We start from the raw sequence: 56,458 nt of genomic DNA, 5'->3' as shown, positions 1-56,458 counted from the left end.
GAAATACTCTATCTCGTTCAGGCGCGCGTCCTGCACCGGGTTGGTCAGCCCCATGCTGGCGGCGGTTTCCACGTGACGTTTCAGGGTGCCGCAATAGGCGCGGGGATGATGTGCGCGAGTGTCGGCCAGATGCGCGCCCAGCCACCGGGCCTGTTGATGGCCCAGATCGCTCAGTCGGTCATAGCTTTCCTCGTCGCGCGCCTCGGTATTGGCCTGCCCGTGGCGCACCAGCGTGATGTGGGACATATCCGGCTCCTCTTGCGGCAAGTCTTAGGTCAGCTTTCCGCAGGGGGCCAGAGGGGTTTCGCCGCTTTGGCGTGAAAAATCACAGATAAGGCGAGCGCTGGGGGCGCAGCGTCAGTTCGGTGACGCAGGCCGTGTTCGGCAGCGTAATGACGGTCGCTATCATCTGGGATATGTCCGCAAGCTGGATCATGCGCGTGCGGTCCTTGCCGGTGTCGTTGACGTCGGGTGTGTTGACAAATCCCGGATGCACCAGCGTCACGCCGACCCCGTCCTCGCGAACGTCTTCGAACAGCGCCTTGGCGAAGCCGGCCTGTGCGTGTCGAAGGGCGCAGTGGATTGCGTGGTTCTTCCAGCCCAGCCACGAGGTTGGACCGCAAATATAGACAAACGATCCCTGCGACGCCTGAATCTTTGGCAGCACGTGCGCCGTCAGCCTGATCGTCGCCCTGAGAACCTGATCGATGGATCTGTCCCAATCGGCAAAGCGCTCTGTCGAGACCGGGCCATAGGTGAATTTCGCCGCGCAATGCACCATGGCGTCCAGCCGGTCACCCGCCGTTGCCCAATCGGCCAGCGCTGCGACAGCGTCCATATCGCCCATTTCGGCGGCAAAGGATTGGCCGGTTCCACCTGCTGTGCGCACCATGTCGAGCGTTTCGGCAAGCGCGTCCTCGCGGCGACCGTGGGCCAGAATGTGCCAGCCGTCCGAGGCCAGCCGGATGGCGGTTCCGCGCCCGATGCCGCTGGATGCGCCGGTGATGAGTGCCGTCTTTGCCATTTGCCTCTCTCCCTTGGACCTGTCACTTGTTGTGGTGATGTGACACGAATAATGGCCCCTCAGGCCCCGGACTGGAAAGGAAAACCTTATGGCAGTGGACGCAGAGCGGTTTCTGACTGACCTTCACATGCTGCGCGGTTTCGGTGCGTCCGGCGTCGGCAAGGGCGTGGTGCGCCCGGCCTATTCCGAGGCCGACATCGCCGCCCGGAAGTGGCTTGCGTCCCGGATGGAAGAGGCCGGGCTGCAGGTGCAGGTCGACCCGGTGGGCAACCTGTTCGGTCTGGCCGAAGGCCCCTCGTTGTTGATGGGATCGCATTCCGACAGCCAGCCCGAGGGCGGCTGGCTGGACGGTGCACTGGGCGTGATCGCGGCGCTTGAGGTGGCGCGGGCGGTGGATCGCCCGGTCTCGGTCGTGAGTTTTCAGGATGAGGAGGGGCGGTTCGGCGTCACCACCGGTTCGGCCATCTGGTCGGGGCATCTGTCGCTGGATCGGGCCGACACGCTGACCGATCACTCTGGGATCGCCTTTGGCGCGGCGCGGGCGGCAATCGCCGATCTGGGCGGAGATTTCGTGGACCCGGAACGATTCACCGGTTTTGTCGAGATGCATATCGAGCAGGGGCCGACACTGGATGCCGAGGGCGAGCAGATCGGCGTCGTCACCGATATCGTGGGTATCCGCGACATGAAGATCACGTATCAAGGACAGCAGAACCACGCGGGCACCACGCCGATGCACTTGCGCCGCGACGCCTTTCAGGCGTTGTCGCTGTTCAGCGCACGGATCAACGACCGGTTCCGAAATGTGGTCACGCCGCGAACCGTCTGGACCATCGGGCATGTGTCGCTGCATCCCAATGCCTCGTCCATCGTGCCGGGCAGGGCCACCTTTTCGATGCAATGGCGCGACGGCGAGGCCGGACGGCTGGCGCGGATGGAGGAGATCATCCGGCAAACGGCGCAGGAAGTTGCAGGTGAAGCCGGTATGGAGTTGGAGTTTGGCCCCCTGCTGGGACTGGAACCGGTGCCGATGGATGGCCGCCTGCGTTCGGCGCTGGAGAGCGGGGCCGAGGCGGTTGCGCCGGGGCGCTGGCGGACGATGCCGTCGGGCGCGCTGCATGACGCCACCAATGTCTCGCGCCTGATGCCGGTGGCGATGCTGTTCGTGCCCTCCATCGGCGGCATCAGCCACGATTTTGCCGAGGATACCGATGAGGCCGATCTGGTTGCGGGCCTGCGGGTGCTGGAACAGGCGGTGTTGGCGCTGGACTGATCGACCGGAGAAGGCCGGCCCTGACCAGCCCGACTGACGGCCCAACGCTGTTCCTGTTTCGGACCAGAAAGAAGCAGCGGATGCTTTATGCGTGTTTTGGGTTATCGCCAGCTGACATCGCCCAGAAAGATGTACCCGGCCCCGTAGATCGTCTTGATCAGGCGTGGGTTCTTGGGGTCTTCGCCCAGTTTGGTGCGCAGACGCGAGATGCGCACATCCATCGCCCGGTCGAAGCTTTCACCGGCGCCGCCGCCCAGCATTTCCTGCATCTGGGCGCGGCTGATCAGGCGTTTGGGGCTTTCCAGGAACAGTCGCAGCACCTCGCCTTCGGCGTGGCTGAAGGGTGTTTGCGTGCCGCTGTCGTCCTCGAGGATGTAGCTGTCAAAATGGGCGGTCCAGCCGTTGAAAAGCGCGGTGTTGCCGCCCGTTTGTAAGGTGGCGCGCGGGGCGCGCAGGCGGGCGCGGATGCGCGCCACCACCTCGGCGGGGTCGAATGGTTTGGTGATATAGTCATCTGCCCCCAGTTCCAGCCCGGTCACCCGGTCCTGTACCTGGGCGCGGCCCGAGATGATGATCACCGCCGCGCCCTGTTCCAGCGCCAGCCGGTGCACCAGCGCCAGCCCGTCGGTGTCGGGCAGCGACAGGTCGACCAGGCAGACATCCGGAGTGACCCGTTTCAGCGAGGCTTCGAATTCGCGGGCGCGCGAGAAGCTTTGGGTGCGAAACCCGGCTTCTTCCAGCGCGTCGGTCAGGATCTGTCGGATCTCGGGTTCGTCGTCGAGAATGGTCACCAGCGGTTGTGTCATGGGGCGGCCTCGGGTCGGATCAGGGCAGAGAGTTGCGCTCGCGAAAAGGGTTTGCGCAGAACCGGGCCCAGCGCAAGGGCCTGGCGGTGCAGCGGATCGGTCAGCGGCAGCGAGGTCATCAGGATACAGGGCAATCCGGGTTGCAGGCGCTTGATCAGGTCGATGCCGGTGGCGGAACCTTCGAGTTTGATGTCGGAAAGTACCAGCGAGATATCCTCGATATCGGCGGTGAGCGCGCAGGCCTCGTCAACCGAGGTGGCCTCGATCACCGACAGGCCGAGATCGATCAGAAGGTCGCGGAACTGGCTGCGCAGGTCGTCGTTGTCCTCGACCAGCAGGGCCAGCCCGCCCTGCACCTGCGGGGCGGCGCGATAGGGCAGGCGCAGGATCACCGCCGCGCCCGAAGGCGAGTTGCGCAGCTGCAGGTCGCCGCCTGCCAATTTGACCATGTCATAGACCATTGGCAGGCCCAGCCCCGACCCTTCGCTGCCCTTGGTGGTAAAGAACGGGTTCAGTGCCTTGTCCAACGCATCGGGCGAAAAGCCGGGGCCGGTGTCTGTAACAGTGATCTCGACCCAGATAGAGCCGATGGCGTGGGCGCTGATGGTGATTTGCCCGGTCGCACCACAGGCGTCGCGGGCATTCAGGACCAGGTTCAGCAGCGCATCCTGCAACATGCCGGGATCAAGCAGCAATGCCTCGTCGGGCAGGGTGTTCACCACTGACAGACCCATTCCGCGCGGCAGCGAGGGAGAGGCGAGGATCTTCATGTCTTCCAGCAGTCCGCGCATGTCGGTGGCCTGCGGATGCAGGGTGCGGTTGCCGGTCATGTCGGCGATCCGGTTCAGCAACTGCCCGCCCCGGCGCGCGGTCTGCTGGGTGGCGGCGACCAGTTCGGCGGCCTCTTCGGGCAGGGCCATCTTTTCCAGCTTGCCCTGCATGCCGAGGATGATGGTCAGCAGGTTCGAGAAGTCATGCGCCAGCCCGCTGGTCATTTGCGCCGCCATCGCCCGCCGGCGCGATTGCTGCAGCGCGACGCGGGCCTGGGTTTCCTCGGTCACGTCCATCGACAGGATATAGACGCCGCCTTCTTCGTCCGGCGTGAACGAGACACGGATGCGGCGCTGGTCGTGATCCTCGGTGAATTCGAAGACCGACGTGCGCCCGCCATAGGCCTTTTGCAGATGTGGCGCGACGCGGGCAAAGGCGGAGGGGCCGAGCGCCTCGGAGATGTGCAGGCCCAGGATTTCCGAAGGCCGTCCCGGCATCACCGAACTGAGGCGGCGATTGGAATAGGTATAGTGCCCTTTGGCATCGACATGCGCGATATGGGCGGGCATCATTTCGGTGGTCAGGCGGGTGCGCGATTCGATTTCGGTCAGCTGCCGCTTGGCCTCTTCCAGCGCGGTTATGGTGGCGGCGAGTTCGCGGTTGGTGGCCGAGAGTTCCTCGGCATGGGTCAGCAACTGGTCGGACAGCTCCTCGGACCGCGAGCGCAGCATCTCTTCGACCCGCTTGGTGCGGGAAATGTCGGTATAGACCGCCACCCACCCGCCCTGCGGCAGCGGCGCGCCCTCGACCGAGATGACCTGACCGTTGGGGCGGATGCGTTCGATATAGTGCGGCGCGAACGCCAGCGCCTGTTCGACGCGGCTGCGGATGATGTCCTCGATATTCTCTTCGGGCGCGTATTCGCCGTTTTCGGCCAGATGGCGGATCGTGTCGGCGAAGGACGCGCCGGGCTCGACCAGACGATCGGGCAGTTCGAACATTTCCTGGAAACGGCGGTTGCTCAGCACCAGTTTCAAGTTGCTGTCGTAGATCGACAGCGCCTGTCCGATCAGGTTCAGACCGGCGGTCGTCATTGCCTTGATGCGCTGATCGGAATTGCCCAATGCCTTCCTCCTTGCAGCCCATGCCTATCACCGGACGGATGCAGGGTGTAGAGCCTTTGCCGCCGTTCCCGCCGGTGTGGCCAAATGTAACAAGGCATACCCGGATTTTCGCAACTTGTTACAATTCGTAAGATTTGGGAAAACATCAGGAAAAAGTTACCGATCAACCTTTGAGGGTCCGACACCAGGACAGATTCGCAGTCGCGGACGTTTCCGGCCATTCGACGGGCCGGGATGGGGAGGAGAAAAGACATTGGCTCAGACGCAGTCTGGCGCTGAAGGGTATGTATCCCTTCCGGCGCTGCTTCATCGCAACGCAACCCAAATCGGGGATGCCCCGGCCTATCGCGAAAAGGAATTCGGGATCTGGCAATGCTGGACCTGGGCCCAGGCTGCCAAGGAAATCAGGGCCATGGCGCTTGGCTTCATGGAGATCGGCGTTGAAAAAGGCGACCATATCGCGGTGATTGGACGCAACCGTCCGGCGCATTACTGGTCGATGGTTGCGGCCCAGATGGTGGGCGCAGTGCCGGTGCCGCTCTATCAGGATTCGGTGGCCGAAGAGATGACCTATGTGATGGAGCATTGCGGCGCGAAATACGTCGTCTGCGGCGATCAGGAGCAGGTCGACAAGGTCATCGAGATCCAGGAGACGGTGCACCAGATCAAGCACATCCTGTATACCGACAAGCGCGGCATGCGGAAATACGACCACAGCCAGATGAACGCGCTGGACGACATCAAGGCCGAAGGCCGCGCCGGTCATCAGCGTTTCGACGCGGAACTGGATCAGCGCATCGCGGATATCACTTATGACGACACCTGCGTGATGCTGTATACCTCGGGCACCACGGGCAAGCCCAAGGGCGTTGTGCTGTCGAACCGCAACGTGATCGAAAGCGCCAAGAATTCGGCCGATTTCGATCATCTGACGCGCGGCGAGGACATTCTGTCTTATCTGCCAATGGCCTGGGTAGGCGATTTCATCTTTTCCATCGGTCAGGCCTATTGGTGCGGGTTCTGCGTGAACTGCCCCGAAAGCGCCGACACGATGATGACCGATCTGCGCGAGATCGGGCCGACCTATTTCTTTGCTCCGCCGCGTGTGTTCGAGACCCAGCTGACCAACGTGATGATCCGGATGGAGGATGCGGGCAAGCTGAAGAAGCGGATGTTCGATTACTTCATGGCCCACGCCAAGAAGGTCGGCGGCCGCATTCTGGACGGCAAACCAGTCAGCTTTGGCGACCGTTTCAAATATGCGCTGGGCAATGTTCTGGTCTATGGCCCGCTCAAGGACACGCTGGGCTATAGCCGGTTCCGCGTCGGATACACTGCGGGTGAGGCGATCGGACCCGAGATTTTCGACTTCTACCGCTCGCTCGGCATCAACCTGAAACAGCTTTACGGCCAGACCGAGGCGACGGTGTTCATCACCGTGCAGCCCGATGGCGAGGTGCGCGCGGATACAGTTGGCGTTCCGGCGCCGGATGTCGAGATCAAGATCGACGAGAAGGGTGAGATCCACTATCGCTCGCCCGGCGTTTTCGTCGAGTATTACAAGAACCCCGAATCCACTGCGTCGACCAAGGATGCCGAGGGCTGGGTCGCGACTGGCGATGCGGGCTTCATCGAGGAAGGTTCGGGCCACCTGCGGATCATCGACCGGGCCAAGGATGTGGGCAAGATGGCCGACGGGTCGATGTTCGCGCCCAAATATGTCGAGAACAAGCTCAAGTTCTATCCCGATATTCTGGAGGTCGTTCTGTTCGGCAATGGCAAGGACCGCTGCGTCGCCTTCATCAACATCGACCTGACTGCGGTGGGCAACTGGGCGGAACGCAACAACGTGGCCTATGCGTCTTATCAGGAACTGGCGGGTCATCCGCGTGTGTTAGAGACGATAAAGGCCCATGTGGAAGAGGTGAACAAATCAGTGGCGGCAGATGAAATGCTGTCGGGCTGCCAGGTGCATCGCTTTGTTGTTCTGCATAAGGAACTGGACGCCGATGATGGCGAGATGACCCGCACGCGGAAGGTGCGGCGCGGGTTTGTCGAAGAGAAGTTCCACGACATCATCACCGCGCTATACGACGGGTCGGACACGATCTCGACCAAGACCGAGGTGACCTATGAGGACGGGCGCAAGGGATCGATCAGCGCAACGCTGAAGATCATAGACGCGCCGGTTGTCCCGGTGGCGCAGCACAAGGTGGCGGCGGAATGAGGGCCGCGCGTGCGCCGCTCGCCCGTTCCGGGCATCGCCCCGCCCGCCGCCCCGTAACCGCGAAGTTCAGGGAGTAGCCGATGCTGGATGCATCCGAAGGATATGTCACCGAGGACGGCCGCAAGATCGGCGGCGTGGTGATGGAAATGAAGAACATCACCCTGCGCTTTGGAGGCGTGGTGGCGATCAAGGATATCTCGTTCGACATCCGCGAGGGCGAAATTCGCGCCATTATCGGACCGAACGGCGCGGGCAAGTCGTCGATGCTGAACGTGATCTCGGGCTTTTACGTTCCGCAGGAGGGCGAGGTTTGGTTCCATGGAGCCAAACGTCCGGCCATGCGCCCCTATGAGGTGGCACGCCAGGGCATCGCCCGCACCTTCCAGAACATCGCGTTGTTCGAAGGCATGAGCGTGCTGGACAACGTGATGACCGGCCGTCTGAACTACATGAAGACCAACCTGATCCAGCAGGCGCTGTGGAAGGGCAAGGCCGAGGCGGAAGAAACCAAGAACCGCGAGGCGGTCGAAAAGATCATCGACTTCCTCGAGATCCAGCACATTCGCAAGACCCCGGTGGCGCGCCTGCCTTATGGCCTGAAAAAGCGGGTGGAACTGGCCCGTGCACTGGCGGCCGAGCCCAAGCTGCTGCTGCTGGACGAGCCGATGGCAGGCATGAATGTCGAAGAGAAGGAAGACATGAGCCGTTTCATCCTCGACGTGAATGACGAGTTCGGAACCACCATCGCCCTGATCGAACATGACATGGGCGTGGTGATGGACCTGAGCGACCGGGTGGTCGTGATGGATTACGGCAAGAAGATCGGCGACGGCACCCCCGACGAGGTGCGCAACAACCAGGAAGTCATCGACGCCTATCTGGGCGTGGCACATGACTGACCGCCTGACACAGATGAGGGGAGGCATACATGCCTGATCAGTTGATTTTTGCGATGGAGGTCATCCTGAACGGCCTGATGGCCGGGGTGCTCTATGCGCTGGTGGCCCTGGGGTTCGTGTTGATCTACAAGGCGTCCGGCATTTTCAACTATGCGCAGGGCGTCATGGCGCTGTTTGCGGCGATGACGCTGGTCGGGATCATGAACGGGCAGGTTCCGTTCGCACACCTGATCAATGCGATCTTTGGCGGTCACATTACCCATTTCGGCTGGAACATCCCCGGTGCGCTGGCGATCTTGCTGACCATGGCGGTCATGGTGCTGCTCGCGTGGTGCGTGCAACGTTTCGTCATGCGCCACCTGGTCGGGCAGGAGCCGATCATCCTGTTCATGGCGACCATCGGCCTGGCCTATTTCCTTGAAGGTGTGGCCGACCTGATGTGGGGTTCCGAAATCAAGACGCTGGATGTGGGTCTGCCGCAGGGCATCAACCTGTGGATCGATGAGGCGACGTTCAAAATTTTCGGCTATGGCTTTTTCATCGACAACCTCGACATTGTGGCGACCGTGATTGCGGCGCTTCTGGTGGCGGCGCTGGTGGCCTTCAGCCAATACACCAAGCAGGGCCGGGCCATGCGCGCGGTGGCCGACGACCATCAGGCAGCGCTGTCGGTGGGTATTTCGCTGAACTTCATCTGGGTTATGGTCTGGTCGGTTGCAGGCTTTGTCGCGCTGGTCGCAGGCATCATGTGGGGCACCAAGTCGGGCGTGCAGTTCTCGCTGAGCCTGATCGCGCTCAAGGCGCTGCCGGTGCTGATGCTGGGTGGCTTCACCTCGATCCCCGGCGCCATTGTCGGCGGGCTTATCATCGGCGTGGGCGAGAAGCTGTTCGAATTCTCGATTGGCCCGCTGGTGGGTGGCGCGACCGAGAACTGGTTCGCCTATGTGCTGGCGCTGATCTTCCTGGTGTTCCGTCCGCAGGGGCTGTTCGGCGAGAAGATCATCGAAAGGGTGTGATCCGTGCAAGAGCTGGTCGCCATCATCAAACTGGCGCGTTTATCCGAGGCAACCGGCTACGCCAGATCATCGAAACAACTGGATGCCGCGACCCGCAAACGGGCGCAGGAAGAATGGGGAAAGTGAGCCATGTTCTATCGTGAAGCCGGGGATTTCAAAGTCTCCTATCAGGACGACAGCCAGACCTTTCCGATCAAGTTCGACCGCTATCGGTACTATGTCGTTCTGGCGGTGGCCTTTGGCATCATCCCCTTCGTCATCAACGACTATTGGGCCAACGCGCTGCTGCTGCCGTTCCTGATCTACGCTATTGCGGCGATCGGGCTGAATATCCTTGTGGGATATTGCGGTCAGGTTTCGCTGGGGACCGGCGGTTTCATGGCGGTGGGGGCCTATTCCTGCTACAAGCTGATGACTGCCTTCCCCGAGGTGTCCATGTTCATTCATGTGCTCCTTGCGGGCGGCATCACCGCCTTTGTCGGTGTCCTGTTCGGCCTGCCGAGCTTGCGAATCAAGGGGTTCTATCTGGCAGTTGCGACGCTGGCGGCGCAGTTCTTCCTTGTGTGGCTCTTCAACCGGGTGCCGTGGTTCTACAACTACTCGGCCTCGGGCCAGATCAACGCGCCGGAACGTGACGTGTTCGGCATCATCATCACCGGTCCGAACGCACCGGCCTGGGCGACCTATCTGTTCTGCCTGATCTTTCTGGCCGTTTCGGCGCTGATCGCGCGCAACCTGACGCGCGGCACCACGGGCCGGACCTGGATGGCGATCCGCGACATGGATATCGCGGCGGAAATCATCGGAGTGAACCCGCTCAAGGCCAAGATGAGCGCCTTTGCCGTCTCGTCATTCTTTGTCGGAATCTCGGGTGCGCTGTTCTTTTCGGTCTATCTCGGCGCGGTCGAGGTGGGCGAGGCGTTCGGCATCCAGAAATCGTTCCTGGTGCTGTTCATGGTCATCATCGGCGGTCTTGGCTCGATCTTTGGCTCTTTCGCCGGCGCCGCATTCCTGGTGTTGTTGCCAGTGGTGCTGAAGGTTCTGGGCGTCGATGTACTGGGCTGGCCCACCGATATCGTGGCGCACCTGCAGCTGGTGATCGTGGGCGCGCTGATCATCATGTTCCTGATCCTCGAACCGCACGGGCTGGCCCAGCTCTGGCGCGTTGCGAAGGAGAAACTGAGACTTTGGCCCTTCCCCTATTGACGAAGGGCCGGGCGGGGCGACCCGCCCTACGGATGGCCCCGGCCGGATTTGCGGGGTGGATACATCGGTCAAAACCAAGGGAGGACTAACCCGATGAAGACAAAACTGGCAACCCTGGCGCTGGGCGCCATGATGGCCGCAGGCCCGGCGATGGCAGACCTCGTGTTTCCGTCGCTCAGCTATCGGACCGGCCCCTATGCGGCGGGTGGCATTCCGTTCGCCGATGGTTATGCGGATTATTTCACCCTGCTGAACGAGCGCGACGGCGGCATCGGTGGCGTACCGGCCAAGGTGATCGAATGCGAGACCGGCTATAACACCGAGAAGGGTGTGGAATGCTATGAATCGACCAAGGGTCAGGGCGCGCTGGTGTATCAGCCGCTGTCGACTGGTATCACCTATCAGCTGATCCCCAAAACCACTGCAGATGATATCCCGATGCACACCATGGGCTATGGCCGCACCTCGGCCAAGAACGGCAAGGTGTTCAGCCATACCTTCAACTATCCTGCAAACTACTGGGATGGTGCGTCGGGCGCGATCAACTATCTGCTGGATGAAAACGGTGGCGATCTGAACGGCAAGAAGATCGCGCTGGTCTATCACAACTCGGCCTATGGTAAGGAACCGATCCGCACGCTGGAAGAGCTGTCCAAGAAGCACGGGTATGAACTCATCGCCCTACCGGTCGACCATCCGGGTCAGGAGCAGAAGTCTCAGTGGCTGCAAATCCGTCGCGACCGTCCCGACTATGTCCTGATGTGGGGCTGGGGCGTGATGAATCAGGTTGCGGTTCAGGAAGCTGCCAACATCCGCTTCCCGATGGAAAATTTCATCGGCATCTGGTGGTCGGGCGCAGAGCATGACGTCATGCCTGCAGGCGAGGCCGCCAACGGCTATAAGGCGCTGACCTTCCACAACGTGGGCTCTGATTATCCGCTATACGACGATCTGCAGAAATATGTGATCGATGCAGGTAAGGCCGCCGGTGCTGGCGATCAGGTTGGTTCGGTGCTCTATAACCGCGGTCTTTATGCTGCCATGCTGGCTGCTGAAGCGGCCAAGAAGGCTCAAGAGATTTCGGGTAATGCGGACATCACCTCGTCCGACATGCGCGCGGGCATGGAAGCGCTGGAAATGAGCCAGGAGAAGATGACCGAACTGGGTCTTCCGAACTTTGGCCCGGCCTTCTCGGTCAACTGCGAAAACCACGGCGGCGACGCTCTGGTAGGTGTGACCCAGTGGGATGCGGCCAACAAGACCTGGTCTCTGATCTCGGACTTCAAACCGACCGACGGCGAAGTGATCGGCGCGCTGATCGAGGAAGACTCGGGTGCCTACGCTTCGGAAAACAACATCGAAGCGGGCTGCAACTGAGCCGAACGTGCCCCGGCACGGGCCGGGGCGCATATCAACAAGGGGCGGCGGCAGGCCCGCCGCTCCGCACCGGACAAGTCCCGGCATGACGGGACAGGCATGAGGACAAGCGCTGATGCTGGATGCGGCAACACCCACCGAAGTGCAGGCTGATACCCTGCTTGAGGTCAATAATATCGAGGTGATCTATAATCACGTGATCCTCGTGCTCAAAGGCGTCAGCCTCACCGTTCCCAAGGGCGGCATCACAGCGCTGCTGGGCGGCAACGGCGCCGGCAAGACGACCACGCTCAAGGCGGTGTCGAACCTGCTCCATTCCGAGCGCGGCGAGGTCACCAAAGGGTCGATTAAATACCGCGGCGAGAGCATCCACGAAAGCGATCCGGCCGATCTGGTGGAAAAGGGCGTGATTCAGGTGATGGAAGGGCGTCATTGTTTCGAACACCTGACGGTCGAGGAAAACCTGTTGACCGGCGCTTATACCCGCAAGGACGGCAAGGGCAAGATTCAGCAGGATCTTGAGCTGGTCTACAATTATTTCCCCCGCCTCAAGGAACGCCGCCGCAGCCAGGCGGGTTATACATCAGGCGGTGAACAACAGATGGTGGCGATGGGCCGGGCGCTGATGTCGCGACCCGAAACGATCCTGCTGGACGAGCCCTCGATGGGCCTGGCGCCGCAGTTGGTCGAAGAGATTTTCGAAATCGTCAGGGATCTGAACCAGAAGGAAGGCGTGTCTTTCCTGCTGGCGGAACAGAACACCAACGTGGCGCTTCGGTTTGCCCACTACGGCTATATCCTGGAGTCGGGCCGTGTGGTGATGGACGGCCCCGCCGCCGATCTGCGTGAGAACCCCGATGTGAAGGAGTTCTATCTGGGTATGTCCGACGAGGGCCGAAAAAGTTTTCGCGACGTGCGTTCGTACCGTCGCCGCAAGCGGTGGCTGTGAGGGGTCAGGCGTGTTCGCTTTCCGCTTTCATCTCGGCAATCCGCTCCAGCGCCTCGTCGCGCGTGTTGCGGATGTTGGGGCGAAATCCCTGGGTTTCGGCACGCAGACGGATGTCGGCCTCGGTCTCGGACCCCGCGGCGAAGCGGACCGATCCAAGGGAATGCGCGGTGTTCAGCTTTTTGCCCCGATGGGCATATTGCACCCACGCCGCAGGCAGGATTTCGCAACCGTTGAGGTCGACCAGAAAGTACCATTTGCGACCGGTCTCGGCGATGCGTTCCTCGATATAGTCGTAAAACTCGTTCACGTCGCGCGAGTGATGAAAGACAAAATGAGAAAAATTCACGTCCATGATCCCGGCGTCAGCGTCGAACGAAAGTCTGCGCACGAAATCGCTCAGAACATAGTTCGGATCGTGCTGCACCCGCTTGCGGCGCGTGCTGGGCAACTGGGTGATTCGGTCCAGCGCTTCGTCACGGCTGGCAAACAGGTTTGGGTCGAAGTATTCGGTGTTGGCCGCGCGCTCGATCTGGGTCCGCGTTTCGTCCGAGGGATCATAGCGGACCGAGCCCATGGAATGCGCCAGGTTCAACGCCTTGCCCCGGCGGGAATAGGCCAGCCAGGCCTCGGGATCGATCCGGGTTCCGTGCAGGTTGACCAGAAAAAACCATTTCTCTTCACCGGTTTGCGCGATGCGCTCTTCCAGCCGGTCGTAAAATCGGTTGACGGTTTCCGAAGTGTCGAAGTGAAAGCCCGAAAAATCCGCCTCCATGGTTTGCAGCGTGTCGTGAAAGGCGATCCTGCTGTCCAGGTCTGCGGTGTCGAAATCGGTCACGTCGGTCTCCTCTCTCAGTCGTCTCAATATGGTCGGGTCAAATTGTATGCGATGGCATGCAATCAATTGCCCCAACGTCAATACAATCTCAATCAGGCAAGCTGTCGCGCCCCGCGCGGCGCATGGAGGGCTTATCCATGACACAGCATTTCGATGCTCTCGAAACCCGGTCCGCCGACGAGCGCGCGGCCGATCTCTCCAAAGCGTTGCCGCAACAGATCGCCCGCGCGCAGGGCGCTGCCGGGTTTTCTGCCTCGCTGGCTGGCATCGATGCCGACGCGGTCACGTCGCCCGAGGCGCTGGCGAATTTGCCCGTTCTGCGCAAGTCCGAGTTGAGCCGCGCACAGGCTGAGCATCCGCCCTTTGGCGGCTTCACGGTCAAGCCTGCACATGGCTTTGCCCATATTTTTCAGTCGCCGGGTCCGATCTATGAACCGGGCGGTGTCGATCACGACTGGTGGCGTATGGGACGGTTCCTGCATGCTGCCGGGATCGGGCAAGGCGACATCGTGCAGAACTGTTTCGGCTATCACCTGACGCCCGCTGGCATGATCTTTGAAAACGGTGCCCGCGCCGTGGGCGCGGCGGTGCTGCCTGCCGGGACGGGGCAAACCGAATTGCAGGTGACCGCCGCTCGCGACGTGGGGTGCACCGCTTATGCCGGGACGCCGGATTACCTCAAGGTAATTCTCGACAAGGCCGACGAGATGGGCGTCAGCCTGAAGTTTTCCAAGGCCGCCGTCGGCGGCGGCGCACTGTTTCCCAGCCTGCGCCAGGAGTATGCCGACCGGGGGATCACCTGCCTGCAAAGTTATGCAACCGCGGATCTGGGCAATATCGCCTATGAAAGTTCCGCGATGGAGGGGATGATCGTCGACGAGCATGTGATCGTCGAGATCGTCACTCCGGGCACTGGAATGCCGGTGGCGCCGGGCGAAGTGGGCGAGGTCGTGGTCACCTCCCTGAACCCAGACTATCCGCTCATCCGTTTTGCCACCGGTGACCTGTCCGCCATTCTGCCGGGGCAGTCGCCCTGTGGCCGCACCAACCTGCGGATCAAGGGATGGATGGGTCGCGCCGACCAGACCACCAAGATCAAGGGTATGTTCGTTCGGCCCGAGCAGGTGGCGGCGCTTGTTGAAAAACACTCCGAGATCGTCAAGGCGCGCGTCATCGCCGCGCGGGATGGGGAAATGGACACAATGACCGTGCGCATCGAAAGCCCCTGCCAAGACAGTTCCGCCTATGCCCGGTCGGTGGTCGAGGTGCTCAAGCTGAAAGGCGCGGTCGAGATCGTCGCCCCCGGCACCCTTCCCAAGGATGGTTTGGTGATCGAGGATCAGCGGGTTTACGACTGAGCATTGCCTCTGGTAATTCCGACTGAATTGGTCGAATAAGGGCGGGGCGCGCTATGACGCCCCGCTTTGCTGTTTGTTGGGACCATGGCTCAGATCGAATACGCAGAACACGGTACACGGCACCGCAACGCGCTGGGCACGCGCGTGCTGGGCGGGCTTGCCTACGCTATCGCGCTGGCCTGTCTGCTGCCGATGGTCGCGGTCGCGCTGGCGGCGCTGACAGGCGGCACAGACACGATCACCCACCTGATCCAGACGGTTTTGCCACGTTATCTGGGAACGACCGCCGTTCTGGTGGCGTTGGTCGCGGGCGGTACCTTTTGTCTGGGCGTCGGTGCCGCGTGGCTGGTCACGATGACCCGCTTTCCCGGTGTGCGCCTGATGGAGATCGCGCTGGTGCTGCCGCTGGCCTTTCCGGCTTATGTTCTGGCCTATGCCTATACATTCGTGCTGGATCACCCCGGCATCGTGCAGGCGACCCTCAGACAGGTGACGGGCTGGGGGCCGCGCGATTACTGGTTCCCGGAAATCCGCTCGACCGAGGGCGCGGCAGTAATGCTGATTCTTGTTCTGTATCCCTACGTTTATCTGCTGGCCCGCGCCGCATTCCTGCAGCAAAGTGCCACCGCCTTTCTGGCGGCCCGCGCGCTGGGTTCAAGCCCCTGGGCTGCGTTCTGGCGGGTGTCGTTGCCAATGGCGCGCCCGGCGATTGCTGGAGGCGTCCTGCTGGCGGTGATGGAAACTATCGCCGATTTCGGAACGGTCGCCTATTTCGGGGTGCAGACTTTTGCTACCGGCATCTATACCAGCTGGTTCTCGATGGGCGACCGTGCGGCGGCGGCGCAAATGGCGCTGTGCCTGCTGGGGATTGCATTGGTCATGGCCGTGGCCGAACGTACTCAGCGCGGCAAGGCGAAGTACTATCAGGCCGGCAAACGTCACGCGACGATGCCCGCGGCAGAGCTCAAGGGATGGCAGTCGGTCGCCGCCTTTGTGCTGTGTGCGATACCGGTGCTTCTGGGCTTTGTGTTGCCGGTCGTGATCCTGATCCAGATGGGGCTGGAATCGGAACAGGACCTGCTTTCACGACGCTACGTCGGGTTCATCCGCAACTCGCTGACTCTGGCTGGAACGGCGGCTTTCGTTACGGTCAGCGCCGCAATTTGCGTGGGCTTTTTCCAGCGCCTGAAACCGGGACGCAAGGCGGCCGGGGCGGCCTATCTGGCGCGGCTGGGTTATGCGGTTCCGGGCGGCGTGATCGCGGTCGGGCTGATGGTGCCCTTTGCCGCCTTCGACAATGCGCTGGACGCCTGGATGCGCGAAACCTTCGGGATCTCAACCGGGCTTTTGGTCACCGGTTCCATCTGGCTTTTGGTCGCGGCCTATATGGTGCGGTTCCTGGCCGCCGCGCTCAGCGCCTATGAGGGTGGCCAGAGCATGGTGCATGCCAATATGGATGCGGCGGCCCGGTCGTTGGGCCAGACGCCGCTGGGCACCCTGCGGCGGGTGCACCTGCCGATCCTGACGCCCTCGCTGCTGACCGCGCTGCTGATCGTGTTTGTAGACGTGATGAAGGAATTGCCCGCAACGCTGATCATGCGCCCCTTCAACTTCGACACGCTGGCGGTGCAGGCCTATCGGCTGGCTTCGGATGAGCGGCTGGAGGGCGCGGCGGTGCCGTCGCTGGTGATCCTCGCCGTGGGCCTGCTGCCGGTGATCCTGATCTGCCGTCAAGTTGGTCGACGCCCTTGATCTTTGGCACTTGCCGGTATTGTGCGCCTGCGGCGCGCTCTTATTTGTTCTTTGCTTGAGGGACGCTGTCCCTCAAACACCCTGGGGTATTTTCGACCAGAAAGAAGCAGGGCGCTTAGGTGAGGGATTTGTACATATAGGCGGTCGGCTCAAAGATGTTTTCAAACGGGCTGCGGCAATAGCCGGGGATTTGTCCGGCAACCGCGAACCCCAACCCTTGGTACAGCGTTTGAGATGGATCGCCGCTGCGGGTGTCGAGCACCAGAAGCGTTTTGCCCAGAGCGCGGGCGCGGGCCTCAAGCGCGTGCATCAGCGCCCTTCCCAGACCCTGCCGCCGCGCCTTGGGGTGCACCAACAGTTTGGCCACGTCGGCGCGGTGTAGTTGGTTTGGCATTGCTGCCATCGCCAGTTGCACCGTGCCTACCACTTTCTTGTTGGAGCATGCCACAAACAGGTCGGTGTTGCGGGACCGGATCGGCGGAAAGGCCCGGTCTTGCCAATAGGTTTGCGCCTCGGATCGGAAAAAGGGCAGGACGAAACCGACGCTGGCCCCGGCGTGAACGCAGGCATGCAGTATGTCGGTGAGATCGTCCAGAACGCCAGGCAATTCGGAGGCTCCCACCAGTGCAATCATATCAGCACCAGAATATAACGCGCGCCACGCTGCGGGCCGGTTTCGAACCGGTTGGGGCCGGACAGGTGATAGCGCAGGCAATCACCTGCATTCAGACGGTGCGCGGTGCCGTCCAGGGTCAACGTCAAGGCGCCGTCGAGCATCACCAGATGATGTTCCTGCCCCGGTTTCGGCGGCGCGTCATAAGTGATCCGCGTGCCCGGCGGCAGATGGCATTCCAGCACCTCGCCACTCAGCCCCCCGGCGGGCGGCGACACCGAGCGGCGGGTATATCCGGTCTCGGGATCGGTCCACTCGGTCTGCCGCTCATAGGGCACCTTGGGCGCAAAGGTTTCCTCGACCATCATCAGCAGCCGTGACATCGGCAGGCCAAAGGCCGCGCACAATCGGCCCAGGCTCTCGGCGGTGGGGCTCACCTCACCCTTTTCCATCCGCGACAGGGTCGCCCGGCTCAGCCCGCTCTGCGCGGCAAGCTGATCCAGCGACCAGCCGCGCCCCCGCCGCAGCTCTCTCAGGTGCTGTGAAAGGCGGTGAGACAGGTCATCCAGCATATCTCATTTCCGAAAAATATTCACATTTTCGGAAATTCTGCACTGAATATGAAAGGAAAGTAAACAGAAAATGGCGCAGAGAACCCCTCTGCGCCCCATTCTGCCCGATTTTCTGGCAGATTACTTCCAGCCGACCTCGTTAAAGATCTTTTGCGCCTCTGGAATGTTCTTTGCAACCTCCGACAGGTTCACCTCATCGGCTTTGAATTCGCCAAGCGCCGCCACGTTTTCAGCCAGCGGGACACCTGCCACCGCGGGGAATTCGTCATTGCCGCGCGAGAAGTAGACCTGTGCCGAGTCGCTGGAGAGATATTCCAGGAACCTGATGGCATTGTCCTTGTTCGGAGCATGAATTGCGACGCCGGCGCCGCTGAGGTTCATATGTGCCCCTTGCGCGTCCTGCGCCGGGAACTGGATGCCGATCATGTCGATATCGGCTGTCAGTCCTTTGATATCCTTGCGCAGGGCACGGGCGAAGTAATAGGAGTTCGACACGGCGATCTCGCATTCACCCGAGATGATGCCGCGCAACTGGTCGGTATCGCCGCCTTGCGGGTCGCGGGCCATGTTGTCAACGACACCGGCCGCCCATTCACGGGCTACGTCTGCGCCGTGGTTGGTGATGATCGAGGCCAGCAGGGTCTGGTTGTAGGTGTTGGTCGACGAACGGATGCAGACCAGGCCTTTGTATTCCGGTTTGGCCAGATCCAGATAGGTGACGGGCGGATTGGCGACCTCGGCCTTGTCGAAAAAGATGATGCGCGCGCGCTGCGAGAAACCGAACCATTGGTTGTCTGCGTCTTGCAGGTTGGCGGGAATGCGCTCTTCCAGAACCGCGCTGTCGACCGATTGCAGAATGCCGGCCTCCTTGGCGCGGGCCAGACGCGAGGTGTCGACGGTCAGGAAGATGTCGGCAGGCGAATTCGCGCCTTCGGCCTGCATCCGGGCCATCAGCTCGTCTGCATTGCCCTCGATCCTGTTGACTATGATACCTGTGGCCTCTTCGAATTCGGAATAGAGCTGTTCGTCGGTGTCGTAATGGCGCGAGGAGTAGATGTTCAGCTCTCCCTCGGCCGCAGCCGAAGTGGCAACAAGGGCCGTCAGCGCAGCGGCGATACAGGTGGATGACTTGATCATGGCGGGTTCCAACATGGTTTGGGTGAATTTTATCTGACTGATTTTATCAATTACCAGAGTCGGCGGGCGACGCAAGGTATTCCGACTGAATTAGTCGGAATAAATCGTCGCAGGCTTCACCCTTCGGGATTGTCCATGTCCCAGGCTGCCAGAAGCCGGGGCAGGGCGATGTTCCAGTCCAGAACGCCTGCCTTGTCTGCCCAGTCCTGATATTGCCGGGTCAGATCGCGCGCGCGCCGGGCTTCGCCGTGGATCAGGTCGTTGAGCTCGGTACGGTCGCTTTCCATATCGTAAAGCTCCCAATCGTGCCCATGCAGGCGCACCAGCTTGAACTGACCCAGCCGGATTGCGGAGTTGCCCTCGTGCTCGAAATAGATCGGCTGCTGGCGTTCCCACGCCTTGCCGCTCAACAGCGCGAGCAGGCTTTCGCCCTGACAGGGCTGGATCTGATGCCCGCCCAGATCAGACAGATACTGCGCCCCAGTGACTTCGAGAATGGTGGGCAGGATATCGACCACATGACAGGGTGCATGCACCGGCTGCCGCGCCCCGATCCGGTTGGGCCAATGTGCCACCAGCGGGGTCGAGATGCCGCCCTCGTGTACATAGTGCTTGAACAACCGGAATGGCGCATTCGAGACATTGGCCCAGGGCTTGTCATAGCTTTGATAGGTCAATGCGTCGCCCGGCATTACATCGGGCCGGTTGCCCATCGCAATCCTGTGCCCGTCATGGGTGGTGTCGGGAAAGAATTTGGCCCAACCGTCCTCGGCCATGAATTCGGCGCAGCCGCCATTGTCGCTGAGAAAAAGGATCAAGGTATCTTCGAACTGACCCAGCCGCTTCAGGGCTGCGATCAACGTGCCGATAGACTGATCCATCCGGTCCACCATCGCGGCATAGGTTGCCATCTTGCGTGCTTCCCAGTCGTGGTTCTGTTCGGCGTCCCACGGGATCACGTCCGGGTCGCGGGGGCTGATCTGCCAGTTGGTTTGAAACAGCCCCATCGCGTTCATTGTTTCATGCCGCGTCGTGCGGGTGGCATCCCAGCCTTTTTCATAAACCCCGTCATAACGGGCGATATCCTCGGGGTGGGCATGCAGCGGCCAATGCGGCGCGGTATGGGCGAGGTACAGGAAGAACGGCTGCTCCATCGCCACCGATTCCTCGATCATACCGATGGCTTTTTCGGTAATCGCATCGGTGAAGTAGAAATCATCGGGAAAGGTTTCGACGCGGCTGTCATCTTCCAGCATGAAATGCGGTGAAAAGAAATGGGTCACGCCATCGACGATGCCATAGAAGCGGTCGAACCCGCGCTGGCGCGGGGTAGGGTGGTCGATGTCGCCCACCCGCCAACTGTCGACCTCGCGGGCCATGAAATCTCCGCCCACGTGCCACTTGCCCGACATGCAGGTGCGATAACCTGCGGCGCGCAAATGCTCGGCGATGGTGGCGGCGTCGTCGCGCAGGAATCCCCGATAGGCGGGCGTGCCCAGATCGGCCCCCATATGTCCGATCCCGGCATTGTGCGGGTATAGTCCGGTCAGCAACGAGGCGCGCGTCGGGCAGCAGCGGGCGCAGTTGTACATCGCCGTAAGCAATGCCCCGTTCGCGGCCAGTGCGTCGATATTCGGGGTGCGGATCTCGGACCCTGTGCAGCCAAGATCGGCAAAACCCATATCGTCGGCGAGGATCAGGATCACATTTGGTCGGATTGACATGGCGGTCTCCAATGTGCTGGGCACAGGAAAGCGCGATGCGGCAAAGCGAGCAAGAGCCTTGCGCTTATTCCTGGTATGTCATTTTAGCAAAAGCCCGCCATCGACCGGCATGTCGATCCCCGTGACATAGGATGCGCCATCCGACAGCAGGAACACCGCGACATTCGCCAGTTCCTCGGGCGTGCCGACCCGGCCCATCGGTACATAGCCGCCTGCTTCGCCCACCTTTTCATCGCTATCCCAGCGCGCCTGCAACGGCGTCAGGGTAAGCCCCGGATATATCGCATTCGATCGGATGTTCTCGGCCGCCAGTTGCATCGCCAGCGAGCGCGACAACGCCCCGACGCCGGCCTTTGAGGTCGAATAGGCGTCCTGCGGTTTCGGATCGCCGCGCAGGCATTGCGTGGTGGCAAAATGCACCATCGCGCCCCCACCAGTGCGCCGCATATGCGGCACCGCGGCCCGCGCGGTGTGCACCATGGATTTGAGGTTGATGGCAAAGACCCGGTCCCAGACCGCAAGGTCCATGTCGAGAAGCGAGGCGTCGCGGTCGAACCACAACACGCCCGCGACATTGGCCAGATAGTCGATTCGCCCGAACCGTTCGGCGCCGGCGTCGATGGTCCGGGTGACGAAATCGGCATCGGTCAGATCGCCTTGGGCATACAGGCGGTTGCCGGTGTCGCCTTCCAGCCCTTCGGGTTCGGGTTTGACGTCGATGAGGATGGCGCGGCCGCCCGCCCTCAGGATCCGGTTGGCGATACTCAACCCCATGCCGCCGCCCGCGCCGGTCACGACTGCCACGCGGCCCGAAAAGTCAAAGGTGATCATTTGCCGGCACTCCTTTCCCGATACTTGTATGCGTCGGAGCAATTGAAAGGAGGTTTCCGGCCATGGGCAAGCCGCAAAAGAAAAACCGCGCCCGAGAGCGCGATTTTCAGAAAAACAGATGTGCGAAATTCTCAGCCCTGGCGAGCTTTGAACTTGCGCTGCGTCTTGTTGATCACATAGACGCGGCCTTTGCGACGCACGACCCGGCAGTCACGGTGCCGGTTCTTCAGCGAGCGGAGCGAGTTCCTGACCTTCATGGTCTGTCTCCAATCTGCGGCGCCTTCATCAAGGACGTGGCCAGCGCCTGGGTTAGCGGGTGCCTCGGGTCGGACCCGAAACAGTGAATAGATGGTGGGCGGTACAAGGATCGAACTTGTGACCCCTTCGATGTCAACGAAGTGCTCTACCGCTGAGCTAACCGCCCACTTTCCCTTTGCGTGACCTGCCCCATAACGAAATGGGGCGCGGAACCCCGCGCCGGTGGAGGGGTCTATAAAAGGAGTCGCAGGGGGGATCAAGGGGTTTGGCGGAACAATTTTCCGGTCTATGTTCGTTCCTGACAAGGAGAATCCATGCAGAACGTCGCCTATCATCTCAGCACCCCTGCGAATCGCACCTCTTGCGTGGTGTTTTCCTCGCCGCACAGTGGTCGCAGCTATCCCCCGGAGCTGCTGCGGCGTTCGGTTCTGGACCGCCATGTGATTCGCTCGTCCGAGGATGCGTTTGTCGATCTGTTGTTCGAACCGGCGGTGGAGTTCGGCGCGCCGCTTATCAAGGGGGCCGTTCCGCGTGCCTTTCTGGACCTCAACCGCAGCGCCGAAGAGCTTGACCCGGCGGTGATCGAAGGTGCCCGCCAGTACGGGCATAATCCGCGTGTGGCCTCGGGCTTGGGTGTGATCCCGCGCGTTGTGGCCAACGGGCGCGCGATCTATCGCGGTAAGCTTACAATGAACGAGGCGCGGCATCGGATCGACGCTTTCTGGCGGCCCTACCATGCCCGCTTGCAATCGCTGTTGGACGAGTCGCATCGCGCCTTTGGGCAGGCAATCCTGATCGACTGCCATTCCATGCCTCACGAGGCGGTGGCGAATATCGATCGCAAGTATTCAGGCCGCCCCGAAATCGTTCTGGGTGACCGTTTCGGTGCGTCGGCCGCGAACGAAGTGGTGGATCAGATCGAATCTGCTTTTGCCGAGGCTGGCTTCAGGGTGATGCGCAATACGCCGTTTGCAGGGGCCTATGTGACCCAGTCCTATGGTCGCCCCTCCCGTCAGCAGCACGCAGTCCAGATCGAGATCGACCGCTCGCTTTATATCGACGAAAAACAGATCGTGCCGAACGAGCATTACCGTGATTTCCGCAAAAGGCTGCGCGGGGTCATCGCGCAGATCGCCGCCATCGGTCAGGAATCCGTGCCTCTGGCCGCCGAGTAATTCCAGAAAGTTCGGGCCAGCGCCGATCCTGAGTTTTGACCCATTTCAAAAACCCGCCTAGTCTGATCGAAAAGGACGGGCTGTACGGTCATGACACATCGCGATTTACCGGGCATCACGGTTTCGACACTCGCGCGTTCCGCCCTATCGCTCGGTGGGGCGGCAACGATGGCGGCCTTTGCCTCGCTGATCGCGTGCTATGTCGGCTTTGTGCTCGAAGCCCTGTTCAGCCTGCCGGAGGTGCCGTTCAACCCGCATGTGCAGGCCGTGCTCATGTGGGGGTTGGCGCTGGTCGCCACCTATTTCGTGTGGTGCGATTACGAGCGCCACCACCGGACCCTGCCACTGGTCTTTGCCGTCGCTGCCGTCGTCATCCTGATCGCCACGCTCTACATCAGCTATGACCACCGGGTCGAAGCGCTGGCCTATGTGCTTTTGGTTATTGCGACCTTGCTGAACCAGAACTTTCTGCTCAGCGATCTCAACCGAACCGTCCAATCGCAGACGTCGGAAATTTCGGCCCTGAACGCCCAGCTGGAATCCCGCGTCGAACAGCAGGCGGGAGAAATCGGGCGTCTGGAACGGCTCAAGGAATTCCTCGCCCCCCAGATCGCCGAAGCCGTGGTCGAGGGCGGGCGCGAGGACCTGTTGCAGATCCACCGCCGGTACATCGCCTGCCTGTTCTGTGACATCCGCAACTTTACCGCCCTGTCCGAGGCGCTGGAACCCGAGGATGTGATCGACATTCTGCGCCGGTTCCATGACCGCGCAGGCGCACTGGTGGCCGAACGCGGCGGCACCATCGGCTATCGCTCAGGCGACGGGCTGATGGTATTCTTCAACGACCCGGTTCCCTGCGACCAGCCGGTGCATCAGGTGGTGTTGCTGGCCCTGGATATCCGCGATGCGTTTTCCGACATCTGCGCCCCCTGGCGGCGCATGGGGCACAGCGTCGGCCTTGGGGCCGGCATCGACAGCGGCCACGCGACCATGGGGCTGGTCGGGCAAAAGGGCCGCGCCGATTACACCGCAATTGGCGGTGTCGTGAATATCGCGGCCCGGCTGTGCGACGCGGCGGGCGAGGATCAGATCCTCATTGGCCAGCGCGCCTATCTGGAGGTCGAGGACCAGATAGCTGCCCAATCCATCGGTGCGCTGAATTTGAAAGGGTTGTCCAACCCTGTCGAAGCCTTCAGCATAACCGGATGGAACGGAGCGGGCGGACTATCTCAGTGACCGCCCCTTGACGATGGCGTCGCTGCCGAACCTTTTGCGGATTTCGTCGGTGGCGCGTTCGGCCTTTGACCGACGCGCTGCGTCCGGATCCAGCAGATCGCCTGACATGTCCGCCTGTTCCGCGTCGCACAGGTCGGACAGACCGCAGCCCAGTAGCCGGTAAGGCCCCTGGTCTCCGACCTGATCGAACAGCCCGCGCGCGGTGCGATAGATCCGGTCGGCCATCTGCGTTGCATCCCTCAACGACACGCGTCGGGTCAGGATCTTGTGATTGGCCTTTTTCAGCTTCAACGTCACCACCCGCCCCGCCAGACCCTTGGCCTTGGCACGGTCGGCCACCTTTTCCGCCATCCGCCACAGGTGCCCGTCCAGAATATCGGCGTTGGCGGTGTCTTCGAAAAACGTGGTCTCGTTGCTGATTGACTTCATCGGTTCGTGCGCCGAGACGCGACGCTTGTCCTGTCCTCGCGCCAGATGCCACAGCCGATATCCCATCGAACCGAACCGCGCGGTCAACGCCTCCTGATCCCAGCGCAGCAAATCGGCAAAGGTCCGGATGCCGGCACGTTCCAGCGATTCCTGCGCCGCTGGGCCAATACCCCAGATCAACCGCACCGGTTTGTTTCGCAGAAACGCTGCCGTCTCGGTCTGGCCGATCACCGAAAAACCTCGCGGCTTGTCGAGGTCTGAGGCGACCTTGGCCAAAAATTTGTTGTGACTTAATCCAATTGAGCCGGTCAGCCCCAGTTCGTCCTTCATCCGCCTGACCAGCCGCGCCAGCATTATCGCGGGCGGCGCACCATGCAGCCGCTCGGTGCCGGACAGATCCATGAACGCCTCGTCCAGTGACAGGGGTTCCACCACCGGGGTTAACTCGTCCATCATCGCGCGGATATGTTTCGACACCTCGGCATAGAGAGACATGCGCGGTTTGATCACCACCGCGTCGGGGCAGAGTTTTAGCGCCTGAAACATCGGCATGGCCGAGCGCACGCCGCGAATCCGGGCCACGTAGCAGGCGGTTGACACTACGCCGCGCTTGCCGCCGCCGATGATCACCGGCTTGTCCGCCAGTTCGGGATTGTCGCGCTTTTCCACCGAAGCATAGAATGCATCACAATCCATATGCGCGATGGTCAGATCGAAAAGCTCGGGATGCAGCCTGACCCTCGGGCTGCCGCAGGACGGGCAACGCCGGGCGTCCTCGAAACGGCTCAGGCAGTCGCGGCACAGGCCCGGCATCCTAGATCCTCAGGCTGGTTTGTTTCTGGAATGTCCAGTGCTGACTATACCACAAGCGGAACCAATCAAAGTCCCGGATTGCGGCAGAAGGGCTCTGTTAGAAAAAGAAATCCCCCCGCGAAGCTGAAGCGGGGGGAGAGGTAACGAACTTCAGGAAGAGAGAGTTCGTTGGGGAGTGTCTCGAGCTTAGAATCGCTCAAAACTTGACGTAGGGGCAAGCTTGCGCGAGCAGTTGTGAAAACTTGAGGGTTTCATGTGTTTTTGCGGGCACAGAGACAATATGGCGCGACAAGCCGCGAAAAAGGCCGCTGTTCAAACGTTTACGCTGCTATTTTGTGCGTTCCGGGACGGATTCCGTGCGATAAGTTCAATGCACACGCAACGCGCTCAACTCGTTTAGCACCGCTTCGGCGGCCGCCTTGGGGTTGGCGGCACGATAGATCGGGCGGCCAACCACGATGTGATCGGCGCCGTCGCCGACAGCGCTGGCCGGGGTGGCTACCCGTTTCTGGTCACCCAGATCGGCGCCGGCAGGGCGCACACCGGGGGTCACGATCAACCGCCCCTCGGACTGCGGCAGAGCGCGGATCAACGCCGCTTCCTGCGGGCTGGCAATGACGCCGTCGGCGCCGGCTTCGAACGCTTTGGCCGCGCGTTCCACGACCAGATCCTGTACATTGCCCGGCTTGATCAGCGCTGCATCCAGATCGGAGCGTTCCAGCGAGGTCAGGATGGTCACCGCCAGAATCTTCAGGTCCTTGCCCGCCGCACCTTCTTTCGCGGCCCTCACAACATGCGGATCGCCATGTACGGTCAGGAAATCCAGATCGAACTGCGCCAGCCCGCGCACGGCGTTTTCCACCGTGTTGCCGATATCGAACAGCTTCATGTCCAGAAAGATGCGCTTGCCGTAATCCTGCTTCAGCTCATTGGCCAGCGCCAGCCCGCCACCCGTCAGCATGCCCAATCCGATCTTGTAGAAATTCACCGCATCGCCCAGCTTTTGCGACAGGGCAAGACCTTCGAGAGCGTTGGGGACATCGAGGGCAACAATCAGGCGGTCGTCGGACATCGGGAAGGCTCCTTTTCGCAAGCGCCTGCGTCCTAGCGGGTTTGCGACGGTCTGTCCATGATCGGCGTAACTGGTCAAATGTCACAGAGCGGAAACCGGGCTATGTTATCGTATCCGCAATCACACCGAACAAAATGACAGTGGGACAAAAGATGAAGAAACGGTTTGCATTTGGATTTCTCGCAACAATTGCGGCATGTGGTGAATTACCGCAAGGTGGTGCGTCCGATGTCGGTGTTGCCCCGGCCCCGACCAATGACGATCTGCGGCTGGTGCGCGGTTACAGGTCTGAGGATGACTGGTGTCAGTTGACCGGCGAGACCGCCTTTACCGTCGATTTCCTCGATCACACTGCCGATCTTGTTTCGTGCCCCTCGGGCAGTGAGGCGGTTCGGTCGCTGGTCGACACGTTCGATGCGCGGCTGGTGGCCCAGACCGGCGGCTATTCCGTTTATACGATCCCGCGCGGATAAAACGGATTTCTGGTCTTTAGCTCTTGAAGCCACAGCGATATTCCCCAGATTGAATGCGAGGCCCAGACCAAAGCGTGCCGCCGAGCGGGCGCAAATATCCCGGGCGCTTGGAAAAGGAGAGAATGATGGACTTGTCGAAGTTCACTGAGCGGGCACGAGGCTTCGTGCAGGCAGCGCAGACAATTGCACTGCGCGAGGGGCACCAGAGACTGGCTCCCGAGCATATTCTGAAAGCACTGATGGACGACGAGCAGGGGCTGGCAAGCAACCTGATCAGCCGCGCCGGCGGCGCGCCGGCCCGCGTGGTCGAAGCGCTGGACGCAGCGTTGTCCAAGATCCCAAAGGTCAGCGGCGATGCGGGTCAGGTCTATCTTGATGGCCAGACCGCCAAGGTACTGGACGAGGCCGCCAAGATTGCCAAAAAGGCGGGCGACAGTTTCGTCCCGGTCGAGCGTATTCTGATGGCGCTCTGCATGGTGAAATCCAACGCCAAGGAGGCGCTGGAGGCCGGTGCCGTATCCGCGCAGAAGCTGAACGAGGCGATCAACGACATCCGCAAGGGCCGCACCGCCGACAGCGCCAGTGCCGAAGAGGGCTATGACGCACTGAAGAAATATGCGCGTGACCTGACCGAGGCTGCGGCTGCAGGAAAGATCGACCCGATCATCGGGCGGGACGAGGAAATTCGCCGCTCGATGCAGGTTCTGTCGCGTCGGACCAAGAACAACCCGGTTCTGATCGGTGAACCAGGTGTCGGCAAAACCGCGATTGCCGAAGGTATGGCCTTGCGCATCGTCAATGGTGACGTGCCAGAGTCGCTGAAGGACAAGAAGCTGCTGGCGCTTGACATGGGCGCACTGATTGCCGGTGCCAAATATCGTGGCGAGTTCGAAGAGCGGCTCAAGGCCGTGCTGACCGAGGTTACCGAGGCGGCAGGCGAGATTATCCTGTTTATTGACGAGATGCACACGCTGGTCGGTGCTGGTAAGTCCGAAGGGGCGATGGATGCCGCCAACCTGATCAAACCGGCGTTGGCGCGCGGCGAGTTGCACTGTATCGGTGCCACAACACTGGACGAGTACCGCAAGTATGTCGAAAAGGACGCGGCCCTTGCCCGCCGGTTCCAGCCAGTATTGATCGCTGAGCCGACGGTCGAGGACACGATTTCGATCCTGCGGGGCATCAAGGAAAAGTACGAGTTGCATCACGGCGTTCGCATTTCGGACAGCGCGCTGGTGGCGGCCTCGACGCTCAGCCACCGCTACATCACCGACCGGTTCTTGCCGGACAAGGCGATCGACCTGGTGGACGAGGCCGCCAGCCGCCTGCGTATGGAGGTGGACAGCAAACCCGAAGAGCTGGATCAGCTGGACCGCAACATCCTGCAGATGCAGATCGAGGAAGAAGCGCTCAAGCTTGAGGATGACGCCGCCTCCAAGGATCGGCTTGCCACCCTGCAAAAGGACCTGGCCGAATTGCAGGAACGCAGCGCCGAGATGACCGCGCAATGGCAGGCCGAGCGTGACAAGCTGGCCAGCGCCCGCGATCTCAAGGAACAGCTCGACCGTGCCCGCGCCGAGCTGGACATTGCCAAGCGCGAGGGTAATCTCGCCAAGGCAGGCGAGCTGAGCTATGGCATCATCCCTGAGCTCGAGAAAAAACTGACGGTGGCGGAAACGCAGGAAGACAGCGGCCTGATGGCCGAGGAGACCGTGCGCCCCGAACAGATCGCCGCGGTGGTTGAACGCTGGACAGGTATCCCGACCGCCAAGATGCTGGAAGGCGAGCGTGAAAAGCTGCTGAGGATGGAAAATGACCTGCACCGCCGGGTCATCGGTCAGAACGCCGCCGTCAACGCGGTGGCCAATGCCGTGCGGCGCGCGCGCGCCGGGCTGAACGACGAGAACCGCCCGCTGGGATCTTTCCTGTTCCTCGGCCCCACCGGCGTCGGCAAGACCGAACTGACCAAGGCCGTGGCCGAGTTCCTGTTCGACGATGATGCCGCCATGGTTCGTATCGACATGTCCGAGTTCATGGAGAAACACTCGGTCGCCCGCCTGATCGGCGCGCCTCCGGGCTATGTCGGCTATGACGAGGGAGGGGTGCTGACCGAAGCTGTGCGCCGCCGCCCCTATCAGGTAGTGCTGTTCGACGAGGTCGAAAAGGCGCATCCAGACGTGTTCAACGTGTTGTTGCAGGTGCTTGACGATGGCGTTCTGACCGACGGTCAGGGCCACCATGTCGACTTCAAGCAGACGCTGATCGTGCTGACCTCGAACCTCGGTTCTCAGGCGCTCAGCCAGTTGCCCGAGGGCGCCGACAGCAGCCAGGCGCGGCGTGACGTGATGGATGCGGTGCGGGCGCATTTCCGCCCCGAATTCCTGAACCGACTGGACGAGACGATCATCTTTGACCGGCTCAAGCGCGAGGATATGGACGGTATTGTCGATATCCAGCTTGCCCGCCTGAAGAAACGTCTGGCCAGCCGCAAGATCGAGCTTGCGCTGGACGAGGACGCACGGGAATGGCTGGCCAACGAAGGCTATGATCCGGTGTTTGGCGCACGGCCTTTGAAACGGGTGATTCAGCGCGCGCTGCAAAACCCGCTGGCCGAGGCGTTGCTGGGTGGCGAGATCAAGGATGGCGAAACCGTCCCGGTGGCCGTCGGACCCGAGGGTCTGATCATTGGTGACCGGATCGGCACATCAGATCGCCCCCGTCCGGACGACGCGGTCGTGCATTAATGGGCAGGTGATTGCCATGAAGACTTCAAAGCCCGCCGGACATGGCGGGCTTTTTCGTAACAACACGCGGGAAGCCTTTAGTTCAATAGATGCGTTTTGCACCTGCGCAATCTGAACTTGGGTGAAACCTTTGCTTTCCTAAGCGCCCGCGCCAGCCGATCGCTCAGGAAAAAGATGTCTTCTTTGAAATCCGGGTCAATCCAAATGTCAGGGCCTGAAGACGCAGAGGGCAGAACCATCAACTCATCGTCCTGTAGAATTGGAGTTGCCTTCCAGAATTTGGCAATTTCTCGATACTCAACACCTGATGAAATCTCCGGAAGCGCAGTTTTTTTCGTGTTCCCGATATTCAGGCAAAAATACTCGCCTTCAACGGGTATTTTCCGGTCGAACTGAAACAGACGCGTGGGATACAGCCCCCCTTGCCCGAGGTCGAACTGCCGCAAGACATCAGCACATTGCGAAGACACAACCCAAAAAGCGTTAATACGAAACAGGTGCGGCTGTCGTTTATATATTGTGTCCTTGTATTTGCCATACATCTCTTTGGCGAAGCTTTCCCGAGGCAGGGGTTCGCCTCGGTCGATGCGATGCAGGATGTCAAACAAAAGCTTCTCATCACGTAGCATTATGTCGCTGGTAAAGGACTTGTAGGTACTGGAGTCGAACCCTGCCAAGCTTGCCCAGATACTTGAATTCTCTTCTGACACTAATTTTCCATGCGATTACTAAAACGAACTCTGCCCGACGATAGTTCAATCAAATCCGTCATTCAAACCAGACAATTCGTCTGATCCGACCACTACGTCAACGCGCGCTTTTTTCGACCCGGCAAATGTGCTGTAGTCCCTCACATGATCGGGGGAGATATGCGGCGCAGCAAGGGTATCAACAGATGGTTCACCGGCCTCTGCCTCACCTTGGCGTTGGGGGCCTGTGGAGAGAAATCCTATAACGAAATTGCCATCATGCCGCCGCCAACGGGTTATGAGGGCGGCACGCTTGATCCTTTCACCACCGCCACCGCGCGTCAAAAGGCCGAGCGGGCCAAGCTGTTCTATGCCACCGACCGCCGCGTCGCCGGACCCGATGACGCCTCGGATCATTATGCCAACGACCGTGGGATCGTGCTGCGCACCGGGACGGTGGATGTGGCGATGACCCCGCCTGCGGGGGACTGGGAGACCCTGCGCCGGATCTCGACCGGGCAGGACGACACCCAACGCACGCTTTCCGTCGTTTCGGCGCAGGAATTCGGGCCGATGCCGTTTTCCATCTCGGACGATACGGGGGAGGAGATCGACCCGGCCGATGCCGCCCGCGCCGCGCGCGATTTTGCCCGCGCCATCAATCGGCAACTGTCGCTGTCGGGCAGTCGCGATGTGGTGATTTATGTGCACGGCTATAACGTCGATTTCGAATACCCCACGCTGGTGGCGCGCGAGTTGCAGCACTATCTGGGCTATCGCGGCGCTTTTCTCAGCTACAACTGGCCGGCCACGCCCAACCGTCTGGCCTATTTCCGCGACCTTGAGACCGCCAGCGCCACGCGTCGAAACCTGCGCGAACTGATCGAGTTCCTGACCACCCAAACGCAGGCGCGGCGGGTGCACCTGATCGGCTACAGCGCCGGATCGCGGCTGGTGTTCGAAGCCGCCTATCAGATCGCCCTATTGGATGACGGGCGCGCCCGGCTGGGGCAGGTGGTGCTGATCGGCAGCGACCTCGATCGGCTCTATTTTACCAACGCATTGGCCGACGGCCTGCTTGACGGCATGGACCAGTTGTCCATTTACATGTCCGGCAGCGATGCGGCATTGGGCATGTCCGAGTTCGTCTTTGGTCGGAACCGCCTTGGGCAAACGGCAGGGAACGAGGCTATGCCAGACTGGCTGAGGCAGAAACTGCTTGCCGAAAACCGCCTTGCCCTGATCAACGCTTCTGACGCTCCGGGGGCGGACGCGGGCAACGGGCACTGGTATTTCCGCTCGGCCCCCTGGGCCAGCAGCGACATCCTGCTAACCCTCAGCAGCGGCGCGCTGCCGGCATCACGCGGCCTTGTGCGGTCACGAGGCAGCGCGGTCTGGCAATTCCCGCAGGACTACCCCGACCGGCTACGCGCCCTGCCGCTCCTCAACTGACACGCATCCCGACTTCAGGAGAGACCATCCGCCATGTCTGATACGCCGCTACCTTTTGACTATCTGTCCGACGCATACCTTGCCACCCTGAACATTCCCGCAAACGAGATTGCGGACTGTATCGAACAGGCCTTGCGGGATCAGGCCAAGGGGCAACTGTGGACCGCGCCCAAGGCGGCGATTATTCCCGGCGACGGGCGTTACGTGATGGCGACGCTGGCCGTCGCGGACGCACCGCCGGTCATTGCCGTCAAGGCGGTGATGGTCAGCCCGGACAATCCCGGGCGCGGCCTGCCTGCGATCAACGGCTCTATCATGCTGCTCGACAGCCAGACCGGTGCGTTGCGGGCGGTGACTGATGCGGGATGGGTGACGGCGGTGCGTACAGCAGGTCTTAGCGCCGTTGTGGCGCGCCGATTGGCCAACCCCGCCTCGAAAACCGTGGCCTTTGTCGGCGTCGGGGTGCAGGCGCGCAGCCACATCGACGCCTTTGCCGAGCTGTTTCCGCTGGCCGAGGTGCGCGCCTTTGGCCGCACCCCGGCCAACGTCGAGGCGTTCTGCGACTACGCCCGCGGCAAGGGCCTGACTGCACAGGTCGCCACCAACCCGCGCAAGGCGTTGGAGGGGGCGGATATCGTCGTCACATCGGTTACCCTGAACTACGAGATCGAACCCTTTCTTGATGCGAACTGGCTCAAGCCCGGCGCCTTTGCGGCTGTCACCGACCTGGCCTTGCCGTGGCAACCCAGTGGGATGTCCGCCTTTAGCGCGATCTATGTCGATGACCAGCAGCAAGAGGCGGCGATGGAAAAACCGATGGTCGCACCCGGCCTGATCTCGGGAGATCTGTCTTCGCTGGTTGCAGGCATTACTTCGGACGGCTTCGATCCGGCGCGCCGGACCGCATTCGTGTTTCGCGGGTTGGCCATAGGCGATCTGGCCGTGGCCGCATTCGCGTATCAATGCGCGGCGCCCTAAAACGCCTGAAATCGCGAGACCAGCCGATGGGAAACACACTATGACCTTCAGCAACAAGGACAAGATCCGCGCTCTGCTCAAAAGCATCGAAACCGGCGATCCCGGACCTGTCGCCGTGGTGAACGAGAAGAAATACATCTAGCACAACCCGCAGACCCACGAAGGCAGCGAAGGGCTTGCAGCACTGTTCAAGCGGCTTTCCGAAACTTCGCCCCGCGTCAATGTCGTGCGCGCATTCGAGGACGGGGATTTTGTGTTCGGGCACACCGAATACGACTTCGCCACCTCCCGGATCGGGTTCGAGGTGTTCCGCTTTGAGAGCGGCCAGGCGGTCGAGCATTGGGACAATATCCAGCCACGTCAAGGTCCCAACCGATCTGGCCGCAGCATGGTGGACGGCCCGGTCGAGGCCACGGATATCGATCGGACCAAGGCCAACCGCGATCTGGTCCGGCGCTTTGTCGATCATATCCTTATTGGCCGCAATCTCGCTGATCTGGTGGATTATGTCGATAACGCGTTGATCCAGCACAGCCCGGTGATGGATGATGGCTCAGCAGCCCTGCGCGCCGCACTGAACGAGCGCGCAGACGGCGCGCTTGCAATCCAATACTTCCGTAATCACCGCCTGCTCGCCGAAGGTAATTTCGTCCTGTCTGTCTGCGAAGGTTATCTCCGGGGCGAGCATACGTCTTTCTATGATCTGTTCCGGGTCGAAACGGGCAAGATTGCCGAGCATTGGGACACTATTGAAACCGTTCCACCCTGCGAGGCCTGGAAGAACGACAACGGCAAATGGTGAGTGTTAGCGGTTTTGACTGTCTATAGAAAACTGGTCTGACGGAGGGCCTGAAATTGTATTGATGACAAGACACGCTGTCATTGCCGCGTTTCCGGCGTTTCTCGCACCTCGCGCTCGGCCTGCACACGTGCTTTGAACTTGCCCAAGATGACGTCCAATATGCGGAGCCGCAGACGGCCCGGTGATGCGCCCCTCCTTGAGTTGCCTGATCCGCACTGTGCTTATTGACGGAAATCGCAAATGCCTATGCGTCTCATGACTGGATAGGTTTTCACCCGTTTTTTGTTGCTGGCTTGGGAGTAAAAAGCGACAGCGGATTGCCAGTGATCCGCCGCCTTGTACGTGTGTCACAATTCAGCCGACCGGGGACCCTTGGAAACAAGTTTCCACGCCATCGCTCAGACTGCGTGCCAAACTTGGCCATCATGGTTTTGCGGCACATTCCAGGTCGCGGTCGGAAAGCATATTTCCTATTTGTTGCAGTTCTGTGGCTAGCTGGTCGACAAACGCTGCCGCCAATGCCGAAGGCGGCCGGTGGGCGGGTTGCAGAATTGAAACTGCCAATGAAACTCGTGGACGAAAAGGCCGGAATACAACTGGCCTGACGACGGGGTGAGCAAGAAAATAACCGGCGGCTGTTATCGGATCACATACACAATAGCACAAACCCTTCTCAACAAGGGCGAACGCAGGGTTGAATGTTCGCAGTTCGAAACGGTGCACAAACTCCGCCTTTTGCGACTTGAAAGCAGATTGAGTGGCCAGCAGGTTCGGGTGCCCTTGCTGAAGCGCGGCCATCGGTTTGCCCGACAGCGCCCGGGCTTCAATTGCTGGCATGCGTGCCAACGGGTCGTCCGCCGGTAAGGCACAAACGCATTCGAGATCGAAATCCCGTGTAATCAGGGCAGGCGAAGGTGAAGGTGTTTCCGCCAGGCCAATGTCGTATTGCTGCGAGGATATCCACTCTTCAATGACGGAGGAAGCGCGCATCATCAGTGACGCGCTCACATCGGGCTTGTCGGCCAGAAACCGGGCGAGCAATTGGGGCATCAAAAGGCTGGAAGCCGCCGGCATGCAGGCAATGTTAAGACGGCCCTTTGTCAAAGCACCGATTTCACGCATTGTTCGTGTGGACAATGCCAGTCGGTCCAAAATGGCTTCGGCCTCGTCAGTGAAGTATCGAGCTTCGGGTGTTGGAACCATCTTGCCCCGCTGTCTGTGAAACAGGGCGATTTGCATTTCAGCCTCCAGATTCGCGATCAAGGCGCTAACGGCGGGTTGTGTGCGCCCCATCGTCCGCGCTGCTTCGGTGACAGAACCGCTGCGCATGACTTCTCGAAAGGCCTGAAGCTGGCGAAAGCTGATATTCATGGGCGTTGATTTTCCTGATATTTGCTTGAAGATATAAAGTAACTTTATTCTATTATCAATTTTATCGTTTTGACTTGATGATCTGTACTCGCAAGGTTCGCCCCCACGGAAGCACAGAATGCGCTTCGCGTTACGGAGGGGGAGATGGACCGTTTTTCGAGTATAGTTCTGACAGCGCTGATCTGTCTGGTGGCTCTTGGTCAATTCGTGCAGGTGATCACCCGTTATGTGCTGGAAATTCCAGTGATGGGGCTGGAAGAAAGCCTGCTTTATCCGACGCTCTGGCTTTATATGCTTGGGGCGGTCAACGCGTCACGCGAGAACACACATATCCGGGCCAATGTGCTTGAGATCTTCCTCAAGACCGAACGCCAGCACAAGATTCTCGCCATCGTAGGCGAGATCATCAGCCTGATCGTGGGGCTGTGGCTGACCATGTGGGCGTGGGACTATGCAAAATACTCGATTCGAGTCTGGCGCGAAAGCCCAACGCTGTATTTGCCGACCTTCTATGTCGATATCGCTCTGTTTGCAGGGATGGTGTTGATGATGCTGTTCACAGTCTGGCACCTGGCGATGCATCTCAAGGCTGTCCTTTCGCCCGATTTCACTCCGCGAAAGGACTCCTGAACATGATTGAGATTGCTCTTTTTGCGGTGCTGGTTCTGGTCATTCTGCTGACACTCGGTGTACCGCTGCCTTACTGCTTTGGTGCCGGGTTGATGGTGATGTATTACGCCGGCGATGTGGTGATGAAAGGCAATATGCTTTGGGGATTCCAGCAACTGGGCAACCCCGTTCTGTTGGCCATCCCGTTGTTTGTACTGGCCGGAACGATCATGAGCGTATCTGGTATCGCTGCCAGCTTGCTGAACTTCGTGAACATCTTCATCGGTCACCTGCGTGGTGGTCTGGGCGTCGTTGCAACCGTGTCTTGCGCGCTGATCGGGGCGATTTCCGGCTCGGGCTTGACCGGCGTTGCCGCCATCGGCCCGCTGCTGATCCCCGAGATGGAAAAACAGGGCTATCCTCGCGCATACGCAACCGCCTTGATCGCCAACGCGTCTCTTTTGGGTCTGTTGATCCCGCCTTCGGTGACAATGATCGTTTATGGCTGGGTCACGGACACCTCGATCCTTGCCTGCTTTCTGGCTACGCTGGGCCCCGGCCTGCTAATCATGACGAGCTTTTCGATCGTCAACATTCGCATGGCGCGCAAGTTTCCGTTGCAACTGAACGAACCGCTGAAAGGGCAGGAGTTCGTTTCCGAGGCCACGCAGCGCGGCCTGAAAGCCACACCTGCGCTACTGATGCCAATTATCATTCTTGGTGGCATCTATGGCGGCATAATGACCCCGACCGAAGCTGCTGCGGTAGCTGTAATCTATGCGATCCCTGTGGGTTTTCTGATCTACAAAGGACTGGATATGCGTACCTTTTTGGGTGCGGGCAGGGAAGCCGCCACATCCGTCGGCGCCATCATGCTGATGATCCTGTTCTCGATGATCCTCAGCCAGATGTTCGTTCTGGAAAGCGTGCCGCAGGCGATTGTGCAGGCGATCTTCTCGATCACTGAAAACAAGGCGCTTCTGCTGATCCTGATCAATATCCTGTTGTTTCTGGTCGGCATGGTCGTCAATGACGTCACCGCCATCATCCTGATCGCGCCACTGCTTCTGCCGTTGATGCAGGCCATCGGCGTCAGTCCGATCCAGTTCGCGGCGATCATGGGCGTCAACACGGCCATGGGCGGCGTGACGCCACCCTATGCTTCGATCCTCTACCTTGGTGCACGTATCGGACAGGTCCCTGTGACCCGCGTGATCCGTCCTGCCATGACTCTCATCCTGCTGGGCTATCTGCCGGTGGTGTTCCTGACCAGTTTCTGGCCGGACCTGTCGATGTGGCTGCCTCGCTTCTTTGGCTACTAAGCCGCAAATTTCATCACTCACGGAGGAGCAAAACCCAATGATGAATTTCCTGAAGTCCACGGCGATGGTCGCCGCCGTACTGGCCACCGCCGGCATCGCCGCCGCCGATACTCTGAAGGTCAGCCATATTCGACCTCAAGGTGCGACTATCGACAACGAACTGCGCGCTTTCGCCGAAGAGTTGAAGACGGCGACCGACGGTTCGCTGGAACTCAATCTGTTCCCGGCATCGGCGCTTGGCGACTATACCTCTGTTCAGGAACGGATTTCAGTTGGCGCCATCGACATGGCGGTGCAGCCTGCCGCGACTGCCGTCGATCGCCGCATGCAGATTTCGGCCTTTCCATATGTCGCTGCAAACTGGGCCGAAGCGAAAAATATCTACGGGCCCGGCGGCGCGATCTATGACGCGATGAAAGAGCTCTATGCCAAGCAGGACATCACCATGCTGGCCGCCTATCCGGTGTATTTCGGCGGTGTCGCGCTGAACACCGAAGCGGTCGATCCCGGCAACCCGACCTCGGCCAAGGGTATCAAGGTGCGTGTGCCCGGTATCAAGAGCTTCCAGCTGACCGCCGACGCGCTTGGCTACATCTCCTCGCCGATCCCCTTCTCCGAGGCCTTCACCGCCGTGCAGACCGGTGTGGTTGACGGCGTCGTCGGTTCGGGTGCCGAAGGCTACTATGCCTCGTTCCGCGATGTGACCACCACCTATGTGCCGGTGAACACCCACTTCGAGGTCTGGTATATGATCATCAACACGGAAGCCCTGGCCAACCTCAGCGACGCAGACCGTGCAGCGTTGGAGAGTGGTGCCAAGGAATTCGAAGCGAAACGCTGGGAAACCGCCGAGGCCGACCAGTCTGCGTTTGAGCAGAAGCTGGCCGACAATGGCGCCACCATCGTCAAATTGAGCGATGAAGAACTGGCCGCAACCGCCGCTCATGTGCGCGAAGCGGTCTGGCCGCAGGTCCTGGAAGACGTTGGTCAGGAATGGGGCCAGTCCATTCTGGACAAGATCGGCAACTAGGGGCCCTCAGTCGCTCGTCGGGAAAAGGGCCGTCTCCCAGCCCTTTTCCCTTTTCATGCATAAAACGGAGCCTCCCATGTTTCAGTCGCTGTGTCAGCCCGATGGCGTACGGGTCCGAATTGTTGTGAACGGGCGTGAGGTCGAGGCCGTGCCGGGACAGTCGGTCTGGTCGGCCATGGCTCTGGATGGTCAGACCGTGACACGGCATGCCGCATTGTCCGGTGAAATGCGCAGCGCCTATTGCGCCATGGGTGTGTGTTTTGAATGCATGGTCGAAATTGACGGTCTTCCCAATCAGCAGGCCTGCTTGCGGCAGGTGGCCGAGGGGATGGTGGTGACAACGCAAAATATTACCGAAGAGTCCGAGGTCGGCGATGCGGGCGTTTGATTGCGCGATCATCGGTGCTGGTCCTGCTGGCATGGCAGCAGCCATTCGACTGGCGGAAAGCGGTGCCAATGTTGCTGTTTTAGATCGCGCATCGCGGCCTGGCGGTCAGATCTATCGGTCCGTCGCCGATAGCCCGTTACCGGAAGCAAGCCTGTTGGGCGCGGACTATACTGACGGGGCTGGCCTTGTCGCCGCGTTCGAGCGCAGTTCCGTCACTTATTGCGCGAGGGCGGATGTCTGGCACGCGGGCGATGACGGTCGAATTCTGTTTTCACAAGAAGGCAAAACCAAGGAACTGAATTGCCGCGAGATGTTGCTTTGCCCCGGAGCGATGGAACGACCGATGCCAATTCCCGGATGGACCCTGCCAGGTGTAATGACCGCAGGTGCTGCACAGGTGATGCTGAAATCGGATGCAATGGTGGCCAATGGCGCAATCTTCGCGGGTTCCGGCCCGCTACTTTATCTGATCGTCGCGCAATATCTGCGGCTTGGTGTGCCGGTGGTGGCATTGGTCGATACCACGCCACGCGATCATTTCCTTGAGGCACTTCCACGTTTGCCTCGGGCCTTGCGCAGCTTTCCAATGCTGCAAAAGGGGATTGGGCTGCTGCGCGAGATACGGCGTAGCGGTATCCGAACATTTCGCGGTGCGCGTGATCTTTGCGTACTGGGTGATCAGCGGGCATCGGGCCTGCGTTTCTCCAGCGGAGGAGGTAGCCGCGAGATTGCCGCCGGCACCGTTTTTCTGCACCACGGAGTGCAGCCGAACCTGAACATAACCCTCGCGATGGGATTGAAACATCGCTGGAATTCCGACCAGCTTTGTTGGCAGGTCGATACAGATGCCTTTGGCCAAAGTTCGGTGCCACATGTTTCCGTTGCAGGCGACGGCGCGGGCATCATTGGCGCCGACGGCGCGCGTCTGGCGGGTCGTCTGGCGGCGCTCAACATCCTGTGCCGGTTGGGTCTGTTGTCGGAGCCGCAAAGAGACCGCGCGGCAGCTCCGGATCTGGCCGCGTTGGCCGTACTGCGCCCCTTCCGTGCCTTCATTGACAAGCTTTATCGCCCGTCGAACACGTTGCGCCTGCCACAGGACCCGGACACACTTGTCTGTCGGTGCGAAGAGCAAAGCCTCGCCCAACTCCGGGCGGGGTTTGATCTGGGCGCGCGTGACCCCAATGCCTTGAAATCATTAACTCGATGCGGGATGGGGCCGTGCCAGGGCCGTCAATGCGGTCATACCGTGGCGGGGCTGCTGGCAGAATGGCGCGGGGCGCCACCGGAAGACGTGGGTTACTATCGTTTGCGCAGCCCGCTGCGTTTGCTGACCCTCGACGAACTCAGCCATTTTGGCACTCTTCAGGCGAAGGGCAGCAAATGAAAGCGGATGTTCTGATTGTTGGGGGTGGCATTCAGGGGTGCGCTACCGCTTTTCATCTTGCCCGTTCCGGCGTGTCTGTCATCGTCGTTGAAAAGGACTATGTCGGTCGGCATGCATCTGGCGTGAATGCGGGCGGTGTCCGGCTATTGGGTCGCGACATGGCCGAAGTGCCGCTGTCCATAGCCTCGATGATGATGTGGCAGACATTGGATGAGGAACTTGGCCATGACACCGGGTTTCGCCGCCAGGGCCTGATCAACATTGCGGCGGACGACGCCGACATGACCAAGCTTCGCATTCGTGAAGACAAAATGCGCGCAGCGGGTTTTAGACACGAGCGGATCATTTCCCGCCAGGAGTTGATGGATCGTTTGCCGAACGTAAACCCGGATTGTGTCGGAGGGGCGACGTCAGATTTTGACGGTTACGCCATCCCTTACAAGGCGACCAGCGCTTTCCGTTTGCGCGCGGAACACCTTGGTGTCCGATTTGTCGAAGAAGAAGAATTGCTTGGCTTGCGTCGTGTCGGTGACGTCTGGCTGGCGCAAGGGTCAACCATTCGATTCGAAGCCGATACTGTCGTCAATTGTGCCGGAGCATGGGCCGACCGTATCGCTTTGATGATTGGCGACAACGTTCCGCTTAGCCATGCCGCGCCGATGCTGATGATCACGGCGCGTATGCCGCAATTCGCCAAGCCGGTTGTTGGGGCGGTCAGTAGACAGTTGAGTTTCAAACAGTTTGAAAACGGCACCGTCCTGATCGGGGGTGGGGCTAAGGGGTTTGCCGACCGTTCTGCAAACCGCACTCGTCTAGATTATTCCAAACTGGCCGAGGCTGCCCGAACCACGGCGGAGTTCTTTCCGATCATGCGCCGCGCCGCGATCAACCGCATGTGGGCTGGGTTGGAAGCGTATATGCCAGATAACTTGCCGGTAATTGGAGCTGCGGTGAATGCTGATCGCGCGTTCCACGCCTTTGGGTTTTCGGCCCATGGATTTCAGCTGGGTCCCGTGATCGGCAAGGTCATGTCGGATCTGGTTCAGACAGGCAAATCGGAGTTTCCGCTCGATGCTTTCCGAATCGACCGTTTTGACCGAAAGGTCTTGTGAGGTGGTTTCGAATTCTGCATCTTGCGCCACGCGATCATGGCGGTGCTAAAGCCACGCGATAGTCATGCCGACGTGCTGAATAACAACATCATTCTGTCACAACCATACAATGCCGTCGCAAGCGAAAAATGAGTGGCGCCCCTTAGAAACCTGTCGACAAATTTACCCGAGCGCGAGAAAATCTGTATGGGGCTTCTTGTCTGGCGGCTAACTCTGCGATTCAATTGAGACATGTTTGATCAGATTTCTCGTCGTGCATTTCTGACCGGTTTGGGGGCGGCGCTGAGTCCGGTTGCCGGGTGGGCAAAGGCTCCGGAAGCATCTCTCAGGCCGCAGGTGCGAACAGGTGTGGTGAGTGAGTCCGAGCGGATCATCCGAGCGGCTGGGTTGCCTGGGGATGTGGTCTTTGCCGTGGCCGATGTGAAAACCGGCAGACATCTGGAAGCAGTGGGCGCAGGCAACGGACTGCCGCCGGCGAGTGTGGCCAAGGCATTGACCGCGCTTTACGCGCTGGACGTGTTGGGGGCGGAGCATCGGTTCGAGACACGGCTGATCGCGGACGGGCCGATGGAAAACGGCATCCTCAAGGGGGATCTGATTCTAGTTGGCGGCGGAGACCCCTTGCTGGACACTGAGGCGCTTGCAAACCTGGCGGTGAACTTGCGGGAGGCCGGGCTGCGGGAAGTGCGCGGGGCTTTCAGGGTATATGACGGCGCGTTGCCCTTTGTGCATACCATTGATCCGGAACAGCCCGATCATGTCGGATACAGCCCGGCGGTGAGCGGCATCGCGCTGAACTTTAACCGCGTGCATTTCGAGTGGAAACGTGGCGCCAAAAGCTATGACGTGACCATGGATGCCCGCACCGCCAATTACCGGCCGCGCGTGGAAATGGCAAAGATGTCCGTCGCCGATCGGAACCTGCCCGTTTACACCTATGAACCCGGCGTGCGGGTCGACAACTGGACGGTGGCCAAGGGCGCTCTGGGCAAAGGTGGCGCGCGGTGGCTGCCGGTGCGCAAGCCGGCATTGTATGCGGGCGAAGTGTTTCAGACATTGGCGCGGGTCAACGGACTTGTTCTGGGCCGGGCGGAAGTTGTCCGTACCGTGCCCGAGGGTACAGTTCTGGCCACGCATCAGAGTGCGCCACTGCAAAAAATCTTGCGGGGAATGCTTAAATACTCGAACAACCTGACCGCCGAGATGGTAGGGATGGCTGCCACGGTGGCGCGGGGCGTTACGCCCGGTGACCTGCAGGATTCTGCGTCAGAGATGAACCAGTGGGCAATCGGGAAATACGGCGCCTTCCGGACGCAGATGGTGGATCACTCCGGTTTGGGAGGCGCTTCTCGCATGGCGCCGGGAGATCTGGTGCGGGCCCTTGTGGCTGCGCGCAAAAGCAATCTGTTGCGGCCCTTGCTCAAGCAGTTCGCCCTGAAGGACAGCAAGGGACGCCCAATCAAGGGGCATCCCGTCAGGGTCGATGCCAAGACAGGCACGCTGAATTTCGTGTCTGGTCTGGGGGGGTTCGTGACAACTGCGGGCGGCACTGAACTGGCATTTGCCATTTTCACCGCCGACATCGCGCGGCGGGCGCAGATCCGCCGTGAGGATCGGGAGCGTCCGCCGGGCGCGCGGTCATGGAACCGGCAGTCGAGAAAGTTGCAACAAGCCTTGCTGGAGCGGTGGGGCAACCTTTACGGTAGTTGAGCGCGCTCAGACCAGATGCCGCGCCCGCGCGCCGCGTTCGATGGCGGCGGCATGCAAGCGGTCGATATTGAGCTCGTACCGTATTTCTTCGAGCAGGCGCAGTTCGGTTTCCGCCAACGTGCCGTCGGCGGCGGCCACGTCACAGGCCAGGGCATAGGCGGTTTCATTCAGCCGTTCCGGCAGGTTGTCGCGGATCAGGCCGAACAGCGCATCCAGCCCGTCCTCTTGTTCGAATAGGTCGAACACGGTTTGCGAAACCCGCTGCATGCGGTCGATATCGTATTCGGCAAAGATCGGCAGCATGTTTACGGCGGTTTGGATCTTGACCAGCTCGGCAGTGCGGATGTTTTCGTCGGAGGCGGACACCGCGACCATGATCGCCACAAGGCAGTCCTGCGGGGTCATCGGGTGGGGGGCTTGCTCGGTCATGGTGTCGTCCTGCTGAAATCCTTGGTTTCAGCGCAAGATACGGAGAGCGCCGATGCTATTCAACTCTTGCGCGCCGATATTTCGAAGAACACGTTTTTGGTGTATTATCGAAGTGTTTTTTTCAGGAAATTTGGAGGTAAGTCATGACTGGTGTGAATGTGTTATTGGAAATCGCCTCGGAGCGTCCGGACGCCTTGGAAATGCACGGTGCGGCAATGGATGCACCCAACGAGGCGGAGCGGCAGGCGGCTGAGCTTTTGGCAGATATCGGCGGCGCCGGAATCGAGTTTGAGGAAGGGTTCACGCCGGTGCCGATGTTTTCGCGCATCGACGAGGCAGTAAGCGCCGATTTCGTGGAGTCCGTGCAACCGACCCACAGGGAACTGGCGCCGACAAGTCGGACGGTGGTGCTGCCTGCGCAGATGAGCCGGGAGCGTCTGAGCGAGTTGCAGGGAAATCCGAACGTTAAGATCTGGCCCAATTCGCAACTGACGCTATATTCCGCGCGGGAGGCGATTGACGAGGCGCGCTCGGACAGTGGTGTGGATTGCCGGCCTTTCCGCAGCGCGGTGGAAATTGCCGTTTTGCGCGACCTGCTGGGGACAGACACGTTGTGGAGCAGCGGTTTTCGTGGGCAGAACATCATCGTCGGCATCATCGACGAGGGTGTGAACGGAGATGAGTATCCGGTTGTCGGAGGATTTGCCCGCCCCGGGGCCGGATTGCAACCCGGCGCGGCGGCGATCAGCAGTCATGGCTCGATGTGCGCAGCGGATGTTCTGGTGGCGGCGCCGGCGGCGCGGATCTATGACTATCCGTTCCTCGGTGTTCCAAACTCGGGTGGTGCGTTGCAGATGTTCCAGGCGGTTCTGGATCAGTGGAATAATGATGGAACGCCGCAGATCACCAACAACTCTTACGGGTTTACCGGCGTGCCGAACCCGGCGCATTTTCCCAATCACGAAGTGCACGACATCAATCACCCGGTGCACCGCAAGGTGCGCGAGGTGGTGTCGGCAGGCGTGGCCTGTTTCTTTGCGGCGGGAAATTGCGGGCAGAATTGCCCAAGCGGCAATTGCCATTCCTCGGGTGTCGGGCCGGGCGTGTCGATACATGCATCCAACAGTCTGGCCGAAGTCATTACCGTCGCCGCCGTCAACAGCAGGCACGAGCGGATCGGGTATTCCAGCCAGGGGCCGGGCATGTTCGAGCCGCAAAAGCCGGATATCGCCAGTTATTCGCATTTCTTCGGCAACTTCGGATCAGGGCGCCCGGCGGGGGCTGGTGGAACGCCGTTTGACAACGGAACGTCGGCGGCAACACCGGTTGCGGCGGGTGTCGGTGCGGCGCTGTTGTCGGCCAATCCCGGACTGACCCCGGCCGAGTTGAAATTCCTGCTGATGGAATCGGCCACCAGCCTCGGCGGCGGGCGTGGCTGGAATGCCGATCACGGCACCGGTGTGATCAACGCGGCAGCGGCGCTAAGCTCTATGCGGACGCGGGTACCGTTGGTAGGCTGAGGCCCGGATGGATTGGTTGGTAACATATTGCGGATCCGAAACGGACGAGGAAGTCCGCCAGCGCCTGCGCGAGGCGGGGGCGTCGGTTAATCCGGATGTCACGGCCATACCGTTGGGGGAATCCGAGAGGGTTTTCGAAATCAGTGCGTCGGGTGTCGTGGCCTCGAAATTGACCGCCTTGCCTGGCGTCAGAGGCGTATATCCGCATTCCGAACCGACAGCATACCGTTAGGGTGCAATAATCCCTTGTTTGAGCTGGGTTGATGCCGCCCGACGATTGACTCTTGCTGCACCAGCACAATAGGAGAAGCGGGCCGGTCGCGCGGTGCGGCGGGTCCCGTTTTCCGATGGAGAAAGAAGCGAAATGTCTGAACTGCGCGATACCGCCCTTGCGTCCAAGGCCTGGCCCTTTGAAGAAGCGCGCCAGGTGCTAAAACGCTATCAGAAAGCTCCTCCGGAGAAGGGGTATGTCCTGTTCGAGACCGGCTATGGCCCCTCGGGCCTGCCGCATATTGGCACTTTTGGCGAGGTGGCACGCACGACGATGATCCGCCGTGCCTTCGAAGAGATCAGTGAAATTCCCACCAAGCTGATCTGTTTCTCGGACGATATGGACGGTATGCGCAAGGTGCCGGGTAATGTCCCCAATCAGGAAATGCTGAAGGAGCATCTGCAGAAGCCGCTGACCGCTGTGCCGGATCCGTTCGGCACGCATGAGAGCTTTGGCCATCACAACAACGCGATGCTGCGGCGGTTTCTGGATACGTTCGGGTTCGAGTATGAGTTCATCAGCGCGACGGATTTCTACAAGTCGGGCCAGTTCGACGCTATCCTGCTGCGAGCGGCCGAGCGTTACGACGAGGTCATGAAGATCATGCTCAAGTCGCTGCGCGAAGAGCGTCAGCAGACCTATTCGATCTTTCTGCCGATCCATCCCGATACAGGACGGGTTCTATACGTGCCAATGAAGGAGGTGAATGCCAAGGACGGCACTATCACTTTCGACGACGAAGATGGCAAGGAATGGACGCTTCCGGTCACTGGCGGCAACGTCAAGCTGCAGTGGAAACCGGACTTTGGTGCGCGCTGGGCGGCGCTGGGCGTCGATTTCGAAATGTACGGAAAAGATCATTCCACCAACACGCCAATCTATGACGGCATTTGCCGGGTACTGGGAGAACGCGCACCCGAACATTTCACGTATGAGTTGTTCTTGGATGAGAATGGCCAGAAGATTTCGAAATCGTCGGGCAACGGGGTGTCGATCGACGAATGGCTGAACTATGCGCCGACCGAAAGTCTTGCCTATTTCATGTACCAAAAGCCCAAGACCGCCAAACGGATGCATTTCGATGTGATACCGAAAGCCTATGATGAGTATCACCAGCAACTCAGGGCCTATCCGGGACAGGACCTGAAGGCGCAATTGAATAATCCGGTGTGGCATATCCACGGTGGCCGTGTTCCCGAGTCGACGCTGATTGTTCCGTTTGCGATGCTGCTGAACCTGGCCTCGGTCTCGGCGGCCGAGGACAAGGACACGCTGTGGGGTTTCATCCGCCGTTACGCGCCCGAGGCCAGCGCCGAGAGCCATCCCGACCTGGATCAGGCCGCCGGGTTCGCCGTGCGGTATTTCAACGATTTCGTCAAACCGACTCGCCAATTTCGCGCGCCGACAGAACAGGAGCGCGAGGCGCTGGAGGCGCTCAAGGCCGAGCTGGAGGTTTATGACGGGCCGATCGAGGACGAGGCGCTGCAATCTGTGGTGTATTCCATCGGGCGTGAGCGGTTTGATCCGATGCGCGACTGGTTCATCGCGCTTTACGAAGTGCTTCTGGGGGCGTCGCAAGGGCCGCGTTTTGGCGGGTTTGTCGCGCTTTACGGCGTGCCCGAAACCATCGCGCTGATCGATCGGGCGCTGGCGGGCGAACTGGTCTGATTTGACGAACAGGGACATGGGGCTATCCTCCGGTCAGGAGGGTAGCCCCATGCGCCACATTCTTTTGGCATTGCCGGTCTGGGTTTGGATGAGTGTGTCGACCCAAGCGCAAAGCACCGAGATCGAGGCCAATATCCGCGCCCAGATCGACGCCTTTCTGGTGGATGATTTCACCACCGCATTCACCTTTGCGAGCCCGGGCATTCAGAACCTGTTTCGGACGCCCGACGAATTCGGCGCGATGGTGCGCAACGGCTATCCGATGGTTTGGCGGCCTGCGGATGTGAGGTTCCTTGAGTTGCGTGAGGTCGGTGGTGATTTGTGGCAGAAAGTCATGATCGTTGATGACAACGGGCATGTGCATCTGCTGGATTACCAGATGATCCGGCAGGGTGATGCGTGGAAAATCAACGGCGTGCAACTCCTTGGTCCGAGCGATCCGGCGGCGTGATGCAACGGCACCGTCACGGTGGTGCCAGTCCGGTTTAAACTTTTTCCCATACTTCGGTTTCTCGCATTCGGGGGCACCCGAAATCGGGAATGAAGCGTTCGTGGCGGTTTGTTCGCGGCGCATTTGGGAAAGGGATACGAATGAACAAGGCGATCACCGACGGTATCGAGTTCATGCCGCCTGCGTTCAAAAACGGGCTGGATGTCTGGTCAAGCGGCAATGGCACGCCCGGGTCGGACACATATGATGGGTCGGGAAGCGCGGCCTTTGTGCCGGCGGATGCCGATTTTGGCGGCTGTCTGGAAGTGCTGAAAACGAGCTCGCCACAAAAGATCCGGTACATGGGGCAGACTCCGATCCTGCCGGGGTGCTACTTGCAGATCAGGGCGCGGGTCAAAGCGGTAAGCGGGCCGCTGCCCACGGTCCGGATTGCCGGTTGGGCTGGTGGCGCAGGATACGTGCATGTGCCGGGTGTGATCGAGGTAGGACCGGCGACAACGCTTGCCTCGTATGGCAATGTTGTTGAGATTTCCGCCATTGTTGGCACCGGGTTTCGTGATGGCGTCGACATGTCCTGGGGCGTAAATGCGTTGTACGGTCATTTCGGGCTGAATATCGAGGGACCGAACGGTGCGGTTCTGCGGGTGGACGATATCGAGATCGAGGATGTCACTGGCGTGTTCCTGCGCGATCTGATCGGGTTGGTCGATGTCCGTGATTTTGGTGCCAGAGGGGACGGATCAACCGACGACTCTGCCGCCTTCGAAGCGGCCGATCAGGCGGCCGGCGGACGACAGGTTCTGGTACCCGAAGGCAGCTACTATCTCGGCCAGACCACCAGCATGAATGCGCGCGTCGAGTTTGAAGGCACGGTGACGATGCCGTCGAGTGAGATGTTGCTTTTGACAAAGGATTTCGACCTGCCGACCTATATATCCGCATTCGGCGACGAAACGCTGGGCTTCAAGAAGGCATTTCAGGCGCTTCTGAACAACTCGGATCATGAATCGTTGGATATGGGCGGGCGCAAGGTTTCGGTGTCAGAGCCGATCGACATGCAGGCCGCAGTTCCGAACCGGACCAGTTATGCCACCCGCCGGGTGATTCGGAACGGTCAGTTGGACGTTCAGGCCAACTCGGCCTGGGATACTCAGACCTTCACCTCGCAAGCGACCTATAGTTCGAGCACCCCATTTACGCTGAAAAACGTATTGAACGCAGCCAACATTCCTGTGGGCGCATTGGTGAAAGGCAACGGAGTGGGGCGCGAGATCTATGTGCGCTCGAAAAACGTTGGCGCGCAGGAAATCACGCTTAGCAATCCGTTGTATGATGCAGACGGCACACAAAATTTCACCTTTGTTGAGTTCAAGTACCTGCTGGATTTCAGCGGCTTCAGTTCGCTGCAGAAATTCGGGATGGAGGATATCGAGTTTCAGTGTAACGGCCGGTGCAGCGCCATTCGGCTCGCGCCTGCGGGCAACACGTTTTCGCTGAAGAACTGTTTTGTCAGCCGTCCGTTGGACCGCGGTATCACCTCAACCGGCGGCGGGTGTCAGGGGATGCTGATCGACGGGTGCCAGTTCCTGTCGACCGAGGAAAGCCTGAATGTGCCCGACCGAAGCTCGATCGCCCTCAATACCAACAACAACGACGTCAAGCTTCGCCACAACCGCGCGACCCGATTCAAGCATTTTGCGGTGCTGGGCGGTGACAACAACATGGTGCTGGGCAACCATTTCTTTCAGGGTGATGACGTGGCCAATGGCAGCCGTACAGCCGGGTTGGTCATAATTGGCACCTATTCCAGTTCGACCATCGCCGAAAACTATGTGGATAACTGTTTCATCGAGTGGACGAACGAACATGATCCCAATCCCGATTTCGTCTCTGGATTTTCGTTCAGTTCGATGAGCATCACCGACAACATATTCTTGTCGAGCGATGTGGCGCCATGGTTCAGTTACGTCGTGATCCGACCCTATGGAACCGGGCATTTCCTGAACGGACTGACGGTGACCGGCAACAAGTTCCGTTCGATCAATGGCAATATCGACCGGGCCGAGCGGGTGGATACGACATTTGCCGATTTGAACTATAGCCGGTTTGTGGACGTTTTCTTTGACGGCAACATGTTCCACGGGGTGAGTGCGAAAAGCGCCAATCCCCTGCGGTTGCGTCATTCTCAGAACACGGCAGTGCAAACCTGGGTGGTTGATCCGGGGCAAGACCTGGCCTTTGGCGGCTGGGCGCGTGGTTGCGACGGCGTATTGGCGGTGGACGCGTTGCAGACGGGGGGCAACGCGGTTCGCTATGCTGCACCTTATGTCAGAGTACAGCAGGGTTCAGGCAATGACCGGATACACATCGTCTGGCCCGAACCCCTGAAGGGAACGGTAGCGACCTCGATCCGCATCGACACATAGGACCAGCGGGCGGGCGCAATGCGCCCGTCTTTCCCTTAGAAGGTGCGCCAAATGGCCAGCTTAAGACCGGGGCGGGAGGTGGCCGAGTTCTTCTCGACCCCCAGAACCCACGTGGCTGTCCACTTCCGGGGCCGGATCATGATCGAAGGGGTCACGCTCCAATAAAGCGGGGCGTCGCTGATTGCCGAGGTTTCGATCTGCAGCAGCGGATTGAAGCGCCGACCCGAAAACAGACCCGCCGTGATATCGAGCTTTCGGATGGTGCTGCGCCCTTTTAGAAAGTCAGCAGCGGCGTCGACAGCCAGCCAGCCGTAAGCGTTCCGGATGCTGAACTCGCGCCCATAGGACAGTTTTAACCGGGTCATGGTGCGCGATTCAGTTTGCCTATGATAGGCGCCGATCCCAATCTCGGCGGCAAAGCGCCCCATCCGGTCCGAGGTCAGCAGTGGTATTCGGGCAAACAGCAACGCATGGCCGGCGATTCCTTGGTATTCATGCGCGTCGAAGCCGACGGTCAGCCGATCCCGAAGGCCCCATTCCAGATAAATCGAGTATTTGTTTCCGATCTGACCGCTGTCTTCGAGGTGGGTGGTGCTGGAGATCGAGGAAAACCCAACGCCCTTGTCGCGCATCCATGCTCCGGCCTGCGCGGGTCCCGCGGCCAGTAGACATAGAATTATGGCGATCAGATATTGGCGCACGAATTGTCCTCGTGCGGCGATCCTTCGCTAATCTAGGTTAACAGACGGTTACGCACAGATCGCGCGTGATGAAGTTTCACGAATTTTCGGGGGCGAATTCGAGGTATCAGCCCGGCAAGCCTGCCATGCGCAGACCGGAAATCAAATGATCGAGATCCTCGGGATTGCGCCACATATTTCGAAATCCGCTGGTCAGGGTCTCTATGGTGGCGTTGCCAAAGTCGAGGTTTCGGCTGTTCAATTCTTCGCGGCGGTGTTGAACGAAGGCCTGAAGTTCCAGGTGCGCTTCATCCAGCTTGCCCGACAGTGCATAGGCGGACACGAGAAACGCGCGGCCGACAGAGTTGAGCAGCGCTTCGCCGATAAGGGCGCCTACCGCCTCGTCATAGCGGCCCATAAAGAAATAGACTTGGCCTAGAATCCAATCGAGTGCCGGAGGGTGAAGCGGGTCGAGCCGCATGGCTTCGGTCACGATTTCAAGCGCCTTCGCATGGTGTCCCAAAAGCAGAAATCCGTATCCGCACCACGCCATCGATTCAGCTTCGTTGACGATCTGGGACAGGGTCTTGTCGAATTGTATTTCCGCTTGTTGCCAAAGCCGGGCACAAAGATACGCGTAACCGAGCTGATCCTGAATATAGACGTCGCGATTGTCCAGCGAGGCGCCCCTTCGGGCAATTTCAAGGGCCTTCCCGGGCGCGTCTTCATCGGCCAGACCAAGCCACAGGTCGACCACATAAGTATCCGCCAGGTACATGTAGACACGGGCGTATTCGGGGTCGAGTTCCACGGCCTTTTCCAGCAACTGACGCGCTTTGGCGGTGTCTTGCGCATTCAGACCATCGCGCAGCGCTTTTGCTTTCAGAAGAAGCTCATAGGCCTTCATGCTGTCCGTCGGCTTGTACGATATCCGATCGGCCACATCATGTTGCACGCGCCCGGGGAGCACGGCAATGATGCTGCGCGCGACTTCGTCCTGTACGTCGAAGACATCTTCGAGTTCGCGGTCGTACCTGTCGGCCCAGATGTGCTTGCCGGTTTCGGCCTCGACCAGCTGAGCAGTGACTCGCAGCCGTTTCCCCGCCCGGCGTACGCTGCCTTCGAGAAGGTATTGAACTCCGAGCCGTGCGCCGATTTCGCTTGCGGTCAGGTCCTTGCCCTTGAGGCTGAACGACGAGTTGCGCGCAATCACGAACAGTGTTCGGAAACGGGACAGGCCAGTGATTATATCTTCGGATATGCCATCGCTGAAGAATTCCTGCTCGGCATCACCGCTCATGTTGACAAACGGCATGACGGCAATCGATGGTTTGTCGCGTGCAGCCATTGCCGGTGCCGAAGTTGCAATGTGAGAAGGGGACCATTTGAAGATGTGGATCGGCCGGGTAAGGTTCTTGAGTTGGCGCAAACCGTGATCCACGAAAAAGGCGTCGATCTTGCTGGCAATGCTGTCATGCACCACCGAGGAAATGCAGATGCCGCCGATATCGGCTTCAGCTTCGAGGCGCGCAGCCACGTTTATTCCGTCACCATAAATTTCATCGCCGTCAAGAATGACGTCGCCAAGATTTATCCCGATACGTAGCCGGATTGGTGACGGTTGGGCGGCCATTCGTTGTTGAATGTCAATGGCGCAGCGCACGGCATCGACGACCGAATTGAACTCGACCAGCGCGCCGTCTCCTGTCAGCTTGTTGAGGTGTCCGTTGAAACGGCGGACGGCCGGGTCGAATTCGGTTTCGCGATGCAGCTTCAACCGGACCAGGGCGTCCTCTTCGTCGCGGGCCATCATCTTTGAATACCCTACGACATCGGCAGACAGTATCGCGCTGAGCCTTCTTTGCACCGGCTATCCTCCTGATTTGGAAGGGTACTGGTCTTTGATTTACTTTGCATAGTGTTTTCGGGTGCCGGGCGTTTGATGGCGAAGTGCGGTCGCTTGTTGCAAGTTCGGTTTTCATGGGTGCGCGTTCAGATAAAAGACCTTTCCAATCCCAGAAGTTACTGGATTAATGCCAGAAATCGGAAGCATTCCGAAAAACCTGTGCTAGGCTGGGATAAAAGAGGAGGAGCACGATGCCTAAAATTTCCAAGGACGCATCCATTCAGACCGTCATCACCACGTTCGAAATGACGCCGGGCACCTGTCAGGATCTGCTCGAGGCGCTGACCGACGCCTATTCCAACTTCATCTCGAAGCAACCTGGCTTCGTCGCGGCCGGATTGCATGTGAATGACGCGCAGACACGGATCGCCAACTATTCCCAGTGGCAACGGCGCGAGGATTTTCTGGCCATGCTGCGCACCGATGAAATGCGGGCGCGAAATCGTCAGATCAACGAACTGTGCAAAAGCTTTGAGCCGGTCATGTACGACGTGGCCGAGACGTTTGGGTGACCTGATTTGAATCAAGGCCGGACCGGCCGGGAAAGCGCAGACTCAGTCTATCTCAACAGGAGGCGCAAGCCCATGTACCACAACATTCTTGTTCCGATTTCCTTTGACTCCGAACGGGACGTTTCGGGCCCGCTGAAACTGGCCGAAAAACTGGCGACCCCGGATGCGAAGATCACGTTGATGCACGTGGTCGAACACATTCCGGACTATGCCATCTCGTACATGCCCGCCGAGTATCTGACCGAGGCGCGCAAGGCCATCCAGGGCGAACTGGACGCATTGGCCGCCAAGCTGCCAAATGCGCGGGCCGAGGTAGTCGAGGGGCATTCGGGCCGAACAATTCTGGACTGGGCCGAGACCAACAAGCCCGATCTGATCATTCTGGCGTCGCACCGTCCAGGTATGCAGGACATCTTTCTGGGTTCCACCGCGACGCATGTGGTGCGCCACGCGCAATGCGCGGTGCATGTGGTCCGGTAACTGCCAGTTCCGGCCCCGCGACAGGGGGCCGGATGCCTGCCGCGTCATCAATGGGTGCAGCAGAAAGAGCCGTGCTGGGCATCCTTCATCAAGCGGTCGAAGTCGCTGCCTTTCATTTCGATCAGGGTCTTGTGGTCCCCGGCCTCGAACCAAACGCGGTCAAGCCCGGTCAGGCTGTCATCGATGATGGTCGGCACGTCATAGGCAGATCCTATGGGCGGTGCCGCCCCCAGGTCGCAATCGTCAAAGACCTCTTCGACCTGCTCTTCGGGGGCCAGCCCGATGCGGCGCGACAGGATGGCTTGCAGGTTGGTCAGATCAACATGGTGGTTTGACGGAACGACGGCCAATATCGGTCCTTCCTCCATATGGATCAGGACGGATTTCGCCAGATGGTCGCCGGGTACATGCGCGGCTTCGGCGCATTCGGCGGCCGTGGGCGCATAAGGGTGCGGGATCATGTCAAACGGCAGTCCCCGGGCTTCGAGGTGGTGTTTAAGGCGCGTGGCAATGGTCATGGTGTCCTCCATGGAGCCATCGGCAACCCGGCCTTGCGCATCTGGCGCGCCAGGCGCCGAGTGTGGTGTGCGAGAAACCCAGTCTGCGCCCATCGTCCGAGTCGGGCAAGTCAGTCGCTACAGATCGGATGCGGACAGGCGGTATGCCTTGCCGAATCCGGCGTTGAGCAGACCGTCGGTCACATCGAATCTGACAAAGCGGAAATCGGCGAAATCTGCATAAAGCCCGGCCTTGGGGCGCAGCGACAGGTAGCGGCTGCGCATGCGGTCATGTTCCAAAGTGCCGCGTGGGATCAGCGCCGCCGTGCAATGCAGCGTCAGACGTGGATGGGTCAGCGGGTCGCCCTTGGGGCCAGGTTCCCCGATCAGAAGGGCACAGGCGGGGTTGGCGTCAAGCGCCTGCGTGTGGCCAGAGAGGGACGAGATCAACGAAATCGGTTGCCCGCAGCCGCTTGTGGCAAGCGCGACGCGGGTGACCGAGGGTAGGGCGGTATCCGGCTGCAGCACTGCCAGGGCCGCGTGGGTTGCGCTCTGTACAAGGTCACGGGCCAGTGCGCGGGCGGTGTCATCGGCGGGCCGAAAGAGGTCGGTGCGGGTCATCGTGATGCCATAATCGAATTTTATCTCAGCATTCATGGCACAAGAGGCAATGTCGAGCGAAGAGATTATCCCAAACCCCCGGTCCCGCCAGCGCCACCGGCGGGCCGAGGCGTTGCGCAGAAAGGCGCTTTCGCCGGTGCGCATTCTGACCATGATCCTGGCGCTGCCGATTACGATCGCCTGTATCTCGTTTGGGGTCTACATGCGTACCAGCCCCTATGAACCGGACGAAGCCCTGTTGCATATCGTAGCACTGGCAGGCTGTGACGCGGCGAGGGCCATGGGTGTGGCCCCCAGCTATCGCGGGATGGTGGGATATCACACGCGCAATGATCCGGATGGGGACGGGGTGGCCTGTGACGAGCCTCGCCCGGTGGCGGCCGGAACCCCAGCCGCGTCGGCTGCCAAAGCACCAGTGCGGCAGGTAAAAGAACGGACAGTCGGCGGCGCAAAATTCGTGCGCCCCTGAACGCCGAGACTTTGTTGGCTGAGCAGGCTACGCCTCTGCTGGGCGATAGGCAAACCGATAAGCCAGCGCCACTCCGCCCGCGCCGCCGGCGATGTTGCCAAGTGTGACCCAGAACAGGTTGCTGAACGCAGCCGCCCAACCGATCCCTTCTCCCGCCAGTGCGCCCTGCGGTAGCAGGTACATGTTGGCGACCGAGTGTTCGAGGCCGAGCAGAACGAAACCCGCAATTGGCCAGAGGATCGCAAGAATCTTGCCCGCCGCTGTACGCGCGGCGAAGGTCAGCCAGACGGCCAGACAGACCAGCGCGTTGCAAAGCGCGCCGCGGGCGAAGGCCTCGACCGGCGACAGCATCGCCTTGCCCCGGGCGATGGCCTGGGCCGTCTCGCCCATCGGGCCGTCCAGCAGGCCGGTCAGCGCAAAGGCCACGGCCAGCCCGGCAGCGCCAGCAAGATTCCCGGCATAGACCAACCCCCAGTTGCGCATGAGCGCGCGCAGGGTGATCCGCCTGTCAACTGCCGCCATGGTCATCAGTGCGTTGCCGGTGAACAACTCAGCCCCACCCACCACTACAAGGATCAGGCCCAGCGAAAATACCACGCCGCCCAGAAATCGGGCCGGGCCAAACCCGGCATCCACGCCGGTCATCACCATGGTATAGGCTGCACCGCCAAAGCCGATGAAGGCCCCGGCCAGCAGGGCCAGTGTCAGGGTCTGGCCGGTGGCAAGGCGCGCCTTGGTCACTCCGGCGGTTTCGACCAGCCGGGCGATTTCGGCAGGCTTATAGGCGTCAAGGCCGGTGGGGTTTGCTTGTGTCATGGGCGCAGCATGACCGGATCGCCGCGTAAGCGTATTGATCGGGATCAAGGTGCGTCGGCCCAGTCAGCCCTTCATCGCGTGCAGCAGGTCAAGCAGGCGTTTGCGGCCCTGGCCGTCGGAATAACCGCCGATGGCAAGGCGTTCTGCAACGTGCAGGCGCAGGCGCTCGTGCTGGGTCCGCACTTCCTCACCGGCGGTCTCGGCCAGTGTCTTCATGATCGCCGCAACCGCCTGCTTGCGCTTGGTGGTGGGGTTGGCAATGTAGTCGACAAGGCTCTGCTGACCGGAATCAGGAATATTTTCGGCCAGCGCGCGCAACTGGTCGCCGTTCGGTAATAGCGGCGCGGGTGCGGTTTCAGGTGGCAGGATTTCCGGCAGGCTGCGCGGGGCTTCGCCCAGCACGTTGGCGCCGTCAACAAAGGCTTCGGTGATCATTCGGGTCATTTTTTTGGCGCGCGGATCGCGGAACAGGGCCGAGGCAATCGCCACGCCATAATCGGTATAGACCCACGGATTGACCCGACGCCCGCCGCGACCTCCGGGCCTTGAGATCACATTTCGTGATTGCAACGCTGTCACTTCGTCGTCAGACATCCGGAACATCGAAAGACGCCGCTGACAAGCTGGTCAGGGGTATCAAAAGGAAGACCCGCAAGCACTACTCGGCCGAGGAGAAGATCAGGATCGTCCAGGCTGGTCTTCGCGGCAAAGAGGCGATCTACTCAAGATCATCTGGTGGGATCAACAAGGTGCGTGTCTGTTCAGCAAACGCCTTGAGAATGGGCGGTTCGTTTTGGCCCGCTGCAAAGGACGGCAAGATCAACGTCACGCCTGCACAGCTTTCGATGTTTCTTGAAGGCATTGACTGGGGATGCCGCAGAAGACTTGGCGGCCATTGCGGACCGGATAGGTCGCGTGGGTTTCAACTCACTCTGCCTCGAGTTGAACGATATCGCGCCACGCATCCATGGTGGCAACACAGAGCTTAGGAAAATCTGCGGATGCCATCTCGTGGCGGGGAAGGTGAAACAGGCTTGCAATCAGCAGGGCTATCGACTCGCTAGCAACTGTATTTCTCAGGCGGTCTGAGCCGACCAGTTTTGCCGAGATTTTAGGAGTGCGTTCGCGATTGTAACGAGCTTTCTAGCGACTGCTGTGATGATGACTTTGT

Annotated in this window: 54 protein-coding genes, 1 tRNA gene and 1 pseudogene (1 of these 56 cut by a window edge); 33 read left to right on the top strand and 23 right to left on the bottom strand. The window is 60.2% G+C overall.

Annotated features, from left to right (window positions below; all coding sequences use genetic code 11):
* Positions 1–246: the beginning of a histidine phosphatase family protein gene (locus AC2FMY_RS08035; RefSeq protein WP_480750257.1), read on the bottom strand. The gene continues 405 nt to the left of window position 1, outside the view; only the first 246 of its 651 coding nucleotides appear in the window; its start codon is at positions 244–246; the stop codon falls past the left edge of the window.
* A gap of 79 nt (positions 247–325) precedes the next feature.
* On the bottom strand, positions 326–1,024 hold the full coding sequence (locus AC2FMY_RS08030) for an SDR family oxidoreductase (RefSeq protein WP_496745767.1): 699 nt from the start codon (positions 1,022–1,024) through the stop codon (positions 326–328).
* Between the two features lie 88 nt (positions 1,025–1,112).
* Here AC2FMY_RS08030 and AC2FMY_RS08025 point away from each other — a divergent pair, with 88 nt between their 5' ends.
* The gene (locus tag AC2FMY_RS08025) at positions 1,113–2,297 is read left to right on the top strand and encodes a Zn-dependent hydrolase (RefSeq protein ID WP_496745765.1); all 1,185 of its coding nucleotides are present in this window, start codon (positions 1,113–1,115) and stop codon (positions 2,295–2,297) included.
* Positions 2,298–2,398: 101 nt separating this feature from the next.
* Here AC2FMY_RS08025 and AC2FMY_RS08020 read toward each other — a convergent pair whose 3' ends face one another.
* Both AC2FMY_RS08020 and AC2FMY_RS08015 read right to left on the bottom strand, forming a co-directional pair.
* Positions 2,399–3,103: a response regulator transcription factor gene (locus tag AC2FMY_RS08020; protein WP_496745763.1), complete on the bottom strand. Its 705-nt coding sequence runs from the start codon at positions 3,101–3,103 to the stop codon at positions 2,399–2,401.
* Positions 3,100–4,968: a PAS-domain containing protein gene (locus AC2FMY_RS08015; protein WP_480750437.1), complete on the bottom strand. Its 1,869-nt coding sequence runs from the start codon at positions 4,966–4,968 to the stop codon at positions 3,100–3,102. The genes AC2FMY_RS08020 and AC2FMY_RS08015 overlap by 4 nt, the downstream gene beginning before the upstream one ends.
* Positions 4,969–5,251: 283 nt before the next feature.
* Here AC2FMY_RS08015 and AC2FMY_RS08010 point away from each other — a divergent pair, with 283 nt between their 5' ends.
* The 7 genes from AC2FMY_RS08010 to AC2FMY_RS07980 all read left to right on the top strand — a co-directional run bounded on the left by AC2FMY_RS08010 (position 5,252) and on the right by AC2FMY_RS07980 (position 12,672).
* Positions 5,252–7,225 (top strand): AMP-binding protein, encoded by a 1,974-nt coding sequence (locus AC2FMY_RS08010; protein WP_480750253.1) that lies wholly within the window; start codon positions 5,252–5,254, stop codon positions 7,223–7,225.
* Positions 7,226–7,305: 80 nt separating this feature from the next.
* A complete protein-coding gene (locus AC2FMY_RS08005; protein ID WP_480750252.1) occupies positions 7,306–8,124 on the top strand; it encodes an ABC transporter ATP-binding protein in 819 nt (272 codons plus the stop codon).
* Positions 8,125–8,153: 29 nt separating this feature from the next.
* Positions 8,154–9,140 (top strand): branched-chain amino acid ABC transporter permease, encoded by a 987-nt coding sequence (locus AC2FMY_RS08000; RefSeq protein ID WP_496807217.1) that lies wholly within the window; start codon positions 8,154–8,156, stop codon positions 9,138–9,140.
* Positions 9,141–9,143: 3 nt separating this feature from the next.
* Positions 9,144–9,266, top strand: a complete 123-nt coding sequence (locus tag AC2FMY_RS07995) for a hypothetical protein (RefSeq protein WP_496745760.1) — start codon at positions 9,144–9,146, stop codon at positions 9,264–9,266.
* Positions 9,267–9,269: 3 nt separating this feature from the next.
* Positions 9,270–10,346: a branched-chain amino acid ABC transporter permease gene (locus AC2FMY_RS07990; protein ID WP_480750249.1), complete on the top strand. Its 1,077-nt coding sequence runs from the start codon at positions 9,270–9,272 to the stop codon at positions 10,344–10,346.
* Between the two features lie 93 nt (positions 10,347–10,439).
* Positions 10,440–11,723, top strand: coding sequence for an ABC transporter substrate-binding protein (locus tag AC2FMY_RS07985; RefSeq protein ID WP_480750248.1), 1,284 nt, complete (start codon positions 10,440–10,442; stop codon positions 11,721–11,723).
* A gap of 115 nt (positions 11,724–11,838) precedes the next feature.
* Complete coding sequence (locus AC2FMY_RS07980) at positions 11,839–12,672, top strand: ABC transporter ATP-binding protein (protein ID WP_480750247.1); 834 nt, start codon at positions 11,839–11,841, stop codon at positions 12,670–12,672.
* A gap of 4 nt (positions 12,673–12,676) precedes the next feature.
* On the opposite strand, the gene AC2FMY_RS07975 is transcribed toward AC2FMY_RS07980, so the two are convergent.
* A complete protein-coding gene (locus AC2FMY_RS07975; RefSeq protein ID WP_480750246.1) occupies positions 12,677–13,507 on the bottom strand; it encodes a hypothetical protein in 831 nt (276 codons plus the stop codon).
* 137 nt (positions 13,508–13,644) lie between these two features.
* On the opposite strand from AC2FMY_RS07975, the gene AC2FMY_RS07970 reads away from it, so the two are divergent.
* Both AC2FMY_RS07970 and AC2FMY_RS07965 read left to right on the top strand, forming a co-directional pair.
* Positions 13,645–14,865 carry a phenylacetate--CoA ligase family protein gene (locus tag AC2FMY_RS07970; RefSeq protein ID WP_496745757.1) on the top strand — a complete coding sequence of 407 codons (1,221 nt, stop codon included), beginning with the start codon at positions 13,645–13,647 and terminating at the stop codon, positions 14,863–14,865.
* 84 nt (positions 14,866–14,949) lie between these two features.
* Entirely contained in the window at positions 14,950–16,617 is a 1,668-nt protein-coding gene (locus AC2FMY_RS07965) for an ABC transporter permease (protein ID WP_496748451.1), read from the top strand.
* Positions 16,618–16,732: 115 nt separating this feature from the next.
* On the opposite strand, the gene AC2FMY_RS07960 is transcribed toward AC2FMY_RS07965, so the two are convergent.
* From AC2FMY_RS07960 to AC2FMY_RS07930, 7 genes are all read right to left on the bottom strand, one after another.
* Positions 16,733–17,251 carry a GNAT family N-acetyltransferase gene (locus AC2FMY_RS07960; protein ID WP_496748450.1) on the bottom strand — a complete coding sequence of 173 codons (519 nt, stop codon included), beginning with the start codon at positions 17,249–17,251 and terminating at the stop codon, positions 16,733–16,735.
* Positions 17,248–17,802, bottom strand: a complete 555-nt coding sequence (locus AC2FMY_RS07955; RefSeq protein WP_496748449.1) for a helix-turn-helix domain-containing protein — start codon at positions 17,800–17,802, stop codon at positions 17,248–17,250. Before AC2FMY_RS07955 ends, AC2FMY_RS07960 begins: the two co-directional genes overlap by 4 nt.
* A gap of 120 nt (positions 17,803–17,922) precedes the next feature.
* Complete coding sequence (locus tag AC2FMY_RS07950) at positions 17,923–18,939, bottom strand: Fe(3+) ABC transporter substrate-binding protein (protein ID WP_496748448.1); 1,017 nt, start codon at positions 18,937–18,939, stop codon at positions 17,923–17,925.
* Positions 18,940–19,055: 116 nt separating this feature from the next.
* Positions 19,056–20,663 carry an arylsulfatase gene (locus AC2FMY_RS07945; RefSeq protein ID WP_496748447.1) on the bottom strand — a complete coding sequence of 536 codons (1,608 nt, stop codon included), beginning with the start codon at positions 20,661–20,663 and terminating at the stop codon, positions 19,056–19,058.
* A 78-nt stretch (positions 20,664–20,741) separates the two neighbouring features.
* A complete protein-coding gene (locus AC2FMY_RS07940; RefSeq protein WP_496748446.1) occupies positions 20,742–21,494 on the bottom strand; it encodes an SDR family NAD(P)-dependent oxidoreductase in 753 nt (250 codons plus the stop codon).
* Between the two features lie 131 nt (positions 21,495–21,625).
* On the bottom strand, positions 21,626–21,751 hold the full coding sequence (gene ykgO / locus AC2FMY_RS07935; protein ID WP_068338904.1) for a type B 50S ribosomal protein L36: 126 nt from the start codon (positions 21,749–21,751) through the stop codon (positions 21,626–21,628).
* Between the two features lie 92 nt (positions 21,752–21,843).
* Positions 21,844–21,918, bottom strand: a tRNA-Val gene (locus AC2FMY_RS07930).
* A gap of 148 nt (positions 21,919–22,066) precedes the next feature.
* On the opposite strand from AC2FMY_RS07930, the gene AC2FMY_RS07925 reads away from it, so the two are divergent.
* Both AC2FMY_RS07925 and AC2FMY_RS07920 read left to right on the top strand, forming a co-directional pair.
* Positions 22,067–22,927 (top strand): N-formylglutamate amidohydrolase, encoded by an 861-nt coding sequence (locus AC2FMY_RS07925; RefSeq protein WP_496748445.1) that lies wholly within the window; start codon positions 22,067–22,069, stop codon positions 22,925–22,927.
* A gap of 90 nt (positions 22,928–23,017) precedes the next feature.
* Positions 23,018–24,163, top strand: coding sequence for an adenylate/guanylate cyclase domain-containing protein (locus AC2FMY_RS07920; protein WP_496748444.1), 1,146 nt, complete (start codon positions 23,018–23,020; stop codon positions 24,161–24,163).
* On the opposite strand, the gene AC2FMY_RS07915 is transcribed toward AC2FMY_RS07920, so the two are convergent.
* Together AC2FMY_RS07915 and pyrF are read right to left on the bottom strand one after the other, a co-directional pair.
* Positions 24,152–25,405 carry a DNA polymerase IV gene (locus AC2FMY_RS07915; protein WP_480750235.1) on the bottom strand — a complete coding sequence of 418 codons (1,254 nt, stop codon included), beginning with the start codon at positions 25,403–25,405 and terminating at the stop codon, positions 24,152–24,154. The two genes, AC2FMY_RS07920 and AC2FMY_RS07915, sit on opposite strands and share 12 nt — an antisense overlap.
* A 367-nt stretch (positions 25,406–25,772) precedes the next feature.
* Positions 25,773–26,477, bottom strand: a complete 705-nt coding sequence (gene pyrF / locus AC2FMY_RS07910; RefSeq protein ID WP_496746726.1) for an orotidine-5'-phosphate decarboxylase — start codon at positions 26,475–26,477, stop codon at positions 25,773–25,775.
* Between the two features lie 134 nt (positions 26,478–26,611).
* On the opposite strand from pyrF, the gene AC2FMY_RS07905 reads away from it, so the two are divergent.
* Together AC2FMY_RS07905 and clpB are read left to right on the top strand one after the other, a co-directional pair.
* Complete coding sequence (locus tag AC2FMY_RS07905; protein ID WP_496807216.1) at positions 26,612–26,950, top strand: hypothetical protein; 339 nt, start codon at positions 26,612–26,614, stop codon at positions 26,948–26,950.
* Between the two features lie 125 nt (positions 26,951–27,075).
* On the top strand, positions 27,076–29,694 hold the full coding sequence (gene clpB / locus AC2FMY_RS07900; protein ID WP_496807215.1) for an ATP-dependent chaperone ClpB: 2,619 nt from the start codon (positions 27,076–27,078) through the stop codon (positions 29,692–29,694).
* Between the two features lie 77 nt (positions 29,695–29,771).
* Here clpB and AC2FMY_RS07895 read toward each other — a convergent pair whose 3' ends face one another.
* Positions 29,772–30,404: a hypothetical protein gene (locus tag AC2FMY_RS07895; RefSeq protein ID WP_496807214.1), complete on the bottom strand. Its 633-nt coding sequence runs from the start codon at positions 30,402–30,404 to the stop codon at positions 29,772–29,774.
* Between the two features lie 159 nt (positions 30,405–30,563).
* Here AC2FMY_RS07895 and AC2FMY_RS07890 point away from each other — a divergent pair, with 159 nt between their 5' ends.
* From AC2FMY_RS07890 to AC2FMY_RS07880, 3 genes are all read left to right on the top strand, one after another.
* The gene (locus tag AC2FMY_RS07890) at positions 30,564–31,835 is read left to right on the top strand and encodes an alpha/beta hydrolase (protein WP_496807213.1); all 1,272 of its coding nucleotides are present in this window, start codon (positions 30,564–30,566) and stop codon (positions 31,833–31,835) included.
* Between the two features lie 33 nt (positions 31,836–31,868).
* Positions 31,869–32,813: an ornithine cyclodeaminase family protein gene (locus AC2FMY_RS07885; protein WP_496807212.1), complete on the top strand. Its 945-nt coding sequence runs from the start codon at positions 31,869–31,871 to the stop codon at positions 32,811–32,813.
* Between the two features lie 226 nt (positions 32,814–33,039).
* Positions 33,040–33,615, top strand: coding sequence for a nuclear transport factor 2 family protein (locus AC2FMY_RS07880; RefSeq protein WP_496807211.1), 576 nt, complete (start codon positions 33,040–33,042; stop codon positions 33,613–33,615).
* A 423-nt stretch (positions 33,616–34,038) separates the two neighbouring features.
* Here AC2FMY_RS07880 and AC2FMY_RS07875 read toward each other — a convergent pair whose 3' ends face one another.
* Entirely contained in the window at positions 34,039–35,190 is a 1,152-nt protein-coding gene (locus AC2FMY_RS07875; protein WP_496807210.1) for a LysR substrate-binding domain-containing protein, read from the bottom strand.
* Between AC2FMY_RS07875 and AC2FMY_RS07870 the strand changes: the two genes are divergently transcribed.
* From AC2FMY_RS07870 to dacB, 7 genes are all read left to right on the top strand, one after another.
* On the top strand, positions 35,131–35,616 hold the full coding sequence (locus AC2FMY_RS07870) for a TRAP transporter small permease (RefSeq protein ID WP_496746740.1): 486 nt from the start codon (positions 35,131–35,133) through the stop codon (positions 35,614–35,616). The two genes, AC2FMY_RS07875 and AC2FMY_RS07870, sit on opposite strands and share 60 nt — an antisense overlap.
* Positions 35,617–35,618: 2 nt before the next feature.
* A complete protein-coding gene (locus AC2FMY_RS07865) occupies positions 35,619–36,917 on the top strand; it encodes a TRAP transporter large permease (protein WP_480750226.1) in 1,299 nt (432 codons plus the stop codon).
* Between the two features lie 37 nt (positions 36,918–36,954).
* Positions 36,955–37,947, top strand: a complete 993-nt coding sequence (dctP, locus tag AC2FMY_RS07860; protein ID WP_496746743.1) for a TRAP transporter substrate-binding protein DctP — start codon at positions 36,955–36,957, stop codon at positions 37,945–37,947.
* Positions 37,948–38,023: 76 nt separating this feature from the next.
* Entirely contained in the window at positions 38,024–38,335 is a 312-nt protein-coding gene (locus tag AC2FMY_RS07855; protein WP_496746745.1) for a (2Fe-2S)-binding protein, read from the top strand.
* Positions 38,322–39,719, top strand: a complete 1,398-nt coding sequence (locus AC2FMY_RS07850) for an FAD/NAD(P)-dependent oxidoreductase (RefSeq protein ID WP_496807209.1) — start codon at positions 38,322–38,324, stop codon at positions 39,717–39,719. The genes AC2FMY_RS07855 and AC2FMY_RS07850 overlap by 14 nt, the downstream gene beginning before the upstream one ends.
* Positions 39,716–40,831, top strand: coding sequence for an NAD(P)/FAD-dependent oxidoreductase (locus AC2FMY_RS07845; RefSeq protein WP_496746749.1), 1,116 nt, complete (start codon positions 39,716–39,718; stop codon positions 40,829–40,831). The genes AC2FMY_RS07850 and AC2FMY_RS07845 overlap by 4 nt, the downstream gene beginning before the upstream one ends.
* 231 nt (positions 40,832–41,062) lie before the next feature.
* A complete protein-coding gene (gene dacB, locus AC2FMY_RS07840; RefSeq protein WP_496746750.1) occupies positions 41,063–42,541 on the top strand; it encodes a D-alanyl-D-alanine carboxypeptidase/D-alanyl-D-alanine endopeptidase in 1,479 nt (492 codons plus the stop codon).
* 6 nt (positions 42,542–42,547) lie between these two features.
* On the opposite strand, the gene AC2FMY_RS07835 is transcribed toward dacB, so the two are convergent.
* Positions 42,548–42,970 carry a tellurite resistance TerB family protein gene (locus AC2FMY_RS07835; RefSeq protein WP_480750220.1) on the bottom strand — a complete coding sequence of 141 codons (423 nt, stop codon included), beginning with the start codon at positions 42,968–42,970 and terminating at the stop codon, positions 42,548–42,550.
* Positions 42,971–43,113: 143 nt separating this feature from the next.
* On the opposite strand from AC2FMY_RS07835, the gene AC2FMY_RS07830 reads away from it, so the two are divergent.
* The 5 genes from AC2FMY_RS07830 to AC2FMY_RS07810 all read left to right on the top strand — a co-directional run bounded on the left by AC2FMY_RS07830 (position 43,114) and on the right by AC2FMY_RS07810 (position 49,306).
* Positions 43,114–44,490, top strand: coding sequence for a S8 family peptidase (locus tag AC2FMY_RS07830; RefSeq protein ID WP_480750219.1), 1,377 nt, complete (start codon positions 43,114–43,116; stop codon positions 44,488–44,490).
* 7 nt (positions 44,491–44,497) lie between these two features.
* Positions 44,498–44,722, top strand: a complete 225-nt coding sequence (locus AC2FMY_RS07825) for a hypothetical protein (RefSeq protein ID WP_480750218.1) — start codon at positions 44,498–44,500, stop codon at positions 44,720–44,722.
* 132 nt (positions 44,723–44,854) lie between these two features.
* Positions 44,855–46,429 carry a lysine--tRNA ligase gene (locus AC2FMY_RS07820; protein WP_480750217.1) on the top strand — a complete coding sequence of 525 codons (1,575 nt, stop codon included), beginning with the start codon at positions 44,855–44,857 and terminating at the stop codon, positions 46,427–46,429.
* 49 nt (positions 46,430–46,478) lie between these two features.
* Positions 46,479–46,880, top strand: coding sequence for a DUF4864 domain-containing protein (locus AC2FMY_RS07815; protein ID WP_480750216.1), 402 nt, complete (start codon positions 46,479–46,481; stop codon positions 46,878–46,880).
* A 140-nt stretch (positions 46,881–47,020) separates the two neighbouring features.
* Positions 47,021–49,306: a glycosyl hydrolase family 28-related protein gene (locus AC2FMY_RS07810; protein WP_496746760.1), complete on the top strand. Its 2,286-nt coding sequence runs from the start codon at positions 47,021–47,023 to the stop codon at positions 49,304–49,306.
* 35 nt (positions 49,307–49,341) lie between these two features.
* Here the strand turns inward: AC2FMY_RS07810 and AC2FMY_RS07805 are convergent, their stop codons facing one another.
* The gene (locus AC2FMY_RS07805; RefSeq protein ID WP_480750214.1) at positions 49,342–50,007 is read right to left on the bottom strand and encodes a hypothetical protein; all 666 of its coding nucleotides are present in this window, start codon (positions 50,005–50,007) and stop codon (positions 49,342–49,344) included.
* 106 nt (positions 50,008–50,113) lie between these two features.
* Entirely contained in the window at positions 50,114–51,853 is a 1,740-nt protein-coding gene (locus AC2FMY_RS07800) for an adenylate/guanylate cyclase domain-containing protein (protein WP_496807208.1), read from the bottom strand.
* A 230-nt stretch (positions 51,854–52,083) separates the two neighbouring features.
* Here AC2FMY_RS07800 and AC2FMY_RS07795 point away from each other — a divergent pair, with 230 nt between their 5' ends.
* A complete protein-coding gene (locus tag AC2FMY_RS07795) occupies positions 52,084–52,404 on the top strand; it encodes an antibiotic biosynthesis monooxygenase family protein (RefSeq protein WP_480750212.1) in 321 nt (106 codons plus the stop codon).
* 72 nt (positions 52,405–52,476) lie between these two features.
* Positions 52,477–52,884 (top strand): universal stress protein, encoded by a 408-nt coding sequence (locus AC2FMY_RS07790; RefSeq protein ID WP_480750211.1) that lies wholly within the window; start codon positions 52,477–52,479, stop codon positions 52,882–52,884.
* A gap of 47 nt (positions 52,885–52,931) precedes the next feature.
* Here AC2FMY_RS07790 and AC2FMY_RS07785 read toward each other — a convergent pair whose 3' ends face one another.
* Complete coding sequence (locus AC2FMY_RS07785; RefSeq protein WP_496807207.1) at positions 52,932–53,495, bottom strand: aminoacyl-tRNA deacylase; 564 nt, start codon at positions 53,493–53,495, stop codon at positions 52,932–52,934.
* Between the two features lie 24 nt (positions 53,496–53,519).
* A complete protein-coding gene (locus AC2FMY_RS07780; protein WP_496807206.1) occupies positions 53,520–54,038 on the bottom strand; it encodes a HugZ family pyridoxamine 5'-phosphate oxidase in 519 nt (172 codons plus the stop codon).
* On the opposite strand from AC2FMY_RS07780, the gene AC2FMY_RS07775 reads away from it, so the two are divergent.
* Positions 54,037–54,471, top strand: a complete 435-nt coding sequence (locus AC2FMY_RS07775) for an excalibur calcium-binding domain-containing protein (RefSeq protein ID WP_496807205.1) — start codon at positions 54,037–54,039, stop codon at positions 54,469–54,471. The two genes, AC2FMY_RS07780 and AC2FMY_RS07775, sit on opposite strands and share 2 nt — an antisense overlap.
* 27 nt (positions 54,472–54,498) lie before the next feature.
* Here the strand turns inward: AC2FMY_RS07775 and AC2FMY_RS07770 are convergent, their stop codons facing one another.
* Positions 54,499–55,287, bottom strand: coding sequence for a formate/nitrite transporter family protein (locus AC2FMY_RS07770; RefSeq protein WP_496807204.1), 789 nt, complete (start codon positions 55,285–55,287; stop codon positions 54,499–54,501).
* A gap of 63 nt (positions 55,288–55,350) precedes the next feature.
* Positions 55,351–55,881 (bottom strand): ORF6N domain-containing protein, encoded by a 531-nt coding sequence (locus AC2FMY_RS07765; protein ID WP_496807203.1) that lies wholly within the window; start codon positions 55,879–55,881, stop codon positions 55,351–55,353.
* 124 nt (positions 55,882–56,005) lie between these two features.
* Between AC2FMY_RS07765 and tnpB the strand changes: the two are divergent.
* Positions 56,006–56,143: pseudogene (tnpB, locus tag AC2FMY_RS07760) on the top strand (IS66 family insertion sequence element accessory protein TnpB); the annotation flags it as partial.
* Between the last annotated feature and the right edge of the window lie 315 nt (positions 56,144–56,458).

The organism is Ruegeria sp. YKSE079, assembly GCF_059612845.1.
The sequence above is the reverse complement of the archived record's forward strand: the minus strand, read 5'-3'. Positions and strand labels throughout refer to the sequence as shown.

Bases quoted from the DNA above. Each gene is read 5' to 3' on its own strand.
- AC2FMY_RS07810 (WP_496746760.1), top strand. From the start codon at position 47,021: ATGAACAAGGCGATCACCGACGGTATCGAGTTCATGCCGCCTGCGTTC.
- AC2FMY_RS07970 (WP_496745757.1), top strand. From the start codon at position 13,645: ATGACACAGCATTTCGATGCTCTCGAAACCCGGTCCGCCGACGAGCGC.
- AC2FMY_RS07905 (WP_496807216.1), top strand. From the start codon at position 26,612: ATGACAGTGGGACAAAAGATGAAGAAACGGTTTGCATTTGGATTTCTC.
- AC2FMY_RS07815 (WP_480750216.1), top strand. From the start codon at position 46,479: ATGCGCCACATTCTTTTGGCATTGCCGGTCTGGGTTTGGATGAGTGTG.
- AC2FMY_RS07990 (WP_480750249.1), top strand. From the start codon at position 9,270: ATGTTCTATCGTGAAGCCGGGGATTTCAAAGTCTCCTATCAGGACGAC.
- AC2FMY_RS07940 (WP_496748446.1), bottom strand. From the start codon at position 21,494: ATGATCACCTTTGACTTTTCGGGCCGCGTGGCAGTCGTGACCGGCGCG.
- AC2FMY_RS07850 (WP_496807209.1), top strand. From the start codon at position 38,322: ATGCGGGCGTTTGATTGCGCGATCATCGGTGCTGGTCCTGCTGGCATG.
- clpB (WP_496807215.1), top strand. From the start codon at position 27,076: ATGGACTTGTCGAAGTTCACTGAGCGGGCACGAGGCTTCGTGCAGGCA.
- AC2FMY_RS08030 (WP_496745767.1), bottom strand. From the start codon at position 1,024: ATGGCAAAGACGGCACTCATCACCGGCGCATCCAGCGGCATCGGGCGC.
- AC2FMY_RS07960 (WP_496748450.1), bottom strand. From the start codon at position 17,251: ATGATTGCACTGGTGGGAGCCTCCGAATTGCCTGGCGTTCTGGACGAT.
- AC2FMY_RS07955 (WP_496748449.1), bottom strand. From the start codon at position 17,802: ATGCTGGATGACCTGTCTCACCGCCTTTCACAGCACCTGAGAGAGCTG.
- pyrF (WP_496746726.1), bottom strand. From the start codon at position 26,477: ATGTCCGACGACCGCCTGATTGTTGCCCTCGATGTCCCCAACGCTCTC.
- AC2FMY_RS07835 (WP_480750220.1), bottom strand. From the start codon at position 42,970: ATGACCGAGCAAGCCCCCCACCCGATGACCCCGCAGGACTGCCTTGTG.
- AC2FMY_RS07785 (WP_496807207.1), bottom strand. From the start codon at position 53,495: ATGGGCGCAGACTGGGTTTCTCGCACACCACACTCGGCGCCTGGCGCG.
- AC2FMY_RS07765 (WP_496807203.1), bottom strand. From the start codon at position 55,881: ATGTCTGACGACGAAGTGACAGCGTTGCAATCACGAAATGTGATCTCA.
- AC2FMY_RS07980 (WP_480750247.1), top strand. From the start codon at position 11,839: ATGCTGGATGCGGCAACACCCACCGAAGTGCAGGCTGATACCCTGCTT.
- AC2FMY_RS07790 (WP_480750211.1), top strand. From the start codon at position 52,477: ATGTACCACAACATTCTTGTTCCGATTTCCTTTGACTCCGAACGGGAC.
- AC2FMY_RS07920 (WP_496748444.1), top strand. From the start codon at position 23,018: ATGACACATCGCGATTTACCGGGCATCACGGTTTCGACACTCGCGCGT.
- AC2FMY_RS07770 (WP_496807204.1), bottom strand. From the start codon at position 55,287: ATGACACAAGCAAACCCCACCGGCCTTGACGCCTATAAGCCTGCCGAA.
- AC2FMY_RS08000 (WP_496807217.1), top strand. From the start codon at position 8,154: ATGCCTGATCAGTTGATTTTTGCGATGGAGGTCATCCTGAACGGCCTG.
- AC2FMY_RS07965 (WP_496748451.1), top strand. From the start codon at position 14,950: ATGGCTCAGATCGAATACGCAGAACACGGTACACGGCACCGCAACGCG.
- AC2FMY_RS08015 (WP_480750437.1), bottom strand. From the start codon at position 4,968: ATGACGACCGCCGGTCTGAACCTGATCGGACAGGCGCTGTCGATCTAC.
- AC2FMY_RS07925 (WP_496748445.1), top strand. From the start codon at position 22,067: ATGCAGAACGTCGCCTATCATCTCAGCACCCCTGCGAATCGCACCTCT.
- AC2FMY_RS07820 (WP_480750217.1), top strand. From the start codon at position 44,855: ATGTCTGAACTGCGCGATACCGCCCTTGCGTCCAAGGCCTGGCCCTTT.
- AC2FMY_RS07845 (WP_496746749.1), top strand. From the start codon at position 39,716: ATGAAAGCGGATGTTCTGATTGTTGGGGGTGGCATTCAGGGGTGCGCT.
- AC2FMY_RS07985 (WP_480750248.1), top strand. From the start codon at position 10,440: ATGAAGACAAAACTGGCAACCCTGGCGCTGGGCGCCATGATGGCCGCA.
- AC2FMY_RS07950 (WP_496748448.1), bottom strand. From the start codon at position 18,939: ATGATCAAGTCATCCACCTGTATCGCCGCTGCGCTGACGGCCCTTGTT.
- AC2FMY_RS07775 (WP_496807205.1), top strand. From the start codon at position 54,037: ATGGCACAAGAGGCAATGTCGAGCGAAGAGATTATCCCAAACCCCCGG.
- AC2FMY_RS07885 (WP_496807212.1), top strand. From the start codon at position 31,869: ATGTCTGATACGCCGCTACCTTTTGACTATCTGTCCGACGCATACCTT.
- AC2FMY_RS07915 (WP_480750235.1), bottom strand. From the start codon at position 25,405: ATGCCGGGCCTGTGCCGCGACTGCCTGAGCCGTTTCGAGGACGCCCGG.
- dctP (WP_496746743.1), top strand. From the start codon at position 36,955: ATGATGAATTTCCTGAAGTCCACGGCGATGGTCGCCGCCGTACTGGCC.
- AC2FMY_RS08005 (WP_480750252.1), top strand. From the start codon at position 7,306: ATGCTGGATGCATCCGAAGGATATGTCACCGAGGACGGCCGCAAGATC.
- dacB (WP_496746750.1), top strand. From the start codon at position 41,063: ATGTTTGATCAGATTTCTCGTCGTGCATTTCTGACCGGTTTGGGGGCG.
- AC2FMY_RS07780 (WP_496807206.1), bottom strand. From the start codon at position 54,038: ATGAATGCTGAGATAAAATTCGATTATGGCATCACGATGACCCGCACC.
- AC2FMY_RS07830 (WP_480750219.1), top strand. From the start codon at position 43,114: ATGACTGGTGTGAATGTGTTATTGGAAATCGCCTCGGAGCGTCCGGAC.
- AC2FMY_RS07870 (WP_496746740.1), top strand. From the start codon at position 35,131: ATGGACCGTTTTTCGAGTATAGTTCTGACAGCGCTGATCTGTCTGGTG.
- AC2FMY_RS07795 (WP_480750212.1), top strand. From the start codon at position 52,084: ATGCCTAAAATTTCCAAGGACGCATCCATTCAGACCGTCATCACCACG.
- AC2FMY_RS08025 (WP_496745765.1), top strand. From the start codon at position 1,113: ATGGCAGTGGACGCAGAGCGGTTTCTGACTGACCTTCACATGCTGCGC.
- AC2FMY_RS07945 (WP_496748447.1), bottom strand. From the start codon at position 20,663: ATGTCAATCCGACCAAATGTGATCCTGATCCTCGCCGACGATATGGGT.
- ykgO (WP_068338904.1), bottom strand. From the start codon at position 21,751: ATGAAGGTCAGGAACTCGCTCCGCTCGCTGAAGAACCGGCACCGTGAC.
- AC2FMY_RS07825 (WP_480750218.1), top strand. From the start codon at position 44,498: ATGGATTGGTTGGTAACATATTGCGGATCCGAAACGGACGAGGAAGTC.
- AC2FMY_RS07855 (WP_496746745.1), top strand. From the start codon at position 38,024: ATGTTTCAGTCGCTGTGTCAGCCCGATGGCGTACGGGTCCGAATTGTT.
- AC2FMY_RS07865 (WP_480750226.1), top strand. From the start codon at position 35,619: ATGATTGAGATTGCTCTTTTTGCGGTGCTGGTTCTGGTCATTCTGCTG.
- AC2FMY_RS07890 (WP_496807213.1), top strand. From the start codon at position 30,564: ATGCGGCGCAGCAAGGGTATCAACAGATGGTTCACCGGCCTCTGCCTC.
- AC2FMY_RS08020 (WP_496745763.1), bottom strand. From the start codon at position 3,103: ATGACACAACCGCTGGTGACCATTCTCGACGACGAACCCGAGATCCGA.